We start from the raw sequence: 57,671 nt of genomic DNA, 5'->3' as shown, positions 1-57,671 counted from the left end.
ACGGTCGTGGCACCGTCGCGCAGCACCCACCGGACCGACCCAGTATTGCCCACAGTCATGTCCAGCTCGACATCAATCCACTTGTTCTGCAGTGGTACTAGGTCAGCCGTCCCGACGGTGACCCCACCCGCGACGAGCTCAATCTTCTGCACGCCTGAGTGACGGCGCAGCGACATCACAATCATGGGCAGCGTTCCAGTACCGGGCATCTTGGTCTGCATGATGTGCGTGAAACTAGTCGTCGCCTTGAGCGATGCAGGAATGTACATCTGGTGCGTCAGCAGCCACCGCTCACCGTTGTTGATGATGACGTTGCCGCCGTTGGCCGACATGCCTCTGACCTCTTGGCGCTGACGGTCCGTCATCGTGTCGCGGTCGACCATGTGCATGTTGAACCGGTAGGTATCGCCCACGACGAAGATGTGCGGCTGGCCGGCCGGATGCGAGTCCGCCCGGTCGTCTTCGACACCCTCAAACGCACCGAGCCCATGCACCGACGGCACGGGCGACCAGCGCAACTGCCAAGCCGCCGCAACAGCCTGTCCCCCAACGCCTTCCGCCACGCCTTCGACGCCCGTCGCCATTTCACTTCCCGCCGACGCACCGCCAGCACCTGCCGCCCCGTTTGCCCACGAGCTCCCCGCCGACGCGACCCCGTTGCCCGCAAGCGCCCCCGCAACCAACGCTCCGCCCGCCGTCAATACTGCCCGTCGTCTCACGCCTTAGCTCCTCTCAGACGGCCTGGCAAGACCGGCACCCATTCCGGCGCGATCGCAAGTTCCGGCGTTGCCAGCACAGTTCGTCCGTTCACGACTCGACTCCTATCCGGCGGCCTGCGCGCACCGGCGTTTCGTCCGTTACTTTCATGACGTAGCTCCTCTCCGTGAGGTGCGCGCTCACGGCGTACCCTCAAATGGTTATCTTGTCGAGGTTGGGACCACCGTTGATGGTGGTCGATACCAGGCGAACGGTGTGGGTGCCCGAACCGATAGCTGCCGCAAGGGATTTCGTCGCCCACGTGGACCACGCGCCGGTGCCGTTGAAGGAAACCGCTGCGGCGACCACGGAACCGTCGACTAGCACGTCCATGGGCCGGTTCGTGGTAGTGCCGTTGGCGTAGCGGACTACCAGCGACGACGCCGGGCCAGCGACGCTGAACTCGACCGACGAGCCGATGACGTTGTCGAGATTCACGAAACCCGTTCCGGTGAAGCCCGCGTGATTCGACTCGACGACGCCTTGGCTGATCGCAGCGCTCTCCGCCTGATAGTCAACCGGGGCAGGACCAGACGGCCCGGCGAAGTCAAGGCAGTCAAGGTTTGGCCCGCCGCTGGCAGTCGTCGAGGTCAGCCGGATGAGATTCGTGCCCGCTACCACAGGCAGCGTTAGTGAAGCGTTGCCCCACGTCGTCCACGCTCCCGTGCCCGGAAAGTTAAGCGTGGTCCCGTTAACCGACATCGGCCGGTTGGCGGTTGTCCCGTTGGCATATCTGATCGTGACGGTGGCGGTCCCCGCAGCCGTTGCGGTGACGGAGAATTCAACGTACGAGCCGGCTACGTTGTCGAGATTCACGAACCCGGTTCCGGTGTAGCCCGCGTGATTCGACTCGACGACGCCCTGACTGATGACAGCGCTCTCCGCCTGGTATCTCACGCCAGCCGGTGGCGGATCGCCATACAGCACACCGTTGATGCGTACGTTTGACATCACAACGTCGGTCGCGTTGGACACCTGTGGCGCGGGTGTGTCAATCGCGGTGAACGTGCTGTTCGTCATGTGGAAATGATTGAGTTTGCTGGCCGATATTCCGCTGATCCTTAGCGCATAGGGCGCGTCGTTCACGGTCAGGTTGTCGATGTGGATGTCGCGGAAAATGGGGTACACGATCGGCCCAAAGCCCGGCCCGGTGAGGCTGTAGTTCATGTCGATATGCACGACGCCCCGGTCGGACGGTCCGCCAGAGATGTTGCGCACGTTGATGTTCTCGACGGTTCCACCGCGGCGCTGATTCGTCTTGAGATACACCACGTGGAAGTTGTTGTAGGACGATCCGGCCTGGATCTGGCAGTCCTGTGCGAACACATTGCGCACCCCGCCGGACATCTCGCTGCCGACCGTTATCGCACCCCAGCGCCCCTGGAACACACAGCTATCAATGACAATGTTCTGCGACGGCACCCCCACGCGCCTGCCGTCGGTATCGCGCCCGGACTTGATGGCGATGCCGTCATCGCCGGTGTCAAAGCGGCAGCCCGTGATGTGAACGTCGGTGCACGACTCGGGATCAACTCCATCCACCATCGCCCCGCGCGTGAAAACCTTGATGCCGCTCACCTTCACGTTGGTGCACAGCACCGGATGCACAGCCCACATCGCCGAGTTCCGGATGTCGAGATCTGCGATGAGCACGTTGGTGCAGCGGTAGAGCTGGATCATATTCGGCTTCAGAAAATGACCGTCGCCAAACTGCCTTTGATTGATGGGTACTCCGTCGACCGCCATCTGCTGCAAGGCATCCCAGTCGGGTCCACGCTGACTGTCGAACCCGAACCACGGTCCGGCGGCCGCGTTGCCATCGATCGTCCCCGCGCCGGTGAGGGCGATGTTCGTCTTGTCGATGGCGTAGATGAACGGCGACCAGTTGTAACATTCGATGCCTTGCCAGCGCGTGAAAACCGTTGGCAGATAAGACCCCGTGTCGGTCCGAAACCGGATCGTCGCGCCCGCTTCGACGTGAAGGTTCACATTGGACAGCAGATGTATCTTCCCTGTGCGGTAGACGCCCGAAGCGGGCACTAAGACACGTCCACCGCCAGCGGCGTTGCACGCCTGGATAGCGTTCCTAAAGGCGTTGGTGCAGTCGGTCGTATTGTTCCCAACCGCGCCGTAGTCCACGATGCTGAACGTGTTGTCCGGGAACACAGGCGGCACAACCCTGGCCAGAATGCCAGACACCTGATCCCACGGCGCCGGGCTCGCCAGCGCGGGAGTCCCCGCGATCGTCACCCCGCTCGCCGCGACGCCTACGGCTCCCGCGGCTCCCAGCACAGTCCGTCTCTTCACACGTGTCTCCTCTTCATTCCCATCTCTGTCCGCCGGATGGTTCCGGTCGCTCCTTCGGCCCCTAAGGAAGATCGGCATCCCGAGGGACGTGATCAAAAGGCCTGTGGATCACGTCCCTCGGGCTGTGGATCTCGCATTCGGATGTGGATCACGATGAAGTGCGGCACCGTCCAAGAAGGACGGCGTGCTGCGAAGGCCCGGCCCGCCTCCCGAAAGCGGACCGCCGGAGTCGATGCGTCGTTGGCGCGTTGACCTTGAGACGTGATCCACAGAAGGATGAGGGTGGCCAAACTGCCTGTGGATCACCCCCCCCAAGCTCGAAGTCGGCAACGTGGGCCGGTAGAAGGGCGCGCCCGGCGCGGCCCGCCGGCCCTGAGGCGCGCAAGCCACACCGGCGAGCGCACGGTTAGGTGACGGACAAGCGGTCAAGGTTGGGGCCGCCGTTGGCGGTTGTCGATGTCAGCCGGATGAGATGCGTCCCGGCTGGCAGCGACAGTGGCACGGTGACGGTGTTCCAAGCGGTCCAGGCCCCCGTGCCGGGGAAGTCCACGGCCACACCGTTTACAGACATCGGGCGGTTGGCCGTCGTCCCGTTGGCGTAACGGATCGCGACCGAGGTGACCGGCCCGGTGACGGAACACTCCACGTAGGACCCCACGACGTTGTCGCCGTTCACGAAACCTGTGCCCGTGAAACCGGCATGGTTCGATTCGACGACACCCTGGGAGATGACACAACTCTCGGCTTGATACTCCACCGGAACCGGGCCACTGACGAGAACGTCAACGTAATCCAGGTTCGCTGGCCCGACAGCGAGCGTGCCCGCCACACGAATAGTGTTGGCACCAGCCGAAAGCGTCACCGGCACGGAAGCGGTGTTCCAACTCGCCCAAGCTCCAGTAGGCGCAAAGGAAGGCGTAGCAACAACAGTCCCGTTCACGGAAACCGAGGCAGGACGGTCAGACGTCGTCCCGTTCGCGTAACCGAACTTCAGCGTATGCGGCCCGGCCGCGGCAGCGTTTACGGTCCACGTGGCGGATCCGCCGACGGCGTTGACAGCGTTACAGAATCCAGTGTCCGAGAAACCAGCATGGTTGGAGTCGATGGTTCCATCGCACACCGCTGGAGAAGTCTCGGCCTCAAAGCGCCCCGGTGGCGGCTCAACTGGACCGCACGATGACGTGGAGGAGGTCGACGTGATGCGTGGGGTGCCACTGTTCTGCACGCAATAGGGATTGATGGACTGGAAGACGAAGTCAGCTGGGCTGGACGTTCCGCGCTCGAAGGCGAATCCGTCGAACGTCACGGTGCTGCCCGCGTTGGCGACCACGGCTGGCCGGCAGTCGTTGCTGTTGAACTGCACCGAACTGCCGCCCTGGAACTTGATGTCGTGCGCGTTGTGGATGTACCAGCCATACGCCGGACGGGTCCCGATCGAGACCGGGTTGTAGTTGTTCGGGTCGTTGGACGGGACGCCGGTTCCCATGCAGCCGTTGCCACCCGGCACGGTCAGGTCGACGTTGGTAAACGTCACGTTGCGAATCCGGTTGTTAGTCCCGTTCTCGCCCCAGAGCGTCGCCGTAAAATTAGACGACGACTGTCCCGATGACGTGATGTTCTCGTAGGTGATGTTTTCGATCCGGCCGATGCCCGGGTTGTCCCCGCAGCGCCTGCGGGTGCCGACCTTCTGGTAGATCGCGCCACGCACATTCGTCATCGTGATGTCTTTGTAGTGGACGTCCGAAATGATGGTGCCGTCCATGGACACCAGGCCGAGCCCGGATTTGTTGGACCCGTTGATGGTAATGCGCTGGAAGTCGTACCCGGTGAAATTGCCACAGGTCTCGGACCCGAACATCAAGGCGTTGCAGCACACCGCGGACAGATAGGTGTCATAGACGCGCACGTTGCCGTTGGTGAACCGCTGGCCCAAAGCCCAGTCCGATTTGAAGGCGAGAGCGTCATCGTCGGCCTCGATGCGGGCGTTGGTGATGGTGACGTTGGTGGCGTTGATGACGTTCCAGCCGTCACGGTCCGTTTCGGTGTCGATGAAGAGGTTGTTTGACGTGATGTTGTTGCAAGCGTTGGTAATCATCGCGAAGTGCCCACCGCGCCGCAGCGTGATCCCGTCAACGCGGAGACCGTTGCAGCGCGTCAGCGAGATGATTTTGTCGGCTTCCCCGGAAGCGGGGTTGCCCGTGATGAGGTGACCGCCGCCATCGATGACGCCCGAACCCTGGAACGCGATGTTGGTCAGGTTGTTACCCCAGATCATCGCGTTGTGGAAGTGGCTGTGGCCGTAGTCCTGGTACTCATCGTTGGGGTTGGGTTCCGGCGGGTCATAGTCGTCGTTGGGTGAGCCCAGAATCGTCGACCCCGCATCGAGCTGCACAACGATGTTGCTGCGCATGTGAATCGAGTTAGCTGAACGGTAGGTCCCAGAAGGGAACTGCACGATATTCGTCCCGCCCGCCGCCGCTGCCGCGTCGATCGCGCGCTGGATGGCGGGAGTGTCGTTCGTGGATCCGTTTCCGGTCGCGCCGTAGTCACGCACGTTGAAGGTCGCGGCGTGGGCTGGGGTTTCCAGTGTTAACCCGGCCAGCAACCCGACTACGGCCATGACAAAGACACGCCTGTATGTACGCATGCTCATTCCTCCGTCTGCGAACCCCAGGGCGCGATCCGGGGAGAGGTGGCCGGCCGGCGGTTACGTGACCAGCTCGTGGCCGCCGGCCGGGGTCTGGCTAAGTTAGGGAGAGCCGGTCGAGGTTAGGCCCGCCGTTAGCGGTCGTTGAGGTGAGCCGAATCGTTTGTGGCCCTGCGCCCAGCGACACTGGCACGTTCACCGTGTTCCAAGCCGTCCAGGCCCCGGTGCCGGGAAAGTCGACCGTGTCACCGTTGACCGTCATCGGCCGGCTCGTGGTGGTCCCGTTGGCATAACGGATCGCCACCGAGGTAGCCGGTCCAGTGACCACACACTCCACATAGGATCCGATGACGTTGTCACCGTTGACGAATCCGGTTCCCGTGAAGCCAGCGTGGTTCGACTCCACCACTCCCTGCGAGACGGTGCACGTCTCCGCCTGTACCTCAACCGGTCCCGGGCCGTCGCTAGCGACCGTCACGTAATCCAGGTTCGCCGCCCCGCCAGCGGTGGTGCCCGCGACCCGGATCGTATTGACGCCAGCAGAAAGCGAAGTCGTGACCGTCGTCGTGGTCCAGGTGGTCCAGGCACCTGTCGGCGCGAACGCCGGCGTCGCGACGACAGTCCCGTTGACAGCGACGGTGGAGGTGCGGTCGGTCGTTGTCCCGTTAGCGAAGCCGAACGTCAAGGAATACGTTCCGGCCGACGGCACGTCAACTTTCCACTCGCCGTATGCTCCAACGGCATTAGCTGTATTGCAGAAACCCGTGCCCGAGTAACCGGCCTGGTTGGAGTCGATCGTTCCATTGCAGACGGCAGGCGGGTCCTCGGCTTCCAGCTTGCCCGGCCCGGGAACCGGCACCGTGCCACCGGCCGCGTAGGCCGATCCGATCCAAGCCTCATCGACACGCAACCGCGCGATGCCATGACTACTGGTCTTTTCCAGCCGCACATGCCGGGCTGTCGTCAGCGGGACGTCGATAATCTGGACGCCCCTGTGGTTGGGCAGGTTTCCCGTCTTAATCGTCGTCCACGAACTGCCGTCATTGGAGACCGCTACTGAGTAGGCGTTGATACGTGCCGAGTTCGCGGCGGGGTAGATGGTGGAGTCTTCGCGCTGGTTGATCCCGACATACTGGATCGGCTTCGCACTGCCCAGATCGAAGCGCAGGTTCACCGTACCCGCGTTGTTGTTGTCCCAGTAGGTGAGGTAATTGCCGTCGGCGGCCGCTGAGGCCGGGCGGCCGGTGGCCGAAGATGACGCGCTCATGGTGTAGGTCGACGGTGCGATGATACCTTCGCGTCCCCCGCTAACCACTTTGAATACGGTGTCGTACTGATCCCACGAAGAGATCCCGTTGAGCGTCAGCCAACCACCACTTTGCGTGTACGCCACGTTCGCGCCCGTGCGCAGATTAGTCACGGCGGCAATCTTGTACCCGTTGTCCCGCAAGCGAAGCGTGCTCCCGGACGGACGGTTGATCACGTGCACGTAGTGCAGGTTAGGATTCGTCTTGCTGATGGTTGTCACGCCGTGGGCACCGTCGTTCCAGAACCCAGGATCGAGCCCGCCATACATATAGCCGCCGCCCTCAGTGCCGTTTAAGGATTCCCAGATGGCGCTGAGATAGGTGTTGGCGAAGTTGTTGAAGCTCTCCTGAGCGGGCGGCATGCGCCCCGCCTTCATCGGCGTCTCAGCCATCAGTGCTTTCACCGACGAGCCCGCGTTAGTGATGAGCCGGCCTAACGTGAGCTTATAGTCCACCGAGTTGTCGGTTCCGGTGTACCACCACGATCCGCTCGTGGGCAGCTTGAAGTCGGCCTCGATCAGCCGCGGTGCCGCCGTGTAGACCGCTTGCGGATAGTCATAGCTCGGTGTCATGCCGGTCTTCTGCTCGTTGCTGATCATGTCCATCTCAGGCGTGTCTTCATTGTTGTTGGACAGCGTGTAGTTGGGCCTGATCTGGTGGATCTGTTCGTAGAGGTCGCGGTCTTCCCAGTACGAGTTGTCGTTGTCGATCCAGAAGCCGCCGAGGTCTGGATAGCGGTTCATGACCTCGAAGAAGTTGTCGTAGCTGAACTCGCCGAAGCCCGGCCGTGTGTGCAGGTCGACGGAGAGTCCTTTGTAGGCGGAGTAGGCCGATGAATTCATCCAGCTCTGCCCGGCACCCAGACCTTCGTTCCACCATTGCGGGTCGTCGGTCATGTAAAGGATCGTCTTCATAGGAGGGTTGGCGGCGTTGGTCGCGTCAATGAGCTCTCGCACGAAGTCACGCGACGTGCGGCACGTGCCAGGGATGGCCGACGGCCACGGGCGGGCGTAGCCCAGGCGCGAGTGGAACGTGGCCAAAACGATGTACTGCGTGTGTAGCTTCTGTGCTTCCTGCACCCAGTACTGCGCGTTCCAGCCTCCGCCGGTGACCGCCGATTCCCATGCGCTGCAACTGGTGTGCGAAGGTGCGGTCCGCATCCCCCAGTGCAGGAAGAGTCCTCCGACGGATCCGCGCAGGAACTGCTGCCGCGGGTGTTGCAAGTCGGCTTGGGCTGGCACTGCTGTCAGCACTGAACATGTCAGCAGCACAGCAAGGAAGGCGCCAACCCGTGAGCGGAGATTCATGAAGTCCTACTTCCAACAAGAGATCGGATCTATCATGTTTCTGTTAAGTTTCCTGAGACTACATACGGGACATAGATCAATGGAAGACCCAAGATTGATCCGATCTATGTGTTGACCCATCGACAGGTGTTGGCGTACCTTCACGTGAACTGCTGCCGACTGGGCGGCAAGAATCCACATATGTGACAGGAGCTTCGCGATGATGAGTCGCAGGTGGACCGTCGCGGTCACCATTGCCCTGGCTGTTGTGGTCACAGGGTGCTCCAAAACCACCCCGCCACCGACCAATCAGGACCCAGGCGCGCCTATAGAGATCTGGATCAGGCAGGCTCCTGAATCCGACTCACACAAGACCCTGATCAAAATGGCGAACGCCTTCACCGCTAAAACCGGCATCCAGACCAAGGTAACCGCCATCTTCGATGGTTTCGAGACGAAGCTTCAGCAGCAGGGCGCGCAGCACGCGCTGCCTGATGTCGTCATCAACGACACCGCTCAGCTGGGCAACATGCAGCTGCAGGGCTGGCTGCGCGAGATCAAGAAAAGCGATGTCCCCGGCAGCGAAAAAATCACCGATCGCGCGTGGGCGGCCGCACAAGCCTCCGACGGCAAGTTCTACGCCATGCCTTTCTCCGCCCAGTCTTTCCTTCTGCTCGTCAGGGCTGACTGGCGCAAGAAGCTGAACCTGCCCGAGCCGAAGAGCTGGGAAGAACTCGCCAGCATGGCCAAGGCCTTCACTGACAACGATCCTGACGGCAACGGCAAGAAGGACACCTACGGTTTCGTCATCCCGGGCGGCACCGAACGCGGCTACATGTCTTGGTACGCCTCGTCGTTCATCTGGGGCAACGGCGGTGACTTCGTCGCCAAGTCCGGCGAGGGCAAGTGGCAGCCAGCGATCAACAACACGAAATCGGTTGAGGCAGTCAGCTGGCTCAAAGACCAGTTCTGTGCACAGAAGACGGTCAACCCTGGAGCGGTCAATAACAATACGACCGTCACGCACGAAGTCTTCGAGAAGGGCCAGGGCGGCATTTACCTTGTCGGGCCTTATGTTCTCGCCCGCTTCGTCAAGAGCATGGGCACGGACAAAATCGAAGCTATAGCGCTGCCCAAAGGCCCTTCCGCGTCAGGGCCAGGCACCCTCGCCGAAGGCGAAAACGTCTACTTGATGGACGGTTCGAAAAACCAGGCGGGTCAGCTGAAGTTCGCCGAGTTCGCCGCCAGTGTCGAGGGCCAGTCCATCGGCATGAACAAAGACGACCCGGGCGCGATCGTTCGCCTGCCGGTCAACAAGGACGTCGACATGAGCAAAGTGCGCGCGGACGCGCGCTGGAAGGTGTTCCAGGACTTCTACAACACGGCCGGGGTCTACACCCCGAGCGTGCCCAACTGGGCTCCCTTCCGACAGACGACCGCGGATGCCATCAACGCTGTGATGGCCAACTGCGGATCAGATGTCAGGCAGTCAATGGACAAGCTCGCCGATCAGCTAGGCGCGGAGCTGAAAAAGCAGAACGTCCTGGCTTCCTGATGCAAGAAGGTGCGGTCGAGGAGCCGGGACGGAACCTCGGCCGCACTTAACTATGAAAGGACAAGAGCATGCCGCGCCGCCGGTTCAGCGCTGTGCCTTGGTTTTTCCTCGCGCCAGCGCTGATACTCCTGCTCTACTTCAAGTTCATCCCGATGGCCCAGGGCCTCAAGATGAGTTTCTACAAGGTCCGCTACAGCGGTGACGTCTGGGTGGGCTGGGAAAACTACGCCACTGTCCTAACGAGCGAAGCGTTCACGAGCGCGATCTGGCACACGGTCATCCTCGCGGCCGGCATCACCGCCGGGTCTATCGTGATTGGACTCGTGCTCGCGCTGCTAGTGGAGGGCCAGGCCCGGCATCTGTGGTTCATCCGGACCGCCGCTTTCCTGCCAGTCGTCACGACCGTCGCCGTCGTGGCGGAGGTCTGGCGCATCATGTATTACCCGGCCGAAGACGGCCCACTCAACTCCATCTTTGGCTGGTTTGGCATTGGCCCACAGCCCTTCCTCGCCAACGAAAACAGCTCCCTGATGTCCGTGATGGCGATGGGAATCTGGAAGGGCGCACCCTACGACATGATGATCTTCCTCGCTGGGCTCGCGGGCGTGGATCGCAATCTCTATGAGCAAGCGGCGGTCGACGGTGCCAACGTCTGGAAACGGTTCACCCAGATCACGATGCCGGCGCTGAGGCCGGTCTTTTTCATCATCTTCATCCTCGCCGCGATCCGCGGGTTGCGCATCTTCACCGAGGTCTTCCTCGCCACCAACGGTGCGCCCAACGGGTCGACCGAGGTGCTGATGACGCTCATCTACAAACTTGGCTTCCAGCAAGGGGAACTCGGCGTCGCCGCGGCCGGCTCGATTGTCTTGTTCGCCGCCACCGTCGTGCTGACTGTCGGAGTGCAGTTGCTGCGCCGCAAGGAGCGTGACACATGAGCGCCCAGCGTTTCGACACCGTCCTCGGCCTTCAGCAACGGCGCAGTCCCCTCGCGGTGATCATCAAGATCGCTGTCTACACCTTGATGGTGCTCGTCTTCGCCGGCCCACTCATCGGTCTGCTCATCGGCGCGTTCAGTCATGTCGTTGATCCCACGAAATTCTCCCTCGTTCCCGAAGGCGGCTTTACCTTCGCCAACTTCGGCCGGGCTGGGGAGCGGCGGATCTGGAACTACCTGTTCAATTCCTTTGTCGTCGTGGGATTTGGGCTCGCCCTACAGATGCTCGTAAGTGTGTTCGCGGCGTATTCGCTGGCGCGTAAGCGCATGCGGGGCGCGAGCATTCTCATGTTGCTGATTTTGGCCACCATGATGCTGCCGGAGGAAGTCATCGCCGTGCCGTTGTCGGTGGTGCTCGCGGACGTTCCGCCGTTTGGCATCGTCGACCCCGGGATGCGTGTCAATCTCACCAATAGTTACCTCGGCATGATTCTGCCTGTCGGCGCCTGGGGCTTTTCGATTCTCGTCATGACCGAGTTCATGAAGGAGGTGCCGATCGAGCTGGAGGAGGCCGCGAAGATCGACGGGGCTGGTGATCTGCGCACCTTCTTCTTCGTCATCTTGCCGTTGTGCCGGCCCGCGCTCGGTGTCATCGGTGTCTTCGGGTTCACCATGATCTGGGATCAGTATTTGCTGCCCCTGATCGTCGCCGTCGACTACACACATTGGACATTGCCTCTCGCCTTACGCAGCCTTCGTGGGGATGAGGAAGTGGGAATCGGCGTCCTGCTGGCCGGCACCATCCTGGCCGTCTTGCCGTCGATCCTGGTGTTCCTTGCCTTCCAGCGGCAGTTCGTCCGCGGGCTCACCAGCGGGGCGATCAAAGGATAGGAGGAGCCGTGCTCAGACGAGCCTTAGTCTTAGCACTGATCGTCAGTACCACCCTTATCGCTAGACCAGCCGCCTACGCCACGCCAGTGATCTACGAGGCCGAGGACGCCACGATTTCGCAAGGGGTGGTCGAATCCAATCACGTGGGCTTCACTGGCACCGGATTCGTCAACTACAACAACAGCACGGGCTCCTACGTGGAGTGGGATGTCACTGCCGCGACCGCTGGCCCAGCGACATTGACGTTGCGATATGCCAACGGGACGACGGTGAACCGGCCGGTCGACCTGAACGGGACGCCGGTTGACTTTCCCAGTACGGGAACGTGGACCAACTGGTCGACGGTGCAGGTGACGCTAAATCTCCACGCGGGCAGCAACTTGGTCCGCGCGACGGCGACGACCATCAACGGTGGACCCAACCTGGACCACCTCGCCGTGGACACCGCCACCCCACCAGCCGCACGCTATGAGGCCGAAGACGCCGTGTCTGTCCAATGTGTCTTTGAGGCGCTGCACAGTGGCTTCACCGGAACGGGATATGTCAACTGTGACAACGTCGTCGGCAGCTACCTCGAATTCACTGTCACGGTGGCGGAAGCACTGACGGTTCCGCTCAACTTCCGCTACGCCAACGGAACCACGACGGCCCGTCCAGCTAGCGTTAGTGTCAACGGAACGATCCTCGCGACGCCCAGCTTCCCGGGCACCGGCGCTTGGACGAACTGGAACGTCGTCACCGTAACGGCATCGCTGCAAGCGGGCGCCAACGTCGTGCGGCTCACGGGCACCACAGCCAACGGTCCTGCCAACATCGACAACCTGACTGTTGGCTCCCTGCCGGAACCGCCAAAGCGCGACTGGTCAGACGAGATGATCCGGTCCACGATGCAGCGCTACACCCCGTCGACGATCGGAGGCTGGAGCTATCCCATCGCCTTGTATCTCTACGGCCAGTATCACGTGTATTTGCGTACGGGAGATGCGTCCCGCTTGACCTACATCCGCCAGTGGGCCGACCGTTTCGTGCCGCCCGACGGCAACATCAGCAACAGCTTCAACAATCTCGACAGCATGCTCGGCGGACGTGTGCTGCTGATTCTCTTTAAGGAGACGGGTCAGGCGAAGTACCGCACGGCTGCTAAGGAAATCCACGATCGCCTGCAGACCTATCCCAAGACGAGCGACCCGCGCTACCCTCCGACAGGCGGCTATTGGCACTCCACGAGCGAGAGCCGCGTCGGCCAGCTCTGGGCCGACGGTGTCTTCATGTCCATGCCGTTCCTGGCCGAATGGGGACGTGACGCCGCGACCACGCAGGCCGACCGCGATTGGTCCTACAACACGGCCGCCGATCAGCTCCTCGTCTACGCCGCACATCTGCAGCAGCCCAACGGTTTGATGAAGCACGCCTACGACGAGCCGCGCGACGAGTCGTGGTCTGACAACACAACTGGGCTTTCCCAGGAGTACTGGTGCCGGGCGATCGGCTGGTTCGGCATGGCGACGCACATGATCCTGGACACGATCCCGCCCACGCATCCCAAGCGCGGACAGCTCATCTCCATCGTGCAGAACCTCGTGCGCGGCTTCGAGACGTATCAGGACCCGGGAACTGGCCGCTGGTTCCAAGTAGTGGACAAGGGACACCTGTCTGACAACTGGACCGAGACGTCATGTTCGTCGATGTACACGTACACCATTGACCGGGCCATCGAGAAAGGCTACGTCTCCGCCGCGCAATATCAAGACAATGCGGATAAAGGATTTCAGGGGGTACTCAATAAAGTCCGCCTCGGCACGGACAACCTGACCTATCTGGACACCATTTCCGAAGGCACCAATGTCGGCAACTACGCCTATTACCGCGATCGGCTACAGCGCACCAACGACTTCCACGGTCTAGGCGCGTTCCTCATCATGTTCGAGCAACTACGACGTTGACGTGGCCTGGGGCGCCGCGCGCGAGGCTACAGCGCGCGGCGCAGCCAGTCTTCGACACCGGCGACGTGCACGGCGGCCCAGGAGCGGGCGACCTCGGCTTGCCGTGAGGCGAGGGCTTGGTGGATGGCGCGGTGCTGCTCTTGGGTGCGGTCGGTGGCGCCTTCCTCGGTGAGCCCACGCCAGATCCGTGCGCGCAAAGTCGGTGCTGAAAGGCTGTCGATAAGTGAGGCGAGCACAGGGTTGCCGGACCCGACGGCGATCCGGCGGTGGAACTCCAGGTCGGTCTCGATCATTTGATTGAGGTCTTTGGCGTTCTCCATGGAGACCAGCAGCTCTCCTAATTGGACGATCTCAGCGTCGGTCATGTGCTGGGCGGCCATCGCGGTGGCTGCTGGTTCCAGGATGCGCCGGACCTCAAGCAGGGCAAGCACGCTGTCGTCGCGATGGAAGTCGAGCACGAAACCAACGGTGTCGAGCAGCACCTCGGGCTGCAGGCTGGTGACATAGGTGCCGTCACCTTGGCGGACGTCGAGCACCCGGATCAGAGAGAGGGCTTTCACCGCCTCACGCAAGGAATTGCGGGACAACCCGAGACGTTCGGCGAGGTCAACCTCTTTGGGGAGCCGGTCGCCAGGGCGCAGTTCACCCTTGACGATCATCTCTTTGATCCGCTCGATCGCCTCGTCTGTAAGCGCCATGGGCAAAGGATAGGCGAGGTTGGCTCTGTCATATACATTGGATGTCTGATTCCTTGATTGGAAATCTCTTTTCCTGTTCTCGCGCTATACCAACAGCCATCCTGATTCGCGACTCAGAGACATAGGATGTTCAGCCCATGCCACACATCGTTGGGATTGAGTGTCACGACGTCAGATTCCCTACGTCTTCGGGTTTTCACGGCTCTGACGCCATGCATAAAGATCCGGATTACTCTGCTGCTTACGTCGTCTTGCGCACATCCGCTGAAGACCTTGAGGGACATGGGTTCGCCTTCACCATCGGCCGGGGCAACGAAGTGGTGTGCGCGGCCATCAGGGCATTGGCGCCTTATCTGACCGGAGTGGACCTTGACGAGGTCGCGGCCGACCTCGGCGAGTTTGGCCGGCGCCTCACGCACGATTCACAGTTGCGCTGGCTCGGGCCAGAAAAGGGCGCGATGCACATGGCTTGCGCGGCGATCATCAACGCGATGTGGGACCTGGTTGGGCGCCGGGCCGGAATTCCGGTGTGGCGCTTGCTATCTGACATGTCGCCGGAGCAGATCGCCGATCTCGTCGACTGGCGGTATATAGAGGACGCGCTAAGCCACGCTGAAGCGCTTGACCTGCTTAAGGCGGCCGAGGGCGGGCGCGCCGAGCGCATGGCGCACTTGGCGGACAAGGGCTACCCCGCCTATGCGACTTCCCCAGGCTGGCTCGGCTACGACGACGAAACCGTGATCAGACTGTCGCGGCTGGCGGTCAGCGAAGGGTTCCGGCAAATCAAGCTCAAGGTCGGGGCGAATCTCGAAGACGATCTGCGGCGGTTGCGGGCCGCACGGATGGCGGTCGGCCCCGACGTCCGCATCGCGATCGACGCCAACCAGCGGTGGGGCGTGCAGGAGGCGATCACCTGGACCAAGGCGCTGGCGGGCTACGACCCTTGGTGGATCGAGGAACCGACCAATCCCGACGATGTCCTCGGGCACGCCGTCATCCGCAAAGCCGTCGCCCCGATCAAGGTCGCCACCGGGGAACACGCCGCTAACCGGGTCGTGTTCAAGCAACTGTTGCAGGCTGGCGCGATCGACGTGCTGCAAATCGACGCGTGCCGGGTCGCGGGAGTCACCGAGAACGTCGCGATCCTGTTGCTAGCAGCCAAGTTTGGCGTGCCGGTGTGCCCACACGCGGGCGGGGTTGGTCTGTGTGAACTCGTGCAGCACCTCGCGATGTTCGACTACATCGCCGTGTCCGGCTCGCTTGAGGACCGCACCCTGGAATACGTCGATCACCTGCACGAGCACTTCGCCGATCCGGTATCCATTAGCGATGGGCGATATATTGTTCCCCAGGCACCGGGCTTCTCCGCACAGATGCGCCCAGAGTCACTGGCTGCTTATGCGTTCCCCTCTGGTCCAGCTTGGACAAATTCATCCAATGAATCGGCACGCTGAAGGCCCATATTGGACGGTTACACCCTTGACTCACTCCTGAAACATCCGATCTAATGCTCCAATGAAGACCAGACTGTTTACGGCCGCTCTGGCTCTGGTTTTACTTAGCGCCACTGGATTGGCCGCTTGCACCACCACGGAACCTGACTCAAGTTCAGGGACTAAAGAGATCACGTTCCTCGTCTTCGAGACGCCCAACCTCACCCCGGCATACTGGGATGCCGCGATCAAGCGGGTGACGGACAAGCACCCCGGCATCAAGGTGAACAAGGTGGTCTCGCCTGACCAGGACCGCACCAAATATGCCAAGCAGTTGTTGTCGACTTCTCAGTTCCCCGACGTGATGATCGCTGTGTCGCCGGTCGGCTTCGCTGAGGCGGGCGAGCTTTACGCGTGGACGCCCGAGGAGCTCAAGGACTTCGAGTTCCCCAGCAACGGCGCCGTAAAGGGAAGGGTCTACCAGCTTCCCGCCAACACGCAGACGATCCCGATCGTCTACTACAACAAGAAGCTGTTCGCTGACGCTGGCATCACCTCGGAACCCAAGACCTACGCCGATCTACTCACAGCGGCGGAAAAGCTTAAGGCTAAGGGCATTCAGCCGTTCGTCACCGGTGGCGTGCACGACAACCTGGGCGTGTTCTTCGCTGGCATAGCCGGCACTGATGTCTACAGCGCGAATCCAAAGTGGATAGCCGACCGCCGCGCGGGCAAAGTGAAGTTCTGCGACGCCCCGTTCAAGAAGGCCGCGGGCAAGCTGGCCGATCTCGCCACCAAGGGCTATGTGAACAAGGCCGATGTCTCGCGCGACTATGCCGCGACGCAGCAAGCCTTCCTCGACGGCAAGGGCGCTATCTACCCGATGGGCAACTGGTTCGCTGGCGAACTGGACAGCAAGAAGCCCGCGTTCGAAGTGGGTCAGTTCAACTGGCCGTCTGACGACGGCAAGATGGTGGTCCCCGCCTTCACCGGTGGCGGGCTGCTCGTTAGCGCCAAGGCCAAGAACCTTGAGGCGGCCCGCACCTTCGCCCTCGCTTTCCAGCTCGACAAGACCAACATGGACAACGCGTCCAAAGCAGACGGTCTGTTCATCGCGGTGAAAGGCTACACGCCACCATCTGACGTGGGCGCGCACTACAAGGCTGGCTACGACCTTTACGCCAAGGGCGTGGCCGCCAAGGCGATAGTCGCCTCGATGGGCTTTGAAGCGGGCGACGACGGCATGCTTGCCGGCGTCGGCGCCAAGCTGGATTCGTCTCTTGTAGACCTCGTGTCAGGCCAGAAGAATCCGGATCAGGTGTGCTCGTTCCTAGACAGCGAATGGCAGAAAGCCGCCGGCTGAGGCCAGACGAGGAGGTCCGCCGTGCGGCGCAGATTCACGCACTTCTTGTCGTTCGGCGGACCGGGGGTCGCGATATACAGCGCACTGGTGCTGTTGCCCATCATCGTGAGCTTCGGCTACAGCCTGACCAACTACAACCCGTTCAACCCGCCCACCAAATTCGTCGGGCTGCGGAACTACTCGCTCCTTTTCTCCGATGAGGAGTTCCTGACCTCGCTGCGCGTGACCACGATCCTGACCGTGATCGTGGTCATCGTGCCCAACGCGCTCGGGCTCGCGATCGCTGTGCTCCTGGATCGCAAAGGCTGGGTCTACAACGCTTTGCGGAGTGTCTTCTTCGTGCCCGTCGTGCTCAGCTCGGTCGTCGTGAGCATTATCTGGACGCGGCTGCTCGACAGCGAGGGCTTGCTGAACCAGACGCTGCGCGCGGTGGGTGTCAGCGATCCGCCGGGCTGGCTGTCCGATCCGGACTACGCGCTCTACAGTCTCGGAGGCATCTTGTCCTGGCAGATGCTGGGGTTTTGCGTGGTCGTGTATTTGGCTGGGCTCCAAGGAGTACCAGCTGAACTGCTTGAAGCCGCGGCTATCGACGGCGCTGGGCCGTTTCGCCGGTTCTGGCGTGTGACTTGGCCGATGATCGCCCCCGCGCTGACCGTCAACACCGTGATCCTGCTCATCACGGCCTTCAAAGTCTTTGACCACGTGCAGATCATCACGCGCGGCGGCCCGGGCACCGGCACCACGGCGACCATCGCCTATCTCGTGCTGGAGGAAGCCTTCGTGGCCAACCGCCCTGGATACGCCTCAGCGGAGGCGATCGTCATGCTGCTCATCATCGCGACCGCCTCAGCCGTCGCCTTGAAACTGTTGCAGCGCCGCGAGGTGGACCTATGAGACGCAAACTCTTGGCCTTGGCGATCGGCGCCGTCTTCTTCGTGCCACTTTATATGACCTTGGTCAACGTGTTCAAACGCGGCGATCGCATCGCTCCTGAACCAGCCTCGCTGCCGATCCCGCCAACGCTGGCAAACCTTGACGCTGTGCTCAGCAGAACTGACAACTTGTTCTGGGTCAGCCTGACGAACAGCATCATGGTGACTTCCCTGTCGATCATCGTGCTGACCGTCTTGTCGGCGATGCTGGGTCACTACCTGGCGCGGACACCCGGGCTGTGGTCGAAAGCCCTGACGCTGCTTCTGCTTTCGGGGCTGATGATTCCGCCGCAAGTCATCCTGAAGCCCGTCGTCGATGTGCTGCGGTTCCTGCAGTTGATGGAAACGCCGCAGACACGGCTCGTCGGGCTCGTGCTCTTCAACGTAGGCTATTACGTGCCCTTCGGCGTGTTCGTGTTCGCCGGTTTCGTGCGCTCGATCCCCATCGAACTTGAGGAGTCGGCCGCACTCGACGGCGCGGGGCGGATGCAGGTGTTCTGGCGCATCGTCTTCCCGCTGTTGCGGCCCGCGACCGCGAGTGTGCTCATCTTCCTCGGCGTGTGGATTTGGAACGACTTCCTCAACCCGCTCATCATCCTCGGCCCGGGCACGGGCACGACGATCACAACCGGCATCTACCGCTCGATCGGGCAATACCAGCAGGACTTCGGCTCGCTGTTCGCCTTCATGTTCCTGGCGACCTTGCCTGTGCTCCTGTTCTTCCTCTTGCTACAAAAGCAGTTCGTCAAAGGACTGACCGGCGGCGCGACGAAAGGCTAGACGCACCATGCAAACCATCGCCCTGCACACGAAACTCAAGCCCGGCAAGGAAGCCGGCTACGACCGCGAACACGCTGTCATCCCCGCCGGCCTCGACGTGGCGCTGCGCGAGGCCGGCGTGCGCTCGTGGCGGATCTGGCGGGACGGGCGCGATCTGTTCCACCTTGTCGAAGTCGAGGATTACCAAGCGATGCGGGCCGCATTGCGTGACCACCCGGCCAACATCCCGTGGCAGGCGAAGATGGCCGAGCTGCTCGAGGTCGAAGATGACTACTCTGGCAGCGACTCGGGGATCAAACACGTCTGGTCGCTTCCCTAACCGGGCAAGCCGACCGCCCGGTCTCCCGTGCGCCGCTGCTGAATCACGACAGCCACGACGAGCAAGGCGCCCTGGGCGACGTTTTGCCAGAACGGGTTCACGCCAACGACGGTCAGCCCGATTTCTAGCGCTCCCAACAGGGTGACGGCTAACAGCGTACCCCCGATGCTTCCTTTGCCCCCGGCGATCGCGCAGCCGCCCAGGAACGCGGCGGTGATCGCCTTCAATTCCAGGCCCTCGGACCCGGCGGTGGGATGACCGGCCGTGCTGCGCGCGGCCAAGATGATGCCCGCCAAAGCAGCCACGGCACCAACGAGCATGTACACCGAGATGATGTATTTGTTGATGTTAATGCCAGCGAGACGGGCCGCGACGGCGTTGCCGCCAATGGCATACATGTTGCGGCCGATGTCCGTCGTTTTCAGCAACAGATGCACCAAGAGCGCGACAATGCCAAGAATCCAAATCATCGCTGGTACTCCGAGAACGCTCCCCCGCGCGATGAAGATGAACAAGTCATTAGTCAGCAGATACCCCTGTGCCCGCCCACCTGAAATGAGCTGCGCGATGCCCTTGTAGGCGGCGAGCATGGCTAGCGTGGCGATGATCGCGTTCACCCGCCCATAGACGATGATCACTCCATTCACGACCCCGCCTGCCGCGCCAACCACGATGGCAACGCCGATGGCGGCGAACGCGTTGCCGTTGGCCAGTCCGTCACCGGTCCACGCGAACACCATGGAACTAACAACGGCCGCTAAACCCGCTTGGGAGCCAACGGAAATGTCGATGCCGCCACAGATGATGACGGCGGTCTGCACGACGGCGAGCAATCCGGCGATGGTGACGGCCTGGCCGATGACGGCAAGGTTGCTCAGCGACAGATACTGGTCGTTGAGGATGCCGAAGACGGCTAGCACCCCCGCGAGCGCGCCGATGAGGCTGAGGTTCTGGACGCGGTTCACGATTCCCCCATCGCGAGGCTGAGGATGGCTTCTTCACTCGCTTCGGCCCGGCCAAGGACACCCGTGACGCGGCCGTCCTTCATGACGGCGATCCGGTCAGCGAGGCCGAGCACTTCGGGCAGTTCCGACGAGACGACCAGGATGCCCATGCCGTCGCGGGCGAGCCCTGCGATGATCTGGTAGATCTCGGCTTTCGCCCCCACATCGATGCCGCGAGTGGGTTCGTCGAGGATCAGCAGCCGCGGTTGCCGGGCGAGCCAGCGCGCGAGGACCACCTTTTGCTGATTGCCGCCCGACAGTTTGCTGACCAACTGGCCGACCGTGGGTGTGCGCACGTTGAGGCGGTTCACGAAATGACGGGCCAGCTCGCTTTCGTCCCGGCGCCGCACGAATCGCCAGCGCCGCAACCGGTTGAGCACCGCGAGCACGATGTTGTCACGCACCGGCCGCCCGAGCAGGAGGGCTTGAGCTTTGCGTTCCTCGGGGGCGTAGACGATCCCGGCGCGGATCGCGTGCCATGGGTGCTTGATGGTGACCGGCTGTCCGTCCACTTTGATGCTTCCGCCCCGGATCGGAAGGTCTCCGGCTAAGGCACGGCAGAATTCCGACCGGCCCGCACCGACGAGGCCCGCCAAGGCGACGACCTCGCCCGCGTGGACAGTCAGGCTGATGCCGTTGACCTCATCGACCTCAAGCACGGGCTCGGTCGTCGCGACGTGGTCACGGGCGAACATCGTGGTCAGGTCACGCCCGACCATCATGGACACGACAGCACGTTCAGTGGTCTCTTGCGCCGCGACGACTCCCGCGACTTTGCCGTCGCGCAGCACGGCGATGCGGTCAGCGATCTGGAAGATCTCCGCCAGCCGGTGCGAGACATAGATGATGGCCAGCCCCTCGTCGCGAAGCCGCCGGATGAGTGTGAAGAGGGCCGTGACTTCGTGCTCCGATAGTGACGATGTCGGTTCGTCAAACGCGATCACCTTCGCCGGAGTGGTCAGCGCCCGCAAGATCTCGACGAGCTGACGTTGCGCCGGGGTTAGATCCCGCCCGAGGGTGTCGGGGCGCAACATGCGCTCAAAGCCGAGCCGGGCGATGTGTTGCTCCACTCGCTTTCGCAGGGAAGCTCCATGAAACAGAAAGCCTTTAGACAGCGCTCCAATGTAGACATTCTCGGCGACGGAGACGTGCGGCACGATCTCAGGTTCTTGCGGGATGACGCGGATGCCGTGGCGCCGGGCGTCCCTTGGTGAATGCAGCCCCACCGGCTGACCGTCGAGGAGCACCTGCCCGGTGTCGGGCAGGTGCTCACCATCGATAATCCTTACCAGCGTTGACTTTCCGGCCCCGTTCTCGCCGAGCAGCGCCGTCACCGTGCCGCCCGGGAAGTCCAGGGTCACATCATCGAGTGCCTGGACCGGATCAAACCGCTTACTCAGGTGGGCCACACCTAGCATGTGAGCCCGGCCGCCTTGTATGAATCCGGCGTCACCATCGTCGTCTTGGCGTAAGCCTCGCGTTCGAAATCCTTGTTGTTCTTAATCTTGTCGTACATGCTCTGCACCGCGAGGGAACCAACCTCGTGCCCGGCCAGCCACAGCGAGGCTTTCGTGCCGGTCGCCTTCCCAGCGCTCCATGCCTTGCAGGCCAGGTCTCCGTTGATACCAACGCCAATGATGTTCTCGACTTTGTAGCCGGCGTTTTCCAGAGCGGTCACGCCACCGGTCACGTTCTCATCGTTGCAACCCCAGACGATCCAGTTCTTGACCGCGCGGTTGGCGGTAACCGTTGCCGCGACTTTGGTTTGCGCGTCCGGCGGCGTGTTGTCGGTGCCGACTTCGATCAGCTTGAGGTCAGGGCCACCAGCCGCTTTGAAGGCTGGCAGGGCTGCTTTGACGCGGTCGGTGCAAACGGTCACGTCCTGTTTCCAGGCCGCGATGATTGCGGTCTCGGCGGGACTCCATCCGGCGGCCTTGTATAGCTCAGCCGCCTTTTTGCCTACTTCGGTGCCCATCTGTGTGCCGGAGAAACCGATGCGCGGCACAATCTTGTCGGGCGAGCAGTCGGCTGGTTTCGGTTTGTCGACACAGATTTGGTCATCGGTCGTGAGCAAGTGGATGCCCTTGTCCTTGGCCGCCTGAACAACAGCCGGTCCCACCGATGGGTCGGGCACCACGATGATGATGCCGTTGGCCTTCTGCGCGGCGGCCGTGTTGATGGCATCGAGTGTCTTGCTGGTGTCGTTGCCGAGATCGACCATCACGAGTTCAATGCCGAGGGCGGCGGCTTTATCCTTGGCGCCCTTGGCTTCGCCGAGGAAGTAGTCCTGGGTGCCCTGCTTTTGCATGTAGTAGATCTTTACCTTGCCGTCCGTGCCTCCCGGAGGCGGAGTTTCCTCCTTTCCGGACTGACACCCGGTCAAGCTAAGGGCCAGCGCAGCCGAGACAGCGGCGGTGTGACGCAGCCACCCCATGATCCCTCCCATCGATGCACATCGTCCAAAGTAAACACTCAAAAACAAACATGGATCGTGGTCGAAATACAAGGGCGCAAAGGTCACAGCTGGATAACAAGGCCGGGATTCATCCAATGAATACGGGGACCTAGCCGTCCTATCCGGACTAATGTTGAGCCAGTACGCCCACATGATGGGATGAATTCGGTGGGTCAGAGTCCGTAGCGGCTCTTCAGATGCCGCCAGAAGTCACGGAAGCCCCGGAATCGGCTACGACTGTCCAAAGCAGAATAAAGTGCCTTGGCGACCAGTGCAATGGGAGCGCTCCAGCTAGTAGGGTGCCGTGCGTGGGCGGCCATGTGTTCATTAGCTACAGCCGGCGAGACCGGCACTACGTTGACAAGCTGGCCACTCACCTGAGCGAGGCCAATGTGACCGTTTGGTACGACTACGAAATGGCGGCAGGGCAACGGTTTGGTGCCGTGATTCAGCAGCAGATCGACGAATGTGCCGTCTTCATCGTCGTGCTAACACCAGAAGCGGCCGGGTCGAAGTGGGTCGGCCGAGAACTGTCCTATGCCGAGGCCCACAACAAGCCGATTGTGCCTCTGCTTCTAGAGCCGTGCCGGGTCCCTATCGAAGTGGCTGACCTGCACCACGAAGACGTCACCAACGGCGAGGTCCCCTCGTCGCGCTTCCTGGCCCGCCTGCGCCAGCTCCTGCCCGCGGTGACTCCCCCACCGCCCGCCCCACAGCAACCAGCCCGGTCGCCCCAAGCCGCTACGGCGCGGCAAGCCCCTGCGCCCCTGCCGGTTCCGGCTCAGCCGAAGGAACCGCTGCGGCAGGCATCCCCGGGGCCAATGCCCGGCGGCTCTGAGCCGTCCACAATGGTCAGCAGATACCTCTTCCCGACCGAGAAGCTAGTGGGCGAATACCGCATTAGCGTGCTGTCGCATCCTGTGCTGATGGCTGCGCTGATTCTGGCGACGGCACTCTTAATCGTGCTTATCACCATTGGTATGTTCGTGTTGCCGGGGATTCTTTTCTGGTCCGTGGTCACGGCGTGGGCGGTGATCAGGTTCGCGGTCACCCGGTCCACCGAACGCCTTGTGGTGACGGATAAACGGGTCATGCTCCTCAACGGGGTCATCGAACGAAGGGTGAGCATGATCCCGACAACGCGCCTCACTGATGCGGCTTTCGAGCAGAGCGCACTCGGGCGCGTGTTCGACTTCGGCACCTTCACGCTGGAGGCCGCTGGTGAGGCGCAGGCCCTCCGCCGAGTCGAGTATGTGAAGAACCCATACACGGTTTATCTGTCCATTATGGAGACTATCTACCATCTGTGACGAGTTCCCTAGGGCGCTCGTCGAGGGTGGCGGGCGTGACGACCTTGAGGAACGGATACACCAGTCCCGCGCACGCGACGGCGAACACCGCGAACGCCACACGGAACGAAACCGCCTGCGCCACAACGCCTGCGACCGCCGCCGCGATCGGATTCATGCCCCAGCCGACCAGCCGGCTCGCCGCGTGGAATCTTCCTTGCAGCTCGTCGGGCACCAGCGACTGATAGATCGTGCGGGCGTTGACGACCCACATCGTGCCGCCCAGTCCGGCCGCGAACGCAGCTGCCGCAACGGCTATCGCGCCCGCTTGCGTGAACGGCACGACGACGGGAACAAAGACGAGAAGAAACGATCCGACGATGTCGGCGAACATCGCCTTGCGGCGCCCGAGGATCCGGTTCACCTTGCCGACGACGAGTGCTCCGGTGACGCCTCCGGCGCCGAGGGCGGTCAGCAGGAAACCGTATTGGGACTCGCTAAGACCGAGCGGGCCTACGGCGTACACAGGGATGATGGCAAGCCAAGCCGACCAGCACCCGGCCATCACCGCGACCGACAGCGCCATCGTCCTCAGTAGAGGGTTACGCCACAGGAAAGTCAGCCCTTCGCGGATCTGCCCGTGCACCGGCTGCTTGATGACGTTAGCCGGGCGGAAGCTCCCGGACAGCGCCAGCAATAGCAGTGCTCCAACGACGTAAACCACGCCGGTCGTCCCGAGAGCGACGGAGAACCCAGCGGCGACAAGGAATCCGCCCACCGGCGCCCCCACGAACCCGTTACACAGGTATTCGACCGCCGTGATCCGCGCGTTCGCCTTCTCCCGGCGCTGCTCGGGAATCGCCGCGGTGATGATGGATGCTCCGGCGGTCATCGCGACGACTTCGGCCACACCGAGCACAGTCGCTACGGCGAAGATCAGCGCGAGACCGGCCGTCCCCGTGAGCACCGCGGCGAGCAGAGCCGCGACGGACACCATGCGGGCGACTTCGGCGCCAAACATCAGGTGCCTGCGGTCGTAGCGGTCCACGAGCACGCCCACATGCAGCGCGGTCAGCAACCACGGCAGCGTCAGGAGCACGGCCACGAGCGCGACGAGCGCGGGCGAGTCCGTGAAGCGCAGCGCCAGCAAGGGCAGCGCCACCCGCGTAACCGCGTCGGCCGTGTTGGTGAGCCCGGTGAACGCCACCAGCGCCCATTCGTTCCTGCGCATGCCCGTTTGCCCCTCTAACCGGTGATCGTACTTAACCGGTTAGAGGTTTGCATGGGTTATGCTGGTCGTCAAGGGGGTGGGTGCGTTGCATGAGATGCCAGACAGCTTGCGGCCCGTGCTCAACTTCATCAACACGGTGGATGTCGAGGACGGGACCGACGTGTTCGACGGTCCGCCCACGGCGCTGTCGTCGTGGCTCGTGGCACAGGGCCTCCTGGCCAAGCCGGCTCCTGTGAGCGATGGTGATCTGCGGCTAGCGCTCGACTTGCGCGCAGGCTTGCGCGACCTCGCTTTGCAAAACAACGAGGGAGTACCAGATGAGCACTCCATGTCGCTATTGGAGCGTGCCCTGGCGAAACTCCCGCTGACCGTTGCCGTGGGCGGAAACCTTGTCCCCCAGTCGGTTTCGCCCATCCGGGCCGCCCTGGCACAGGTGGTAGCCGGCTACGCCGCGGCGGTAGCCTCCGGCCACTGGCCCCGGCTGCGCCGGTGCCCGGCCGACGACTGTGCGTGGGCCTTCTGGGACTCCTCACCCAAGGGCACCCGGCGCTGGGATGTCATGCGCGTGTGCGGCAACCGGGCCAAGGCCCGCGCGTTCGCCGAACGGCAGCGCTTAACCTAACTCTCGCCTCGACATGGCGACCGCGGAACCTGCCATCGTGGCCCCGGCGAAATGCCGCGCTAACCGGCGCCAAGTCATTCGGCACTGGCGATGGCGACCGCTTCCTCCGGCGCCGTCTCCAAAGGTTCCGGGCGCGGGTTCCAGACAGCCAGCAGAGCGGGAGCCAGCAGCGAGCGCACCACGAACGCGTCGATCAGGATGCCGATCGACAGGGCGAAGGCGAGTTCCTGGAACGGACGCAGTGGCACCAAGGCGAGCAGGCCGAAGCTGACCGCTAGCGTGATCGCCGCCGTCCTGATGGCACGGGCCGACTGGGGCAGCGTGATAGCCAATGCCTCCCGCAATCGGCGCCCTCGCGCTTCCTTCCACGCCGGGCCGATGCCGAAGATGTTGTAGTCCGACCCGAGGGCGACAAGGAGCACAGCCGCCGCGAACGGAACGTAGAACGTCAAGCCGTCCGCGCCCAGCAGGTCCTGAAACACCCATGTCGTTAGGCCGAGCGTGGCGGCGATGGCGAGCACACTGCACGCGAGCAAGGCGAGCGGCGCGAAGAACGCGCGCAGGAACAGCATGAGGAAGAGCAGGTTGGCGAGCAGTGCCGCGATAGCGATGCGCCACAGATCGTGCTTTGTCTGATCCACGATGACCTTCGCGATAGCGGTGTCACCGCCGAAGCTCGCCGTTGTCTCGGACAGCCCCGCTGCCTGCAACAGCCCCGGCAGCTGACCCTGCAAATGTGTCAGCGTCTTAATGGAACTCGCCCCTAGCGGCTCGTCAGATAGGACGAGCAGATAGCGCGCCGCTGAACCGTCTTTACTATCAAACAGATTGAGGTCTTCCGGGACGGCCTGGTTCCCAGGCCCAATCACCGCGGCGACGCCTGGCACCCGCGCCAACGACTCTTGCAGCTTGGTTAGTTCTGTCGTGCGGGCTGCTACGCCTGGTCCCTGAATGAGCAGCTCGGTTGGGGAAAGGATGCCGTCTGCGAAGCCTTCCTCTGCCTGAGCTGCCGCTTGCCGCGCTGGGTGACCGGCGGGCAGAGCCTCCACAAACGACACTCCTAGCCCGATATCGCGGATCGGTGCTGCCGCGACCAAGAGGCCACCGATGCACAAAAGCAGCATTGGCAAGGCAAACCAGGGCCGGGTCAGCAACCGCGACCAGCGCCCGTTGCTCTCCTCTGAGGCAAGCTCCTTAGCCTCTGGCACGGAGTTGGTTCGGGGTGACCACAGCGCGGCCCGGCCCAGGATGGCGATCAGCGCTGGCACCAACGTCACCGCGACCAGCATGCCGATCAACACGGCCAGTGCCATGCCCGGCCCAAACGCGCGAAACGCTGGCGAGTCCGCCACGATGAGCGCGCCCGTGCCCGCGGCGGCGGTGGCCCCGGCGGTGGCGATGATCGGGGTGAAGCGAGCGGTCGCCCGCTCGGCGGCCTGCAGGCGCCCCGTTCCGGCCGCCATTTCCGATCGCGCGGCGGACAGATAGAACACGACGTAATCCGTTACTACACCTAGTAACAGGGCGACGAGCAACGGCTGCGTTTCTTGTGGCACCGGGATGCCGAGACGATCAGCGAGGGCACCACCGACAAACAGCGTGAGGACAACCGCGACTCCCGCGACGGCCATCGCGACCAATGACGCGATGGGTGACCGGAACGCGATCGCCACGATCAGGAACACCGCGGCGATGGTGGCGATCTCCACCCACGGCACGGCAGACAAGACGATGCGGCCCTGCTCAACGCGCGCGGGCACCGAGCCGGTCACGCCAATGACACCATCCTCGGCGTCATAATGGCTGGCGACGAATTGTTCGGCCGCCTCAAGTTGTTCCTCAAACGTGACGTCAGCGTCAGTAAACAGGTACGTGATGACCGTGGTTCCACGCTCTTCCGAGCCGGGGACGAGTCCCAGACTGTTAGTCACGGGAATCGCGGCGATGATGGGCTTGGCGTCAGGGAAGGCACCATTGCTCAGGTCCCGTGCCCGGGTAACGGCCTCGGCGTGCACGTTGGGCGGCAGTCCCTCCGCCTTGCGCTGCACGATGGCGACCCGGCTCAGCAGCGGGAACCCGAACTTCTCAAACGATTTGACCTCGCTTTGGATGGCTGGGTTCTCGATGGACACCAGCTCGTTGAGGTCGCCGCCGCCAGTCCCGATCGGCGGCAGATACAGCACCGCCGCTGCCGTCGCCGCCGTCCAGAACGCGACGACTACCCATCGCAGGTGCACGATAAACACCGCATACCACGCCAGCATGCGGCTCGGGTGCCACCTGCTCTTGGGCTTTTCCTCGTCAGCCATGCCCCGACGCATACCCGAACGCGGTCGTCCAGAAACGACGCACTGCTTCGGTCTTGGCCGAAGTGGGCGCCGTTTGGTGATGCCTAGCCGCAAGCTCGTAGTGGCATAACGGACATCGATCTACGAGGTGATGTCATGAAGAGGCTGGCCCTGCTGGTCACCTGTCTACTGCTCGTTCTGCCCGCGGCACCGGCGCAGGCAGCTGGCAGTTTCACCAACCCGCTCAACGGGAGCGCGGACCCCACCCTGACCTACTACAACGGGAACTACTACCTGGCGACGACGCTCGGCGACCGCATCGGCATCTGGAAGTCACCGACGCTGGCCGGGTTGAAGAACGCACCGGAGAACACGGTCTTCCGCGACCCCGACAACAGCCGCAACAAGCAGGTGTGGGCACCAGCCCTCTACCGCTTTGGTGAGCGCTGGTACATCTACTACACCGCCAGCGATGGCGTGGACGCGAACCACCGGAACTACGTCATCGAGTCTGATGGCCTGGATCCGTTGGGTCCCTATCACTTCAAAGCGCGCATCGCCGACTGGGGAACCTACGCCATCGACGGCGAACCGTTCGTCCACAACGGGCAGATGTACTTCGCGTGGGCGGGACCTGGCCGGGGCATGGGTGGCCCGGCACAGATCTACCTGCAGAAGATGAACTCTCCCTGGACCGTCACTGGCAACCGTCTGGCCTTGCCCGCCAGCGGTGGCTGCACGGAGGTTCGCGAAGGCCCGGTGGGCCTGAAGGGACCGGGGCGCCTGTTCCTCGTCTACTCCACCTGCGACACAGGCAAGCCCGACTATCAGCTGTGGATGAAGTCCATCGCTGACGGCGCGGACCCGCTCGTGCCCGGCAACTGGCTTCAGCACGCCGGGCCCGTATTCTGGCGCAACGACGCGGCAGGCGTGTTCGGCCCGGGACACAACGGATTCTTCAAGTCACCGGACGGATCGGAAGACTGGATCGTCTATCACGGCAAGACATCGTCGGCTTACACCTACGCCGGCCGGACGACCCGGGCACAGAAGATCTCGTGGAACGGTGACGGCACGCCGAACTTCGGCCGTCCCTACTCGCTGGGCACAGCGCTGACGCCGCCGGCGGGAGACCCGGACAACCCGTCAACAGGATGGTCGTCCATTGTGGACAACACGACCGAGGGACGGTTCACGGCCAGTGCCAACTGGGGCACGTCGTCGTATTCGGCTCAGCGTTACGGGCCCGACTATCGCTACGCGAGCCCGGTCGCGGCCAGTGACGCGGCTTGGTACAAGTTCGCCATTCCCGAGACGGGCAACTATCGCGTCGAGGTGTGGTGGCCTGCGTTGCCTGGCTACAACAGCAGCGCGCCGCATGTCATCGTCACGGCGACGGGCAACGTGTCGGTCCATGTCGACCAGCGGGTCAACGGTGGCACCTGGCGCACCTTGGGCACGTTCACCCTGACCGCGGGCGATGAGAACAAGGTGGCCGTTAGCCGCTGGACCAATGGCACCGGTCTAGTGATCGCCGACGCTATCCGCATCACGCGCGTCTGAGCAGGGTGGCTCCGGGCACCGATATTTCTGGTGCCCGGAGCTGTCTGGTTACGTTGACGCGTTGGAGTTGCCGTTGAGAATCGCGCTGCTGATGTCGTTGGCGAGGATCGCCGTCTCGACTTGCGCGACCGTGGAGCTGGAGTTCACCCCGGGCAACGTCGCCACATTCAAGGCGTAAATCTTGAACTGGTACAAGTGATTCGAGCCCCCTGGGCACGGGCCAAAGAACTGGTAGGTCTTGTTCCCGGTGCCAAACGAGCGTTGCTTGGCCGGTGACTGTCCCGGCACGTCAAAGCCGAGCCCCAAACCTTCCGGCAGTGAACTGCGAGCGGCTGGGATATCCCAGATCACCCAATGCTTGCCGCTGTTGGCGGTGTCAATGAAGGTGATGGCATAGCTCTGCGCACCAGCACCCGGATCGCCCATCCACGCCAGCGGCGGGGAAATGTCGTTGCCGGACACCCCATCGTTGGCGCAGGTGTACTTGGCCGGGATGTTGCCGCCGTGGCCAAACGCGGTGCTCGTCAGCGTAAGCGCGAACTTGAGCCGCACGATGACGTTGTTCAAAACCGTTGGCGTGCCGCCACTCTTGTCGTTGTTCGTCGACGTCAGCCACAGGCCGCCGTCGGGTGACTTCACGACCGTGCGCAGTCGTCCCCAAGTGCCATTGAAAAACGCTCTGGGGGTATCAGTAGAGTTCGCCCCGGTGATCTTCATGACCCACAGGCGTGCCCCACGGACCGCTGCCATGTAGATGAAATCGTTGACGATCTCAAGGCCACTCGGTGAGGCCGAAGCGACATCCCATTGCCGGACCGGGTTAATCATCCCTGTTGTGCCGCAAGAGCCTTCACAGGTCGGCCAGCCGTAGTTGCCGCCGGACTGGATCCGGTTGAGTTCGTCCCAGGTGCTGTTGCCGAACTCTGACGCCCAAAGGCGGCCCTGGGAGTCCCAGGCGATGCCCTGAACGTTGCGATGACCATAGCTGTAGATCCTCGTGCCGAACGGGTTGCCCGGAGCGGGATCGCCCGTGGCCGTCACGCGCAGGATCTTTCCGTTGAGCGAGCTGAGGTTCTGCGCCCGGCTGCTCGTCTGAGCGTCACCGGTTGTGATGTACAAGAACCCGTCCGGGCCAAACTTAAGCCGTCCTCCATTGTGGAAGGTGCTCTTGGCGATGCCAGTCACGATCGGCTCACGGGCACCAATGGTGTTGTTGATGAGCTTGAACCGCGACACCCGGCTGTCAGTGGCGGCCGTGTAGTAGACGTAGACGTAGTTGTCCGTGGAGAACGTCGGTGAGACGGCAAGCCCCAGCAGGCCACCTTCTCCGGTCGTCGTGACCGCCTCGGAAATCGTTCCCAGGACGGTCTTCTGGCCGCTGAGCGTCACACGCACGATCTCGAACCGGTCGCGTTCGGCCACGAGGGCAGTGTTGTCCGGCAGGAAGCCGATGCCCCACGGCAGATCCAGTTGCGTATTGATATTGCGGTCGAACGCGGGATCGCCCCCGCCGCCAGCCACGGTCGTCCTGACCGCCACCGCTGGGCTTTGCGCCGAGGCGTTGGCGTTGGCGTCGTAGGCCAGCACGGTGTAGCTATACGTCGTGTCCGGTGTCAGCCCGCTGTCCGTGGCCACGAGGTCGGGCACGTCAGCGATCTGCGTGCCGTTGCGGAAGACCCGGTAACCCAGCACGCCAATGTTGTCCGTCGACGCGTTCCAGGCCAGCGAGACGCTCGTGGGCTGAATGCTCGTCGAGCGCAGACCGCCCGGGACGGTGGGCGGCTGGAGGTCATCGCTCGGCGGTGTGGTCACGTCAAGGTTATTGCTTGTGGGCGAAGCGTTTCCGGCCGCGTCCTGAGCGAGAACCGTGAGCACGTATCGCGTGTTTGGCGTGAGGTTGATGAGCGTCGTGGCCAGGATGTTGCCGCCAACCTCTTTGATCACGTTGCCGCCGTTGTAAATCTTGTAACTCGCGACGCCAACGTTGTCGGTTGAGGCGTCCCAGGCGATGTCCATCGCATAAGGACGGGCCGGGCTGGTCAGCCTGAGGTTGCCGGGTGCCGTCGGCGGCTGGGCGTCAGCGGGGACGGAAGCCCTGAGCCGGTCGAGGTTCGGCCCGCCGTTGACCGTCGTCGCAGTCGCCCTGACAGTGTTCGAGCCCGCGTTTAGTGATGCCGTGACGGTCTTTTCCGTCCACGTCGTCCACGCTCCAGTACCAGGGAAGGAAAGCCCTGGCGCGGAAGGCTGGCCGTTGACGGTGATGTCCATCGGCCGGTCGATCGTGGTGCCGTTGGCGAAGCGGAACGTCAGCGGATAGTTGCCTGCCGCGGCCGTCGTCACGGTGAACTCGACAAAGCTCCCCACGACATTGTCGTAGTTGACGAAACCGGTGCCGGTGAAACCGGCGTGGTTGGACTCGACCAGCCCCTGGCCGATCGAAGCGCTTTCGGCCTGATAGTCGGTGAAGTTCTGGGGAGGAGCGACTTCAAAGTCCACGAAGTCGAGGTTGGCCGGGCCGGTGGCGGTGGTGCCCGTGACGCGGATCGTGTTGGTGCCCGCGTTCACTTGGGCGGTAAGGGTTTTCGTCGCCCATGTGGTCCAGGCTCCAGTGGGGTTGAAGGCACTGGCCGCCTGGACGACCGTCCCGTTGACGGCGATGTCCGCCGGACGGTTCGCCGTGGTGCCATTGGCATAGCGGATCGCGATCGTGGCCGTGCCCGCGTTCGCCGCGCTGACCGTCCACTGTGCTTGGCCGCCAATGGCGTTCATCGCGTTACAGAATCCGGTGCCGGAGAACCCGGTGTGGTTGGAGTCGATGGTCCCATCGCACGTCGCTGGCGCGGTCTCGGCCTCGTAACGCGTGGGTGCCGCCTGGGCAGGATTGCCTGCGACGAGGGTCGCCGCCACCAGCGCTGACGCGCTAGCCATCGCAGCGAACCTTAGACGTCTCTGCATGGTCACCTTCCAATAGTTAGTCAGTCTGACTTACTGGCGCGGCACCATGAAGTAACCATCAAACATGCCCTTATGTCAATCCTCAGGATGCGTCACCTTTACCTCGCGGTGAGTATCAGCTGCACGAATCAGGGCATGCGACGTTTCCTTGTCCTGACTGCCTTCGCGGGCACTTTGCTGATGGCCGTTCCAGCCGCCGCCGCTCCTCATGCCCATGGCAGCGCGCCCGTGACGTTTGCCCTGCTGGGAGACACTCCCTATGGCGACGCGCAGCGAGTCATCTTTCCCTCGCTCGTGACGGCGATCAATGCCGACCCCAAGGTCCGCTTCGTTTTGCACGCTGGTGACATCAAGAACGGATCGTCTACTTGCGACGACGCGCGCTTCGCTGACTTGGCAGCGCTCTATGGCACCTTCGCCGATCCGTTCGTTCTCACACCCGGCGACAACGAGTGGACGGACTGCCACCGCACCGCCGCTGGACGATACGTTCCGACGGAGCGGCTCGAAGCTGTCCGCCGCATCTTCTACCCAATCCCTGGCCTGACCCTCGGACAGCACCGGATGCCGGTTCTGCCGCAATCACTTGATCCACGGCACCGGCCCTATGTGGAAAACACCCTGTTCCTACGCAACCGGGTCGTCTTCGCCGCCGTTCACGTGGTTGGAAGCGAGAACGACCTCGCCCCGTGGAGCCAGCTGCCAGGCGGCGACCAGCCCTCGGTCCGGCTGGCTGAGTTCGACGCGCGGCTTGCCGCGGCTCTGGACTGGATCGACTTTTCCTTCGCCACCGCATGGCATTCGGGGGCTGCGGGCGTCTTCCTCCTGATGCAGGCCGAACCGCTTGACACGCCTGGGTTCGCACAGATCCGCGCGCGGATAGTCCAGCATTCCCTTGAGTACGGCAAGCCCGTGGTGCTCGCTCACGGCGACGAGCACGTGTACGAAGTGGAGCCCGGCTACGCCGGCGTGCCGAACCTGACCCGGCTGGAAACCTTTGGCGACACGGCAACCGAGTGGCTGAAGGTCACCGCCGACCCGCGAAAGGCCAGTGTTTTCAGCTGGGAGCCGCTGTCCATCACGCCTCAGGCCTGACAGACAGCACGAGCACGATCGACACGGGTCAGGGGTAACCGCGAACGGCAAGCTGGCCGGCGGCGTAAAGTAACGATCATGGACTTGCCGATGCTGGCTACGCTTGGCCCCCTCCCTGAGGGCGAGCAGTGGCAGTATGAGTTCAAGTGGGACGGCGTGCGCGCGATCGTCGGCCTCAAGGGCGGCACCGTGCAGGCCATATCCCGCAACAACATTGACTTCACGGCGTCCTACCCGGAGCTACAGTCTCTGCCCGCCCAGACCGGCCAGCGTGAGCTCGTACTCGACGGTGAATTGGTGGCGCTCGACGCGACCGGAGCGCCTTCCTTCTCCCAACTGCAGCAGCGGATGCACGTGCGCACTCCTTCGCCGGCGTTGGTGGCCAAGGTGCCCGTCCTGTTCTACTGCTTCGATCTGCTCGCCCTGGATGGCAAACGAACCACCGGCTGGACCTATGAGAAGCGGCGCGCGGCCCTGGAAGACCTGCCGCTCGCCGAGGGCCTGATGCAGTTGTCGCCCCGGTTTCACGGACCGGGAGCCAGCGTCTTTGAAACCGCGCGCACGCATGGCCTTGAAGGCGTCGTGGCGAAGGTGTCCACTTCGGTCTATGAGCCGGGGCGCCGGTCGAAGTCCTGGATCAAGGTGCCGATCAGCCAGTCCCAGGAGGGCATCATCATTGGCTGGCGCCCGGGCGAGGGCCGGCGGGAAGGCACCCTGGGTTCGCTTCTGCTCGCGGCACACGAGCCCGACGGCAAGCAGCTCTCGTTCATCGGCGCTGTGGGCACCGGATTCACCCAGCGCATGCTCGACGACTTACTCAAAGAGCTTCAGCCGCTGGAGGTCCCGGACTCCGTGGTCACCGGCCGCCCGGTGCCGCAGATGTATGCCCGCGACGCGCACTGGACTAAGCCGAAGCTGGTCGGTGAGGTGCAGTTCCGCAACTGGACGCCGGATGTGACCATGCGCCATCCCAGCTGGCGAGGACTGCGCATAGACAAGCGGCCCAAGGATGTGCGTCTGTCCTATCTGGACCCAAACAGCTGAGTCCAGTAATAACGGTACGGTCCTCCGGACGCCCGCCCGACCCCAACAGCTTTGTGGCCGCAGTTCAGGATGTTGGCCTTGTGCCCGGGCGAGTTCATGAACTGATCCATGGTCGCCTTCGCGCTCGCGTTTCCAGCCGCGATGTTTTCCGCTGACGGCCACTGATATCCGGCACTCTTGGCCCGGTCCCACGGCGATCGGCCGTCCTGTGATTGGTGCGAGAAGTAGCTATTGGCCGCCATGTCCGCGCTGTGTGCCTCGGCTGCCTTGGCCAACAGTGCGTTCGCGGCAACGGGATTGCACCCGGCGGCGGCCCGCACCTCGTTGATCAGCACGACCATTTGCGCCTCGGGCGACAGATTCGACGGCAATGGACTTGGCGTTGGCGAAGCTGACGGTGAGGCCGAAGGCGAGGCGGACGGCGAAACCGGCGCCGATGCGATGGGGTGCTGCGAGGCCGGCGTGCCCACGACAACAGGCGGATCGTCGGCGGCGTAGGCGATCGTCCCGACGGCAACGCTCGCCGCTGCCGCGCCAAGTTTGAGCATCCATCCACTGTGGACAGTCGCGGTCGCTCCGCCGGGTTTGCCTAGCAACAATGCCAGCGGGGCAAACGAAGCGAGGTTGCGGCTCAACCGCTGACAGTCGGGGCAACGGCGAATATGGTGGTCGACGCTGGAGCGCTGGCCCCTGGAGAGCTCACGATGAGTACCCCCAAGGAGTTTGGAAAGTCCGTGGCAGCGCTGGCGCTGGCGGGCCACGAGCATCGCCTTGATCGCGTTGCCCAGGGCCGAGCGGGAACGGTGCACGAGCACGGCGGCATGGGCGCGGCCCACGCCGAGCACCTCACCGATCTCACTACTGGAAAGCTCCCACCGCACGGAAAGTTCAAGCACTGCTCGCTGACGCGGCTCTAGGCCGAGGGCGGCACTCCACACGAGCTCACGAGCTTCCCGCCGCTCAGCAGCGGTCTCCGGGCGGCGCGAGACCTCATCGTCGGGCAGATCGGGGAATTCGGCCAGTGGCAGCGCCACGTGACGGCTGGCATAACTGAGCGATTGACGATAGGCGATGGAAAACAGCCACGTCTTCACCGCGGCCGGATCACGCAGTTTTTCCAGGTCACGCCAGGCTGCCAGGAAACACTCCTGCACGATGTCCTCGGCCGCGTGATGGTTGCCCACCTGGCGCAGCACCAGGCCATACATCGCGAGGCGGTGGCGGAGATAAAGCGCCTCAAAGGCATCACGGTCCCCGGCTTTCGCCGCGCGTGCCAAGGTGACGTCCGACCTCATTGCTGCCTCCGGGGTGAGATGAGTTCGATAGTAGGTACGTCAGCGAGGCCTGCCATTACGGTCAGCGGGAAAAGTTTCTGTGACAAAAAAGGGCGCCGGGGTCTGCTCCCCACGAGCAGACCCCGGCGCTTTCACTGGGCGGATGGATCAACCCGCCGGGGTGAGGTTCATTTCGGTTGCCAGCACGACCTTGTCGACCTGGGCACAGTCAGCGCTCGTCAGCCCACCGATGCCAGCGGTCACCAGAGCCCGGCAGCTGGCCGGAAGCACGGTGGCCAGCTCCTTGTAGGTGGCCGAGGACGTCAGCGTGTTCTGCGCACGCCACCAGATCTGTGCGGCCTTCGCCAGGCCCAGACCGCTGATGGTCTGACCGTTGAAAGTGCCACCATCCACCATGAGGTACGCCGCCTTGTTGCCGACGCCGGAGTTGATGTGCACGTAGGCCGAGTTGCTCGTGCCCGTGTACCACAGGCTGCTCGACACCTTGTCCGGGTCGGAGAACCGGGTCGGGTCGGACATGCTGCGGATGACACCGATCGACGCGGGCAGGTCCTCGCCCATGTCCCAGCGCACGCTGGCGGTGTCGTTGCCCATGCCGTCGGTCAGGTCCGTGAACTCGCCGAAAATGTCCGACAGCGCCTCGTTGATGGCACCGCTCTGGCTGGAGTAGGTCAGGCCGGACGTGTGCTCGGTGACACCGTGCGTCAGCTCGTGCCCGACCACGTCATCGGCCGAGGCGAAGCCAGGACCGAAGGTCATGCCCTTGCCGTTCCAGAAAGCGTTCTGCATCGGGCAGCCGTAGCCCGGCACACAAGCGCGCACGATGGCACGCAGCCGGCGGGTGTTGTCGCCCTTGCCCGTTGACCCGATGTTCGCCGTGAGGTCGTAACCAAAGTTGCTCTGGTAGTAAGACGACGTGGCGCCAAAGTAGTCGAAGGCCTGGTTGACATCGAGCACGGACGAAACCGGGCTGCCCTCAAGACGCTTAGCATTCTTGGACAGGCAGATCGCGCTCGTCGTGACGTTGGTGGTGTTGGCGTCACAGATCGCCCGGTTGATCTCGTGCTTGTGGCTCAGCTTGAGCACTTCAGCACCAGAGTGGGCGTCGTAAAGGATCTGGCCACCCCAGCCGGCCAGTGACGTGGGCTCCACCTTGACCGACCACACGAGCCGGACGTTGCCCTTTGACGGGACGCCATTCCAGATCGCCGAGTCAAACCAGGCGAGCTGCGGTTCGGCTTCCTCAAGGTCCTCCACCGCGATTTGCGCCTCGGCGGCGAAAACCCGGCCCGCGCGACCGCGCACGTCCGCGGCCTTCTTGCCCGCGTTGGCCAGGCGGTTGCTCACCGCCGACACGTTGCCGTGCAATGACTGCAGACTGCCGGATTTATCAAGCACCGCAACCAATTGCGCGCCCAGCACCGGAACGCCGCCCGCCCGCTGCTGGAACCGGACCGCACTGCCACCCGGCAGCTCGGTCACGCGCTCAACCGTGAAGTCCTTGGCGTTGACGCCAAACCGCCGGGCGTAAGCCTGGAGGTGAGTGCTGGCGTCGCCATTGCCCGCGCGCAGCGATTGTCCTTCCGCCGCAACGATTCCCGTCACGTTTCCGGCCGAGTCGGTAACCGTTACGCCATCGGCGCGCCGTGGTTCGGCCACGGCGGGGTTCGCTGTCACCAGGACAGCCGCCGCGAGAATGCCGGCGAAACGTAATACACGCATGTGAACTCCTCCCACAGAGCCAGCCGCTCGTGGCGGCTGTGCAGGAGAATTTTTTTCAGATGTTCACAGGCACGTCACTGCCCCAAGAGAACCCCTAGGGCACAGGCAAGGGAAAACCTTCAGGACAGGATGCGTAACAGGTCCGTACGGTTACGGACGCTAAACCGACGGTATAGGCGGGACAGATACGCCTCGACCGCTTTGACCGACAGGTACATCGCCGTGGCGATCTCGCGGTTAGTCGCCCCCGACCGTACAAACTGGACAATTTGCTGCTCGGTTTCGGAAAGCTGACCGGACCCTTTGTCAAGTTTGTCCAGTTCTTGCTGTGCCGTAGGCAACCAGGCGTGCGCACCGATCTGGGTGAACCTGGAAATGGCTTCCTGGAACGCGATCCGGGCCGCGGCGCGCCGGCGTGCCCGCCGCTCCAACTGACCGAGGGTCAGATAGGCCCGGGCAACATCTAGCGGGTACGAGGGGTTTTTCTCGATCGCGGCTCGCAACGCCTCGGCGGCACCGGCTGGATCGCCGCTCGCGGCACGGTGCAGCGCGCATGACCGCTCCAAGCCAAGGCGCACCACCGGCCGCTTGAACCGCGACACCCGGCGCCTGACCTCCGTGAAGGCGACGGTTGCCGCCTCAAGCTCGCCCGCGTGCACGAGCGCCTCAACGTGATCGGCATGCCATGGAATGACCGCAGGGTCACCGGAACGCGCGGCCGCTTCGAGCTCGGCCGCACGGTTGAAGGCGATCACGGCAGCTCTCGCGTCGCCGGACAGGAGCAGGCCCTGCCCCAGCACCGCATAGCTCACCTCAAGCCACTCAGTGTCGCCAATCTCCTCGCACGCCGCGATCGCTCTGCTCGCGAAGTCGATGGCCGATTCGGCCGATCCCGCGCACCAATGCGCCGCGGCCGCGACAACGAGACCGACCGCTGGCGAACCACCAGCGTCGGTGAACAGCCGCTCGCATTCCGTTGCCGCCCTTAGCGCGTCGTCGCCGTAGCCGGACCGGACATAAATCGCGGCACACGAGATGAGCACGGTCATCAGATCCCGCACCAGACCCAGGTCACGCACATCCGACTCGAGGCGCTGAATCTCGTACCGCGCTGTGTTGATGTCGCCTTGGAAGAGCGCTGTCATCGCCCAGGATTGCCGGGCATCTACCGTCGCCGACGTGACCGGACGGCCCTCGGCCAGACGGTAAGCGCTGGCGTGCAACTCGTCGGCGTCTTCACGCCCAAGGGTCAGCGCCATGGTGGCCTGCATCCCCACGGCACTGATGATCTGATCGGTGTCTCCCGCGACCCGCGCCAGCTTCTCAGCCCGCTGCGATTCGGCGTCGGCATCGGCGTAACGCCGCTCGAAGTAGGCGAAAGTGGCCGCGTAGCAAGCGACTTTGGCCTCCAGGCCGGGATCGCCAGCGGCATCGCGCTCGGCATCGGCCAGGTGCCCGGCCACTCCGGTGAGGTCCTGCCCGGCCGCGTCGATGAGCAGCAAACGGGCCTCTACCCTGATTTCCGCTGTTCCTCCAGCGGCCAGTGCGGCGGTGGCGGCTTCTCGCGTCTCGACCACGTGACCTGCCGCGTGGGCATAACGGGCCGCTGCCAGCAATCGCGCGGCCGTCCCGTTCCTGCTGCCCACCGGAGTGTGCTGCGCGGCGAGCCGGGAAAGCGCTGCGGCACCGGCGAAAGCGCCTCTAGCGGCAGCGTCGGACGCAGCCGCGTCGGCTAGCGCAGCGGTCGCCTCATCCGGCTCCGCGCTGCCCAGCACCAAATGCCGCACCCGCTCGGCCGTGTCGTCCACAATCGACACCAGCTTCGCGTGCGCTGAGCGCCGTTCGCAGACCGTCGCGTCGGCGTAAACAAGCTCACGCAACAAGGGATGGCGGAACGTCACGCTGCCATCGGTGCCAACGGCGACGATCTGTGCGCGCACCGCGGCGTCGAAGTCCTGAGCTGACAGGCCAAGCGAACCGACGGCCGGACGGGCGACCGCCGCGGCGAGCAGCAGCGCCTCGCGCGCCGTCGCGTCAAGACCTGTTAAGTGAGCTGACAGAAGAGAGCGCAGTCTTCCCGGTACCGGCAGAGGCTCATGATCTTCTAAATGTTTGTCTTGTTTGGACAGCGCCCGGCCCAGCTCCACCGCGACCAGCGGGTTACCGCCGCTCGCCGCATGGATGCGCCGCACCGTTGACGGTGAAAGACCTTGCTGGGCAAGCACTTTGGCCGTTGCCCGGTAATTCAGCGGAGCCACCGCGATCGCCTGGACCTCACCCGGGCACAGGTGATGTGCACGAGGATCGCCCTCGGCTACCCGTTCGGCGGTCAGCACCGTCACGCCGGCGTCGCCGAGGCGCCGGGCGACGAAGGTCAGCACCTCAGCACTAGCTTCATCAACCCACTGCGCATCGTCGATCACGAGCGTCACCGGGCGTTCAACGCCCAGCCGGCGCAACAACTCCAGCACGGCTATCCGCACCGTCAGCGCATCACGTGGCTTCGCCGGGGCGGGCGCGCGCAGCAGCGCCACTTCGAGCGCCTCACGCAAATGCGCGGGCAGCCCTCTCACCTGCGAAAGCTGACCCGCGAACAGGTCCACCAGCACGACATGCGGCAAGCTCGCCTCGACTTCCGCGGGTGCGGTGCGAAGCACTGTCGTGCCACTCGCCGACAGCTGGTCGGCGATAGCGTTAGTGATAACCGACTTTCCTATTCCTGACGGTCCGTAGAGCAGCACGCTACGACCCGCGTTGATCGCCCCCGTCGCATCACGCAGCACCTCACTGCGACCGGCGACTCTCACCGCGCCACCACCCCCTGCCTGGCGAAACTGTCGTTAATCTAGGCACTTTGCCCCATCGGCGACAAGAGCCCGCGCTTACATTGATGAAGCTGATGCCTACCGGGTGGTGGCCGGGCGGTGAACTGTTCACGTCAGAGGTTACGATCCGGCTGTGACCTTTCACTCCTCCGGCGGGCGACGGCCGTCGCAGCATGACGTGGAACGCTTCTGGGCCTTAGTGGAGCAGGCCTGGTCACACGCATCGCCGGAGGCGAATGAAGCCCGTTACCGGCTAGCCACCCGCACCTCTGACGATGGCGTCTTCAAGCTGATGTCCCATGTGGACAAGGCCCTGACCGGTGTTATCGAATTCCTCGAAGATCACGGGCAGGACCTGACCTCGGCCGGCCTGACCGACCTCGACCGCGTGGTCGAGCGCCTGCTCTTCGACATCGACCGGTCCGACATTCAGCAGGTCACGGATGGTTCCGATGACGGCTTCCTCTACGCTCGCGGGTTCATCGTCGCTTTAGGCCAGCACTATTACGAGGCTGTCGTGAGCAACCCATCACTAGCGGTGTTGGATTGCGACTGCGAAGAGATGTGCCATCTTTTCGCCGACGTCCACGAGGAGCTGTTCGGCAAACGTCCCGACACCGGCTCCGGCATCACGCGCGAATCGTGCACCAACCCCGCCGGCTGGTACATCACCTGGGCTGCCCGTTAGCCAGGCAGCCCAGAGATCGCTTTACGGCGCGTCGTAACCGCCCGAGTACGAACCGGAACCGGAGTAGGCGTGCACGCGGTAGCGATACGTGCCTGCGGTGCCGTTGTAGGTGAAGGATTCGTCAGCGGCGCTTGTCGTGCCACTGGCGACGGTCGTCCAGGCGGAGCCATTCCACTTCTGCAGGTAGAGGTCGAAGTCCGCTCCAGCGGGACCGTCGAGGCACGCGCGATGCGAGCCCGTGATCGTGGTCTGGAAACTGGGCTGATAAGCGTTGCCACCACTGGAAAGCGTGCCTGAGTAGGTGGACTCGTAACCGGTGCACGTGCTGCCGCTAGGCGCGCTGACCAAAGGCAGCGAAAGAGAGCTGAGCGCCGGGTTCACGTGCAGTTGGGTTCCGCTCAGGGGACGCAGGGTGAAGTTGTAGTCGGTCGAAATGACGACCAGCCCGATCCTGCGCCCGGCCGCGAAAACATAGTCACGCGGCTGAAGACTGAACGTCATCGTGTATTCCTGCCCCTGCTCGAGCGGCTGCCCAGCCGTGCCGTTGCGGTTCTGCGGGTCCAGCCAGCCGCGGGTCACAATCGTTGGGGTGCTTCCGCTGTAGTCCACGAGCAGTGCGGTTAGGTTGGCGTCCTTGCGGTTGTCGACAGCGGCACGCAACGTCACGCGAGGAGTCCCTGAGAGCCTGACCGCGCTGGCGAGCGCCGCGGTGCGGTAAATGAGCCGGTTGGGGTTAGCGCTATCAGGGCTCGCCGCGAGTTGTTCGGCGGTAAGGCTGCGGCCATTGTCCACAAACGACTGATTGACGTTGCCAGACGTGGGAGTTGGTGACAGCACACCGCCCGCCGAACCCAAATAGAAGACGGTGTTCTGCACCTGCGGATCGGGGAAGTCGCCGTAGGTGCGCCACGTGCCATCCGGTGCCTGCACGTCAGCCTTGGGCTCGGTGTCGATGCCGTTGGCGATCCCCTTGACATACCGGTCAAACCACCGGCCCACCGTGGACTGATAGTCAGTCCGGGAAGCCGTGCCATGCCCGCCCCGGTGCAGCCAGATCTTGCGCGGGTGGTTGCGCTGGCGCAGTGCCTCGTACCACTGGGCGTATTGCATGCTCTTGACGTTCCAGTCGGTCTGGCCATGGATGACGAACACGGCCGCGCTCACGTTGGCGACATCTTTGACGTAGTCCCGGTCACGCCAGAACTGTGTGTAGTCACCACTGTTGCGGTCCTGCGCGGCGGCGATGGCCGCGATCTCATCGGTGCAGCCGGTTCGTTTGACGACGGCATTGGCGAGCACATCAGCGTCTTCGCCCTGGTATCCGCCCGGGGCGACGACCAAGCCATTGGCGCGGTAGTAGTCGTACCAACTGGAGATGGCGGCAATGGGCACGATGGCCTTGAGGCCAGGCACTCCCGTGGCGGCGGCCATGTTGGGCAGCGTGCCGTTATACGAGATGCCAATCATGCCAACGTTTCCGTTGCTCCACGATGCTGTTACTTGTGCCCCAGCGGCGTTGTAGCCCCGTGCGCGCCCGTTAAGCCAGTCGATAACCGCTGTGGTGCCAAGGGTTTCCTGCATGTCACCACTGGTCGGGCAACCTTCGGAGTCGCCGGTGCCGATGCTATGGCCCAAGACGACGGCATATCCGCGCGAGAGGAAGTAGTCGTCGTACCAGCCGGGCAGGTCCGGCACGGCCCGAGCCGCGTCGATGCGCGGCGAGCTGCCAGCGATCCCGAAGAGGTCCTCTTGCGGGAGACGGTCGACGTTGACGTTGTGGTTGGGGGCGTTGTTGAGTGGGCTGCGATAGGGGCTGTGCTCGAAGACCACGGGAAGGTTCGTGGCTCCCGTGGTGCGGGCGATGTCGATGGCGACCCGGTCGGGCCGGCCGTTGTGGTCACTGTCGACGGTTGTCTCGACATAGACCCGTTCTTCAGTGACTGCCAACGCGGCCGCCGGTTTTACTGGCCCGGCCGTGAACGGCAGGATGAGGGCAAGGGTGACTGCCCCACGCAAGATATTCCGCATGACTCCACAGTCATGCACATCAATTTAGATGCGTCAATCCTTAGTTCAGGATGCGGGCGACCAGTAGCCTTAGTTGCTCGCGGCAGTGCGCCAAAACTCCGGCGATTGCGGGTCCGTAAAACGCCGCGCGCACGTCTCTGCGCAATGCGAAGCAGGCCAGCTCGGCCAATCGCATCGGCCGTGCGATGTTGCGCGGCATGCTGCGCCTCACCGGTGCGGTGCCACCGCTGAAACGCCAGTTCGCTAAAGCGCTCGGCTAGGACATGTCGCCATAGGTTGGTACGCCGCAGGTTTCTTCGAGAATGTCGCGGTCGCCGTATTCGCCGAGGCACACGTAATAGACGACGTCGTAGCCCTCGGGCATGTCGAGGTTGATGTGCTTGGTGGTTCCAGCACCGTCGTGGTTCCAGGACGTCTTCCACTGCTGCGTATCGGCCCGGTAGTAACGCAGCACGGCTGAGTGGCCGTCAGCCTTGCGGTCCATCAGGTAGAAGTGCTCTCCGTGGGAGACGAACTCGGCGCGGCCTTCGCAGTTATAGGCACCCGGACCATAAGTGCAGGCGTAGCTATCGGCCATGGCGGCGGACGGCACCGCCAGCAGACCGGCTACGGCGACCACGACGACAGTTAACATCCGACCCAGTATCCGCATTGGACAATGCTGACACCTGTCAATATCTCCCGCGTCCTCCGATCGGCCGGAAGGCGCTGCCGGAGCCTCTGGCCCCGCTTGACTGCCGCGCCTAGGATCCGACCGTGCCCACACGGTCCATTCTGTCGCAGCCAGTCGTCCCGGTCGTAGCCGCGGCGTTGGTGTTCGCCAACGGCATCGTCAATGCGCTACCAGGCGAGGCAAACCTGTCGGATCTGCAGAAGCTTCTGCTCAGCGGCGGTGTCGCAGTTGTCTCCTGGCTGTTGACGCTTGGCGTCGAAAAGGTGCTGGCGAACCGTTCGCAGGCCACAGCAGCGCCAGTAAGCGGCCCGCAGCCCCTTCCGCAGGCGCCGGCGTCAGTGCCATCGGTGATGTTCTGGGCTGGCGTGGCCTTCCTGCCCGCGGCCATCGCCGGCTCGTACTGGATCGGCGCCAAGGTCTTGGCCACGTTGTGGGACCTATTTGGAGCTGACCTGCCAGCGACGATCCGCGATCTGGACCCAGGCGGATCGGTCCGCAGCCGTGAACTGCTCGTCACCGTGTCAGTCTTGTTCGTTGTCGCACACGGGATCGCCGCGGCGGCCATGCTCAAAACGCGCGACCTCGCGGCACTGTGGTGCTCGACTGGCATGGCGAGAACTGGCGCGTCGATCGCCGCCGTCGGCCACCTGACCGCCTGCGTGCTGTGGGCGACCTGCGTCGCACAGCTCACGATGCCGATTACCGTGTTCAGCGTCGCCTACGCCGCGATCATGCTGATCGTCGTGACCGGACGGCTTCTCACACTATGGTCCTCGAAGCCAGCCACCTTCGCCGATTGGATGACTGTCGCCTGCTTTGGCCTCCTGACCCCGGTGCTTCAGATGCTGGAAGTGCTTTCGTGGCCGATGTTTGTGGCCTGGATCCGCCGCCGGTCGCGATCTGGCGCGGCGCAAGCACACGGCTGAATCCGCTTATAGAGCGCGACAAGGTCACCCGGACGGCGGTTCCAGCCGTTGCCTGAGCCCCGCCCATCCGTCCAGGACCACCGCTTCACCGCCGGAAGGTAAGTGACCTGGCTGCTCTGTATCAACAACAGCAGGGCTTGGGGTGAATGTTGGCGGAGGCTCACTGGCCGCCGCGCGGACACCAGCGGTCGCGACAAGGGTCACGGCGACGCTGATGCCGATCGCGGTGGCCGCCGCGACACCGGGCAACCGGATCGCCCAACTCCGGGCGGCAAACACACCGGCCGCAGCCGCATGCGCCGTTCGGCCATACGTGTTGAGCAGACCTACGCGCAGGCCCCATCTCGGCGCCCGCGAATGACGTGGCTGGTAGCGCCACCTCTGAGCCCATTTGGCAAGGCCCGCTTGCCGAGCCGGGCGGTCAATGACGCGGTCCTCATCACGCAGGACAGTTCTAAGAAGCACGAGGACCGCGACCAGCGTGACGGAACCGGTCGTGATGAGCAGAGCTGATCCGAGGTCTGCCAGGCTAAGGCGCGCATCGCGGGCAGCTTCAAGAACGAACGCCAGCGCCCAGCACAGCAGACCGCTGAAGATCGTTGCCGCACCGACGAAACCGGGCCGGGCGACTTTCTGCCGAAGTCCCTTGGCTGTCTCGCTGCTTCCCTGCTCCCGGCAGCAGGTGCACGGCGCTCGGTGCCTCCGGACGCCGCTTCCGTGCGGCCGGTCCATTGGCTGGTGAATCGGCGGATGGATGTCGTCACCTTGCCATTGCAGGAAGGAATCGGCCAGCGGGTCTTCCATGACGGTGGCCGAGATGCGTTGCGACACATAGACACGGCCAGCTCGGGCCGTTCTCGGTTCCGCCACCATGACGTCCGGTTCCGGCGGCGTTGCCGATCCTGCGGGCAGATCTGGGCTGACAGTTGGTACGGGCGCGCAGTGCGCGAGTTTGAAGTTGAGCCGCCCGATGGCTTCGCCAACGTGGACCTCCTCTTCATGAGTCGCACCGATGGCGTTGAGGTAGACCGTGACGAACTCTGCCGTCAGCGGTGAATCGCCTTTGAGCACTTCGTGTATGGCGCTGGAGGAATATGTCTGGTTAGGCCCGCCTTTGGCGACAAGAGCGGCCTGGCACGTCTGCATTTGGCTCGCGGTCGCCCGCAGCGACAAGCCTTTTGCCTTTCCGAGACAGCGCAGCATGTCTAGAAGCTGCGTCTGAGGGCTAGGCGAGCTGTCGTCTTTGGACACTGTAGGGACCGCACATGTCCGTGCGCGGTGGATCGGGTAGCTGACGTTGGCTGCGTTGCCTTTCGCCTTGGAAAGCTTCGCGGCGAGCTTGGCGATGTGCCAGTCGTTCTGCCACGGCGCCAAATCGGTGATGCCGCAGGCCTTGAGGTAGGCGGCGGTCACTGGCCAGGTCGGCACCTTGGCGCCATTGGCGGCCTGGGATAGCGCCGGCCCGGAGTAGTGGGCACCTTCTGCCATGTCGCGGTAGGTGGGAGAACCCGCCTGACGGCGGGCCTCCCGTAGCGCCGCGGCGAATCCGGCAGCGGGGCTGCTGACGGTTTCGAGTTCCTTTTCTTTGCGGCCGGGGCGCATGTTTACGGCACCTCCGCCGCGGCGGGCTTCTCGTCGGCTGAAGGACGCTCGCCGTCGTCCACAGGGGGGCGCACAGCCGCGTTAAGCAGGTGCCTGACCGCCCAGGCGACGAGCCCGATGGCAGCTGTTCCAGCCGCTCCGCCGAGCGCCGGGTTGCCTTGATGGAACCAAATCACGGAGAACGTCAGCAGTAGTCCGATGCCAGCCAAGGCGGCTAAGGCGGTGAAGACGGGGCCCAGTGTGGGCTGGGTCTCCTGTGCTTTGGGCATTAGGGTGCCCCTTTCCGGTAAGTCAGTTGATGAACTCTCTGTCCTTTGTGGACTCGGCTGTTAGTCCGGAGCCACCTGGCGCTGGTGGCTCCGGATGTGGTGCTGTGGTTGCGATGGCGGCACCGCCGTGGTGAATGTGCTGCAGCAGTTGGCCTCAGCTGCAGCCCTTGACGTTGCCGGGCCATGGCGGCGGCACAGCCGTCGCCAATGTGAAGTGAACACGATCCGGTGCGTGGCTTTGATTCCAAAGCGGACTCGCGGCCTTTTGTTCAGCGGCATTAATTCGCTTGGAACGCTCTGGCACTGCGGCTAGCCGCAATCTGGGCAGTGACGCTGCGTCACATTGCCCGGATTGATGCCAGAAACGCTGTCCGGCAGCGATGTGTTGTTGATAGCAACCTTTTGCTGCCCCTTGCCGAACCGTTGTTATCAACGCTTCACTAGAGGCGGCCAGCATGCTGGTCAGGTAAGCCCTTGATGCTCTCTCTTGGTTGCGATGGCCTTGGGCTTGGTGGGGTTCACCGTTGGCCCGGTGGGCCCCACATTTGCCCGTCATCTCACCGCTCCCGGATCGCTTGCCCTACCGCATCCGAGATAGCGGGTGTAGGACACGAGCGCGGTGGGCTCGCTGGTTTGCAGTTCATGCGACAGCAAGGCGCCGTCGGAGTCGGCGAAAATCAGAATGTCAAGGACGTCCGCCCCGTCGTTGGCCTGGCCGGGAATGGCGATGACCGTGCCCTGGCGCCCGCCCCGGTCGGCGAATCGGCCGAGATACTGCACGTCATCGGTGTCGGCCAGGACCTGCAGTAGGGCGGCGCGCTGACCAGAATTCAGGCAGAACCTGCTATGTATCAAGGTAATCACCTCGGCGAGTCTCATGTGGAGGGTGCTGGCGTAATGGTGCAGCTGACCGCCGAGGGCCTCGGGCCGCGTCGCGGGCGCGGTCATCTCGACCGGCGGCCCAGCCTGTGTTGCCGTCGTTTGCACCGGCGATGCCATAACCGCGAGGGACTCGTCGGTCGCGACAACGGAGGACAGCTGGCTGCCGAATCCATCGGATCGCAGCCAACGACGAACGTCGGCCACGGAGGTGGAGCGCCGTCCCTCAGCTGGCCAGCTCCGCACGTGGAAATAGGTATAAGGGTCAGCCTTTTCGGCAATTGCCATGTGCTCGAGGCCCTCGATGACACGGCGAAGGACCTCCCGCGCTGACGACCCACGCCAGGTGAAGCGTGCCGCCGGGACAACCCCCGGCGTATGGCTGGCAGCGTCAGCTTGAGCCGAGGTGCCTCGCCAGGTCGGGGCTGAGGCTGGCACGGCCGCTAGCGCCAGGCTCGCCGCCACCGCCGTGACGCGGATGCGAACCCGGTTTGCCCTGCGCCGCTTGCCTTGCGGCGGACGCCGGTGGCTATGCAGGCTCACTGCTCGCCCTGTCGTAGCCAGGCCCAAGCGCCCGGCGCAGGCGGCCGGCCGCACGCGCGATGCGCTGCCTTGCGGCTTGGGGCGCGACCCCAAGACCGGCCGCGATATCCGTGCTCTTCAGGCCCTGGACGTAGGCCTGCCACAGGAGCAAGCGGTCTGACCGTGGGATGCTGGCCAGCGCGCGCCGCAGGTCAATCTGCTCTTCTAGCGCCGGGGCCTCTGTTTCTGGTGCTTCCTGTTCCGCCGCACAGGATTTCTCAACTGTCACCTCTAGCTTCTCCTCCACCATCACCTACCGTGCCTCTTCGGTAGCTGTCCGCAATGCGGTGTTGTGCCTCATCTGTGCAATGTCGACAGACCAAGATCGACGTGACATCGCAAACATCACGAATTGGCACTAGTGGAGGTGCATTGGGCTGGTGACAGGGAGCCGTCCCCCGCCACCAGCGTTAATGCGGCTTAGCAGTAGCGATAGACGTGGTCGGCCATATTTCTGTATGGGTACACGTCGGAGATAGTGCGCCTACCGGTGCTCACGCTAAACAGCCCGTAATCATAGGAGTGGTCGGGCGGTCCGACGTGCGAGATGAAAACGACCGAGCCCCCGGACTGGTTGAAGTGAACGGCTTCGGTGCGATCGTGCCAGCCCCACCAGGCCAGGTCCTGCCAGCCACAGCTGGAAAGCTTGCCTCGCGGATAGCCAAAGTTGGTGTGCTCGTAGAAACAGAACCACCCTGACGGACAGTCAGCGACCCCGTTGACACTGACTTCCGGCGCGGCGAACGTGATGACGAACGTGCCGCCGGCGTAGGCGACCTCGGTATCACTAATCTGCGTTCCACCGGGATACCTGGCGAGATGAGCATCAATCTTGGCCTGAAGATCTTTGGTGGGTTTCACCGCCATAGCGCTATTCGCGCTGGCGAGCACCATGGCGACAGCCAGCAGTGTCGCCACCACGGCGGTGGTAGTGCGAGGTGGCATGGAAGCCCTCCTTCGCGGATGAGGGATGGCCCGCGGTGCGCAGAGCGGGCCAGCAACTTTGCGCGCGCTGCCACAGACAGTAGGTGAACCGTCACGCACGGACGCCAATGAGATACATAGATGACAATGAGTGAGCTGTCACAGTTCAGGTTCATGGATTTCATTCATACGCCGCATTGGACAGTCGCTGTCCGCCAGTGTGCCAACAATGATGACGCAGGGCTGACCGCTTTGGGCTAACCGCAGGCCCGGACAGCTCCCAGTTGATAACTAATCAATCCTGGCCCGGCCAAGTGACAAATTGTCATTTCCTGATGTCACACAGCCGGGCCGCCAGCGACATCTCATCAATAGCGGTACTCACCGTGTGCAGAACATCACCACTAGCTCCGCGGACGAAGGTGTAGGAGAGCTGCTCTTGGCAAGCGAAAGGGTGCGCGACGACGCGTGGCACAACGCGCTCGTCAAGGAATATTTCGAAAGGATCGCGAAGGTGCTTGCCAGCAAACTCCGCGGCGACATGGCTACCGCACGCGACCTAGCTCAAGAAACTCTGATCACCGCATGGCGCAAATCTGATGCCGTCCCGGAAGAACCCTATCCCTGGTTGATAACGACCGCCAAGTTTCACCTGAGCAATTACCTTCGGGCGCACCGCAACCAGCCGCACCAAGAATATGACCCCGACACCATGGCTCATTTGAATCCGCAGCCGCCAGCGGACGCGATGTTCGATGAGCCAAGCCTTGAGCTCTGCGGGCAGCTGGACCGCTTGCACCCCAACGATATTGAACTGCTTGAGCTCTATTACGAGCACCAGCTTGACACCAATGAGATCGCCGCGCACCTCAACCTACGCCCCGCCACCGCCCGCAAACGGCTGTCACGAGCCCGGGTGAAAGCCACCGCGATCCTTGAAGAACACCTACGCTCGAAGGAGGAGCCGAAGTGACGGGCCACATCAATGATGACCTCCTCCAGCATGTCATGGATGCACGTAATCCCGCTTATGGCAAGGAAGTGCCACCGCCGACTCTGACACCCGAGCAAATGCGTGTGGTCGCCGAGGCACGAGGCCGGCTCAGAAAGCCTTGGTATGCCATATCTTTCACGAGGCGGCTTGCCCTAACCGGTGGAGCGGCAGGGATAGTCGCGACTGTGGCCACTGTCTACTTCGGAGCCTCCTCGCCCGCGTACGCCGGTCCGGGCCGTCTCGACATGGACACGGCAGAACCCGCGACACCAGCCGCCAGCCATCTGCAAGATCTCATCCGGGCCGTGCGTCAGCAGCCGGATGCCACCGTCAACGGCGGCACCACCTATGTGCACCGCCAGGAGTGGACCGCGGACACGATCCACCCAGACGGATTCGTGGCCAATGACGTCAAACTCTGGTGGCATCAAGACCGCTCGGGCAAGGAGCTGCAAACCGCGCTTCCACCACAGACGCCCGGCAGCAAAACAGTGCAGTACCTTGACGCTCTTCCCTCAGGCTCCCAGACCGTCCCCATCATGTACGGGCCCGGTGAATTTTCCGACCTCCTCAACGGAACGCCGTCAGCCGATGCCGGACAGCTCGAGTCGCAGCTGGACAAACACCAGCCACGTTCCAATGGGCCACAAGCGATCCTGCGCGCCCTTGCCGACGTCTCACGGATCCACTACCTGCGCGTCGGCCAGCGCGTCGCGGTCCTCACCGTCCTGGCCGGCATTCCGGGCCTCGCCTGGCGGGGCATCGTTACCGACCGGGCAGGCCGGCTCTGCTATGCCGTCAGCCTCGACAGCGGCGGAGCGGAAACCGGCAGGACGAGCGACGTCCTTCTCATTAGCGTCGCGGGCCAGATATGCGGATTCGAGTCGATAGCGGTGGAGCCTGCGCCCAACTCCCCTGTCCCGCCGAACTCCGTCGTCGAGTACTGGCTCACGCTGCGCCTACAGGTCTCAGATTGACTCTGGCACGCCACATCCTATGAAACAGCGAACTCCAAGGCGTCACGCAAGACGCTCTTCAAACGGCTGTCGCCGTCAGAGTCCGGCTGCCACGCCGAGACCGCATACCAGCCGGTGCCCTCAAGCGCCGTGATCGGCTTGTTCATCTCCACTCCGGCCGGCGGCGACGGGAGCCGAAACAAGAGCCAGGTGGTCCCGACCGCGACAGCAGCGATCACGCCGTGCTCCACCACAGCGGGACGGCCAAACACTGGCACCACACTGGACCGTCCCGCGAGCTTGCCGAACATCTCGCCCAGATCAGGATGGGTCATCAGCTCCCAGCCGCCGTACTCCATGCCATGACCCGGCCTGTGAGGCGTGGCTGACGACCGCAGATAGCCGATGATCGCCGCGTTCGCGGGAGCCTCAAGCACCTCCGGTCCGGGTGGCTGCTTCACCCTCGTGCTCCCCTTCTGGCGCCGCAACTGCGCAGCCTAGATATAGAAAACGTCCAGGTCTTAGACCTGGACTTTCGTTGGTGGGCCTGACGCACCAGAATGCGAAACCGATCATTTCGGTGGCTGGCGATCCTCTGCCTGTTGGGATGGCATCGCCCAGAGGTCTGCGTCGTATTCGATGATCAGGTTTAGGGAGCCCTCAGCCAACTCACCACTGACGCGGTCTATGTGGTGATGGTAACCGTCCGGCACGTCTTCGCCAGCTAACGCCAATAGCTGGGTCGCCAACCAGACCAGCCCTGATCGGTCGGCGCGAAGGTTGACATCCTCACCGACAAGGTCAACGGAGACATGCCCATCGTCGAGTTCACGCCACAGGCCCCGTTCATCGGAGTAGGCCGGAACTTCAAGAACCAGCATCCGGACCGGCCGCTGCGCGCTATTTGCTGATGTCATGAGTGCTCCCAAGCCAATGTCAGGCCCAGACTTTACCGAGTTCTACGGCCGGGACGAGGTCGAGCGTCTCTGGTGCCGGGCAGTTCGTCCGTGGCGATATGGGAGTGTTCCGGTCTAAATCGGCGCTCGAAATGTCGCGTCGACGACTGCGGGTAAGCGGCTGCAAACCAGATCAACCGTAGGAGAATACGCGTGCGCGTGGCGAAGTGGAGCGGCATCCTGTGGTGATGGCCGCATTCGACCGGGAGAAGGACAGAAACCGTCCTGACTTTTTTCTCCTAACCCAGTCACCAATCGCTCGCGTCCATTCCGCTGAGACCTTGGCCGAAGTGACGGGTTGGCTGCGCGAGGAGAGGTATCACCTCATTGAGGTCGAGGCATCCTGGCTTATCTCCGTACATATGATTCGCGACTTGTCGGGGATGTCGTGGAACGACTGTCCTGGCGACGAGTGCTGGCAATGCCTGAGCGGATCGGTAGCCGGAATCCTTTGGGACACACCGGCAGACGCCACAGGAGTGGTCTTGGTTCTAAGAAACTTCGGTGTCTACGCGGAACACCGCTACGACGATGCCATGACCCTGCTCAGCATCATCGCCGACAGTGCCTGGAGCGCACTGACGCGGGGTCGACGAGCGCTATGCATTGCCCACATAGAGGATCGGAGCATTCCGCTGCGTAGGTCAGGCTGGCTAAACGCAGGCAACGTCGAATGGGCTTGGCAGGGACACAAGGCACAGCAACAAAATGCCGACGGACTGCAACTCTTATAGAGGGCCTGAATCGGACGCGCTTAGCCGCCGAACTGGGACAAGCGTGGCGTAGGGGAGAACTCCAGGTCACCAAACGGTTGGCGCAAGCAGTCTGCACGTGCGCCATGTAAGTGAGCCTGACGCACCAGAATGTGAAACAGACTGTCGCGGTGTCGGGCCAACCGCTGCCAGTAACGCCCGCTGGCATCGCCGTGCTGGGCAGAACCAAATGATTCACACTTGTCTACCTGTGGAGAGACCGCAGGATGCAACTGATGCGGTTGCACCGAACCCCCGCAGGAGGTGTGACCTGTAGTCAGCTTAGCGTGAAGATCGTTAGCGGTCATTCGGCCTTACGTACGTGTTGGGCAGCGCGTTTCCCGCCTACTCTTGCCCTTCGTGTGGCGAGACAGAAGGAAACGATGACCGGCCAGGAAGCTGTGGATTACGAACTTGAAGTGTGGGCCCGTACCCTCCTAATTGGATCGAGACGACCAAGCGCTGCCGAACTGGTGAAGGCGTACCGGATTCTGGCCCAGGTCAACCCCAATGCATACGAGCTGCAGCTTGCCAGGGCTCTCGTGAACCTAAGCTGGGACCAGGGTCGCCAGAACGCGCAACAGCGTCTGCCACTACTTGAAGAAGCGGTTGCGACCGCACGGACGGTATTCGGTCGAGAACCCACACGAACCAAGCCTCTTATCGACGCCCTCGACCCGTACCAGGTCACCCTTTACGAGCTCGGCCGCCGGGCCGAAGGACTGGCCGTACGGATGGAAATGGCCGAGGTGAGCCACGCAGCGGACAACCCCGTCGAGAAGAGATCAGGACTTCAGCCGCTCGCCTATGGACTGGCCGAGGAAGGCCGATATGACGAGGCAGCTGTCATGCTCAAGGAGATCGTCGAAATCGAGATCCCTGAGTACTTCTGTATGACGACCTGGGACCAGTTCAGTTTAGTCGCCACCCTCGAAGCGGCTGGGCAAGTCGGAGCTGCCGTGCACGCGCTGAACCGGGTCCTCAACAACGCCCGAAGCCAGCTCGCGATACACAAGACGTCGCTAAGCGATGTCTTTCACATGCTGGTCTGGTATGCGGTTCTAGCCGATCGGGCTGAACAGACTGGCGATGCCGTTTCGGCACGAACGGAAGCAGCTGACCTGCTAGGCAGACTCGCTGAAAGCGGAGAGCCACGCGGTCGGAGCGGCGAGCAGTTCACCACCGCTGGAATCCTCATCACCGCACAAGCAAGCGATGTTGAACCAATCGTTCCTGGCCAACCTCGGCCGGCGTTTGGGGTGGACATGAGCGACTGGTCACGCGACCTGCGCATCCGATACGTCGAACAAATCGGAGCAAACCTATGCGAATGCGGGCCTGTCAGCGCCGACACTATGGCACATGCGGCCCAGCGTGAACTTAGGCTGCCCCAACTGGCGACGTTACGCCGTCGTATCGCCATCCGAACTGCCGCTTACGGGTTGTGGCACCTCGGCCACAGCTTCCTCACCGCCACGCTGCCAGCCTTTGATGACAGCGTCGCGGCCGCGAGTCAGTGGCGCGTAGAAGATGGTGCGTCAGCCGACCGAGCATTGATCAAGGCGCTAACCGACCGATCCATGGTTTTGGTCGCCGGGCACCGATACGGCGACGCTCTGGCCGACTACCAACAAGCAATGACTTACATCGAACGAAGCGGTGCCGCACTCAATTAGCGATGCAGGCTAAACCAGCCGACGTCGAATCCAACAACCGTTGATCAGCTGGCGCGGGCACCGCGCACGTGCGTTATGTGAGTGGGCCTGGCGCACCAGAATGCGAGACATAGCGTCGCGGTTCCGGGTGTCCCGCTGCCGATATCGCCCGCTGGTATCGCGGTGTGGCCCCGGCCCTAGGCGGTCCGAAGCCAGCAACTTCACGAGGCGTCGCTGGCTTTCAGCCCAGCCTCGATGGCCGTCAGAAAATCCAGCAGCTCGCGTCGCGAAGCCTCGTTGTGTGTGCGGTGGTTGAGGAACATCGACACGACCTGGCTTGAGCGGTCCTCGACCACGTCGATCAATGTGGCAAGTTGAAGGCGAGCTTCAATCACTGCGGCCGACCCAGCCTGGCGGCACCAATCGTCAACGTGGACCGGATCGGTGGACACTGCGCTGATCCCGCAGCACGCAAGCACACACTCGATCTCACAAAAGGTGATGCAATCGCTAAGCGGCGACGGTATCTCGATAAAGACCTGGGGCATCGGTGCCTCCCTCCTGTTGAGCCACAACGAATGCTGAGCTGTCCGGATCCATACCTGGCCCGTTACTCTCTTTACGCCCGGTATTTTTGTACGGCTCATCGTCTCGGCTAACGGTCCCGTCGTAGGCAGCGAGGTCCTCGCCACTGAATACAAGACAACCCAGCATGTTGGCCAAGACCGCCCGCTGAACATTCGTCAAGGCGTTGAGGAAGACCGCAGCGTAGACCTTATCCTTCGTACAGGCTTCAGCAATTTCGTGGACCTTGCCGTGGGTCAGCAGCGTCCGGCGAGAGAACGGCTGAGACATCCGCGCTGCCCCGCCTGGGCGCTCGTTCCACCGGTCGGAAGCGCCTCGACGCTGAACAAATCGTCCAACCACCCGGCCACCGCGGGCCTCGACCAAGTCGGCGAGCTCGTCGAGGCGGGCCTCATACTCCCTATCTTTGGCCGAGAACAGCCCGACGATCACGACGTCGGCACCGTTGAGCGCGCCATCGCGGTTTCGGTACTGCTTCACGCTGACATGATGGCTTTCACCACGCCTCTCGGCCACAGGATTCTTAACCGTCGCGTACCCGTGACCGCTCAAAGGGCACTGGGACGAGCTGATACCAAGGCGCCATCTTGCAGTTCGGCCACCAGGGAAAACGTCCGCGCCTGCCCGCCATTCCCCTCTGTTTACCCAGACCGACTCGCACTACGGGCACGAATTGGGCACGCCCGGTCACCTTCCGCGTGAAGCAAACACCAGACCTAGCCGATCTCTGCCGGAACGTATCACGAGCTGCGTGTGGCTTCCGTGAGCATCCGCCACTGTGCGGGCCAATGCGTACGGGTAGTCACTCATTAGTCACGCGACACCTGGCATGCCATGCGCCAAACATCATGTGCCTGGCTGGGCTGACTCCGGGTCTATGAAGCCGTGTCGGCTCGGTTTGGATGACTCTTCCATTGTTCGTGGCGTAGCAAAATCCTGGCATAGGCGAATGCTGCTGCTGCGATTGCCGACAGTACGAAGAGGATGGTGCTTAGGTATGCCCACAGGTGTTCAAGGTCGCCATTAGCGGTGGCGAACCACGAAAATGCTCCGCCGATCGTGAACCCCAGAATTACCAGAATTGGGATGACTGGTGACTCGCCTGGATGAAGTGGCAAGTCGTCGAGGTCATGACGCGTGTCCGGGTTCTTAGACATACCGCTCCTTCAAATTCTCGGCGACCGCTGTCGTACGAGGCTTCTGGGTTAGGCAGGATCTTGCCACGCGCCCGTCTAGCTGCGGAATACTGTGCCCCCACCGATAACGGCGCCGCTGTTATCTTGACCGGGCGTGAAACTGGATCACTTTCGAGGTGCCAGGAATGTACGGTGTTGATTGGAGTTCAAGTGTTTCCCACCCCCCGTCGGCTAGTTGCTGGGATTGTCGCGTTCGCGGCCACAGCGGCATCAGTGGCAATGCCCATGCAGCCAGCCTTCGCTTCGAAAAACCCTAGAGACTACGTCCCTGGCAACGTCCGGCTTATCGAGGCAGTAAAGAACCACCGCCAGAACAACCCCCACGACTACGTTGGCCTTAACCGCGCGATCGTCGAGGCCGGCGGTTCGCCCGTCAGTTTCAATATCAGCTCGCTAGGGCTTGAGAACCTGTCACCGGAGCAGGCGCAGGCTGCAGTCGACAGTCACAAACAACGCAGCAGCACATCTGCCGCGACCACCCAGATGAGCACCATGGGAATCGGTGGCAACGAGATAGTCGTGGACGGCTATTGGTCAAAGGTGGATGACGGCGCTTACGGCACCTGGTACACGTACTTCGGATCATGGGACTTCACCGACGAAGGAACAGACGATCGTTGGGGCGGAACACCTTGGGACGCGTTCGGCCTAGTTACCTCACAGATCAACCTGTCTTGTTTCAAGATGGACGGACAGGCCGGCTATTTCTCCGCGCGGGATAATGTTCACCAAGCGCTCGTAGAAGCCCTTGGCGGCCCTTCCCAGTTCTTTGGAATCAAGGATGCTGGGCCAGAGTTCATCCTCTTCCGAGTCGCCGACTGGGTCGACGACAAAACTGCGTACGTCGACAACGGATGGGGCTACATCTCCTACAAGGTCACAAACCCATGTGATGACATGGCCCTCTACGGCAAGACGGTGTACGAACGCAACGATAACGGCTGTAACTGCTCCTGGAACTTTGGCGTCGACGCCTCTACACCCAGCGGTATGGGCTTCAACATCAGCTACGCGGGAAGCGATCTACCGGAGGCTCTGCCATTCTCGACGGACGCGAAATCGATCTGGACAGGCGATCCTTGCGTCTGTAGTCCAGGAGGCGGCGGCAGTGGCACCCCGCAAGGGACGCAGATATACGAGACCGCAAGCGATAGAGCTTGGAATAACTTGCCAGTGGATGGCGCATCAGGCGCAGTGAAAGGTTCAGCTGTAGCTGCACTGAACTACGGCGGCACCAAGCTCATCTACACACTTAGTGCTGGAAAGGTCTACGAGGCGGCGAGTTCGACTAGCTGGCTAAACCAGCCCACTGGGATCAGTGGAGTCACTGGGACCGCCATCGCCACGATCAACTCCAACAACGTCAAGTACATCTACACGATAATCAACGGCAAGGTTTACGAAGCCAGCAGCGCCAATGGCTGGACCAACCTGTGGACCGGCATCGAAGGTGTTTCGAGCGGA

The 57,671-nt window shown here is 62.9% G+C and carries 47 protein-coding genes (1 of these 47 running past the window's edge); 21 read left to right on the top strand and 26 right to left on the bottom strand.

Annotated elements, in window-relative coordinates; translation table 11 throughout:
• From A3E1_RS48120 to A3E1_RS43615, 4 genes are all read right to left on the bottom strand, one after another.
• On the bottom strand, positions 1–719 hold the start of the coding sequence (locus A3E1_RS48120; RefSeq protein ID WP_245571532.1) for a carbohydrate-binding protein. 919 nt of this gene lie to the left of the window's left edge; the window shows 719 of its 1,638 coding nt (coding positions 1–719); it begins with the start codon at positions 717–719; its stop codon lies off the left edge, out of view.
• A 190-nt stretch (positions 720–909) separates the two neighbouring features.
• Entirely contained in the window at positions 910–3,063 is a 2,154-nt protein-coding gene (locus A3E1_RS45415) for a glycosyl hydrolase family 28 protein (RefSeq protein WP_169454494.1), read from the bottom strand.
• 406 nt (positions 3,064–3,469) lie between these two features.
• On the bottom strand, positions 3,470–5,710 hold the full coding sequence (locus A3E1_RS48670) for a glycosyl hydrolase family 28 protein (protein WP_245571531.1): 2,241 nt from the start codon (positions 5,708–5,710) through the stop codon (positions 3,470–3,472).
• Positions 5,711–5,807: 97 nt separating this feature from the next.
• Entirely contained in the window at positions 5,808–8,324 is a 2,517-nt protein-coding gene (locus A3E1_RS43615; RefSeq protein ID WP_020525365.1) for a discoidin domain-containing protein, read from the bottom strand.
• Between the two features lie 202 nt (positions 8,325–8,526).
• On the opposite strand from A3E1_RS43615, the gene A3E1_RS0134350 reads away from it, so the two are divergent.
• The 4 genes from A3E1_RS0134350 (at position 8,527) to A3E1_RS0134335 (ending at position 13,629) form a co-directional block, all read left to right on the top strand.
• Entirely contained in the window at positions 8,527–9,858 is a 1,332-nt protein-coding gene (locus tag A3E1_RS0134350; RefSeq protein WP_157631926.1) for a sugar ABC transporter substrate-binding protein, read from the top strand.
• Between the two features lie 68 nt (positions 9,859–9,926).
• Complete coding sequence (locus tag A3E1_RS0134345) at positions 9,927–10,796, top strand: carbohydrate ABC transporter permease (RefSeq protein ID WP_020525363.1); 870 nt, start codon at positions 9,927–9,929, stop codon at positions 10,794–10,796.
• Complete coding sequence (locus A3E1_RS0134340; protein ID WP_020525362.1) at positions 10,793–11,686, top strand: carbohydrate ABC transporter permease; 894 nt, start codon at positions 10,793–10,795, stop codon at positions 11,684–11,686. The genes A3E1_RS0134345 and A3E1_RS0134340 overlap by 4 nt, the downstream gene beginning before the upstream one ends.
• Positions 11,687–11,694: 8 nt before the next feature.
• Positions 11,695–13,629 carry a glycoside hydrolase family 88 protein gene (locus A3E1_RS0134335; RefSeq protein ID WP_020525361.1) on the top strand — a complete coding sequence of 645 codons (1,935 nt, stop codon included), beginning with the start codon at positions 11,695–11,697 and terminating at the stop codon, positions 13,627–13,629.
• A 26-nt stretch (positions 13,630–13,655) separates the two neighbouring features.
• Here A3E1_RS0134335 and A3E1_RS0134330 read toward each other — a convergent pair whose 3' ends face one another.
• The gene (locus tag A3E1_RS0134330) at positions 13,656–14,327 is read right to left on the bottom strand and encodes a FadR/GntR family transcriptional regulator (protein WP_020525360.1); all 672 of its coding nucleotides are present in this window, start codon (positions 14,325–14,327) and stop codon (positions 13,656–13,658) included.
• A gap of 137 nt (positions 14,328–14,464) precedes the next feature.
• On the opposite strand from A3E1_RS0134330, the gene A3E1_RS0134325 reads away from it, so the two are divergent.
• From A3E1_RS0134325 to A3E1_RS0134305, 5 genes are all read left to right on the top strand, one after another.
• Positions 14,465–15,781, top strand: coding sequence for an enolase C-terminal domain-like protein (locus A3E1_RS0134325; protein WP_020525359.1), 1,317 nt, complete (start codon positions 14,465–14,467; stop codon positions 15,779–15,781).
• A gap of 61 nt (positions 15,782–15,842) precedes the next feature.
• Positions 15,843–17,123, top strand: coding sequence for an ABC transporter substrate-binding protein (locus tag A3E1_RS0134320; protein WP_020525358.1), 1,281 nt, complete (start codon positions 15,843–15,845; stop codon positions 17,121–17,123).
• A 21-nt stretch (positions 17,124–17,144) separates the two neighbouring features.
• Positions 17,145–18,017, top strand: coding sequence for a carbohydrate ABC transporter permease (locus A3E1_RS0134315; protein ID WP_020525357.1), 873 nt, complete (start codon positions 17,145–17,147; stop codon positions 18,015–18,017).
• On the top strand, positions 18,014–18,835 hold the full coding sequence (locus tag A3E1_RS0134310) for a carbohydrate ABC transporter permease (protein WP_020525356.1): 822 nt from the start codon (positions 18,014–18,016) through the stop codon (positions 18,833–18,835). Before A3E1_RS0134315 ends, A3E1_RS0134310 begins: the two co-directional genes overlap by 4 nt.
• Before the next feature lie 7 nt (positions 18,836–18,842).
• On the top strand, positions 18,843–19,154 hold the full coding sequence (locus tag A3E1_RS0134305) for an L-rhamnose mutarotase (RefSeq protein ID WP_020525355.1): 312 nt from the start codon (positions 18,843–18,845) through the stop codon (positions 19,152–19,154).
• Here A3E1_RS0134305 and A3E1_RS0134300 read toward each other — a convergent pair.
• From A3E1_RS0134300 to A3E1_RS0134290, 3 genes are read right to left on the bottom strand one after another with little or no spacing between them, the layout of a single operon-like run.
• The gene (locus A3E1_RS0134300; protein WP_020525354.1) at positions 19,151–20,119 is read right to left on the bottom strand and encodes an ABC transporter permease; all 969 of its coding nucleotides are present in this window, start codon (positions 20,117–20,119) and stop codon (positions 19,151–19,153) included. The genes A3E1_RS0134305 and A3E1_RS0134300 overlap by 4 nt on opposite strands.
• Positions 20,116–21,576: a sugar ABC transporter ATP-binding protein gene (locus A3E1_RS0134295; RefSeq protein ID WP_020525353.1), complete on the bottom strand. Its 1,461-nt coding sequence runs from the start codon at positions 21,574–21,576 to the stop codon at positions 20,116–20,118. Before A3E1_RS0134295 ends, A3E1_RS0134300 begins: the two co-directional genes overlap by 4 nt.
• Positions 21,570–22,592: a substrate-binding domain-containing protein gene (locus tag A3E1_RS0134290; RefSeq protein WP_040392754.1), complete on the bottom strand. Its 1,023-nt coding sequence runs from the start codon at positions 22,590–22,592 to the stop codon at positions 21,570–21,572. Before A3E1_RS0134290 ends, A3E1_RS0134295 begins: the two co-directional genes overlap by 7 nt.
• A 329-nt stretch (positions 22,593–22,921) precedes the next feature.
• On the opposite strand from A3E1_RS0134290, the gene A3E1_RS45410 reads away from it, so the two are divergent.
• On the top strand, positions 22,922–23,923 hold the full coding sequence (locus A3E1_RS45410; protein ID WP_051105238.1) for a TIR domain-containing protein: 1,002 nt from the start codon (positions 22,922–22,924) through the stop codon (positions 23,921–23,923).
• Here the strand turns inward: A3E1_RS45410 and A3E1_RS43605 are convergent.
• Positions 23,907–25,133, bottom strand: coding sequence for an MFS transporter (locus tag A3E1_RS43605; protein ID WP_020525351.1), 1,227 nt, complete (start codon positions 25,131–25,133; stop codon positions 23,907–23,909). The two genes, A3E1_RS45410 and A3E1_RS43605, sit on opposite strands and share 17 nt — an antisense overlap.
• Before the next feature lie 58 nt (positions 25,134–25,191).
• Here A3E1_RS43605 and A3E1_RS0134275 point away from each other — a divergent pair, with 58 nt between their 5' ends.
• Positions 25,192–25,755: a CGNR zinc finger domain-containing protein gene (locus tag A3E1_RS0134275; protein WP_020525350.1), complete on the top strand. Its 564-nt coding sequence runs from the start codon at positions 25,192–25,194 to the stop codon at positions 25,753–25,755.
• 74 nt (positions 25,756–25,829) lie between these two features.
• Here A3E1_RS0134275 and A3E1_RS43600 read toward each other — a convergent pair whose 3' ends face one another.
• Complete coding sequence (locus A3E1_RS43600) at positions 25,830–28,064, bottom strand: MMPL family transporter (RefSeq protein ID WP_020525349.1); 2,235 nt, start codon at positions 28,062–28,064, stop codon at positions 25,830–25,832.
• 135 nt (positions 28,065–28,199) lie between these two features.
• On the opposite strand from A3E1_RS43600, the gene A3E1_RS43595 reads away from it, so the two are divergent.
• Positions 28,200–29,606 carry a family 43 glycosylhydrolase gene (locus tag A3E1_RS43595; protein WP_020525348.1) on the top strand — a complete coding sequence of 469 codons (1,407 nt, stop codon included), beginning with the start codon at positions 28,200–28,202 and terminating at the stop codon, positions 29,604–29,606.
• Positions 29,607–29,654: 48 nt separating this feature from the next.
• On the opposite strand, the gene A3E1_RS0134260 is transcribed toward A3E1_RS43595, so the two are convergent.
• Positions 29,655–32,534 carry a YbhB/YbcL family Raf kinase inhibitor-like protein gene (locus tag A3E1_RS0134260; RefSeq protein WP_020525347.1) on the bottom strand — a complete coding sequence of 960 codons (2,880 nt, stop codon included), beginning with the start codon at positions 32,532–32,534 and terminating at the stop codon, positions 29,655–29,657.
• A gap of 99 nt (positions 32,535–32,633) precedes the next feature.
• On the opposite strand from A3E1_RS0134260, the gene A3E1_RS0134255 reads away from it, so the two are divergent.
• Together A3E1_RS0134255 and ligD are read left to right on the top strand one after the other, a co-directional pair.
• Complete coding sequence (locus tag A3E1_RS0134255; RefSeq protein WP_211216048.1) at positions 32,634–33,656, top strand: metallophosphoesterase; 1,023 nt, start codon at positions 32,634–32,636, stop codon at positions 33,654–33,656.
• A 78-nt stretch (positions 33,657–33,734) separates the two neighbouring features.
• Positions 33,735–34,700 carry a non-homologous end-joining DNA ligase gene (ligD, locus tag A3E1_RS0134250; RefSeq protein ID WP_020525345.1) on the top strand — a complete coding sequence of 322 codons (966 nt, stop codon included), beginning with the start codon at positions 33,735–33,737 and terminating at the stop codon, positions 34,698–34,700.
• On the opposite strand, the gene A3E1_RS0134245 is transcribed toward ligD, so the two are convergent.
• The 3 genes from A3E1_RS0134245 to A3E1_RS0134235 form a co-directional block, all read right to left on the bottom strand.
• Positions 34,679–35,995, bottom strand: coding sequence for a sigma-70 family RNA polymerase sigma factor (locus tag A3E1_RS0134245; protein ID WP_020525344.1), 1,317 nt, complete (start codon positions 35,993–35,995; stop codon positions 34,679–34,681). The genes ligD and A3E1_RS0134245 overlap by 22 nt on opposite strands.
• A 147-nt stretch (positions 35,996–36,142) precedes the next feature.
• Complete coding sequence (locus tag A3E1_RS0134240; protein WP_020525343.1) at positions 36,143–37,717, bottom strand: M4 family metallopeptidase; 1,575 nt, start codon at positions 37,715–37,717, stop codon at positions 36,143–36,145.
• 119 nt (positions 37,718–37,836) lie between these two features.
• On the bottom strand, positions 37,837–40,524 hold the full coding sequence (locus tag A3E1_RS0134235) for an AAA family ATPase (protein ID WP_020525342.1): 2,688 nt from the start codon (positions 40,522–40,524) through the stop codon (positions 37,837–37,839).
• Positions 40,525–40,675: 151 nt separating this feature from the next.
• Here A3E1_RS0134235 and A3E1_RS0134230 point away from each other — a divergent pair, with 151 nt between their 5' ends.
• Positions 40,676–41,230: a DUF4240 domain-containing protein gene (locus tag A3E1_RS0134230; protein ID WP_020525341.1), complete on the top strand. Its 555-nt coding sequence runs from the start codon at positions 40,676–40,678 to the stop codon at positions 41,228–41,230.
• Positions 41,231–41,251: 21 nt separating this feature from the next.
• Here the strand turns inward: A3E1_RS0134230 and A3E1_RS0134225 are convergent, their stop codons facing one another.
• On the bottom strand, positions 41,252–43,258 hold the full coding sequence (locus tag A3E1_RS0134225; RefSeq protein WP_020525340.1) for a Xaa-Pro dipeptidyl-peptidase: 2,007 nt from the start codon (positions 43,256–43,258) through the stop codon (positions 41,252–41,254).
• 256 nt (positions 43,259–43,514) lie between these two features.
• Entirely contained in the window at positions 43,515–43,892 is a 378-nt protein-coding gene (locus A3E1_RS43590) for a hypothetical protein (RefSeq protein WP_020525338.1), read from the bottom strand.
• A 122-nt stretch (positions 43,893–44,014) separates the two neighbouring features.
• On the opposite strand from A3E1_RS43590, the gene A3E1_RS0134210 reads away from it, so the two are divergent.
• Positions 44,015–44,857: a hypothetical protein gene (locus tag A3E1_RS0134210; RefSeq protein ID WP_020525337.1), complete on the top strand. Its 843-nt coding sequence runs from the start codon at positions 44,015–44,017 to the stop codon at positions 44,855–44,857.
• Between the two features lie 24 nt (positions 44,858–44,881).
• Here the strand turns inward: A3E1_RS0134210 and A3E1_RS47555 are convergent, their stop codons facing one another.
• From A3E1_RS47555 to A3E1_RS0134185, 5 genes are all read right to left on the bottom strand, one after another.
• Positions 44,882–46,459, bottom strand: a complete 1,578-nt coding sequence (locus A3E1_RS47555; RefSeq protein WP_020525336.1) for a helix-turn-helix domain-containing protein — start codon at positions 46,457–46,459, stop codon at positions 44,882–44,884.
• 2 nt (positions 46,460–46,461) lie between these two features.
• Entirely contained in the window at positions 46,462–46,728 is a 267-nt protein-coding gene (locus tag A3E1_RS0134200) for a hypothetical protein (protein WP_020525335.1), read from the bottom strand.
• A 552-nt stretch (positions 46,729–47,280) separates the two neighbouring features.
• The gene (locus A3E1_RS0134195) at positions 47,281–48,150 is read right to left on the bottom strand and encodes a hypothetical protein (RefSeq protein ID WP_020525334.1); all 870 of its coding nucleotides are present in this window, start codon (positions 48,148–48,150) and stop codon (positions 47,281–47,283) included.
• The gene (locus A3E1_RS0134190; protein WP_157631925.1) at positions 48,137–48,418 is read right to left on the bottom strand and encodes a sigma factor-like helix-turn-helix DNA-binding protein; all 282 of its coding nucleotides are present in this window, start codon (positions 48,416–48,418) and stop codon (positions 48,137–48,139) included. The genes A3E1_RS0134195 and A3E1_RS0134190 overlap by 14 nt, the downstream gene beginning before the upstream one ends.
• A gap of 191 nt (positions 48,419–48,609) precedes the next feature.
• A complete protein-coding gene (locus A3E1_RS0134185) occupies positions 48,610–49,134 on the bottom strand; it encodes a peptidase inhibitor family I36 protein (protein WP_040392747.1) in 525 nt (174 codons plus the stop codon).
• Between the two features lie 367 nt (positions 49,135–49,501).
• Here A3E1_RS0134185 and A3E1_RS0134175 point away from each other — a divergent pair, with 367 nt between their 5' ends.
• Positions 49,502–50,086 carry an RNA polymerase sigma factor gene (locus A3E1_RS0134175; RefSeq protein ID WP_020525331.1) on the top strand — a complete coding sequence of 195 codons (585 nt, stop codon included), beginning with the start codon at positions 49,502–49,504 and terminating at the stop codon, positions 50,084–50,086.
• Positions 50,083–51,084, top strand: a complete 1,002-nt coding sequence (locus A3E1_RS0134170) for a hypothetical protein (protein ID WP_020525330.1) — start codon at positions 50,083–50,085, stop codon at positions 51,082–51,084. Before A3E1_RS0134175 ends, A3E1_RS0134170 begins: the two co-directional genes overlap by 4 nt.
• A 17-nt stretch (positions 51,085–51,101) precedes the next feature.
• On the opposite strand, the gene A3E1_RS0134165 is transcribed toward A3E1_RS0134170, so the two are convergent.
• Entirely contained in the window at positions 51,102–51,524 is a 423-nt protein-coding gene (locus A3E1_RS0134165) for a hypothetical protein (protein ID WP_020525329.1), read from the bottom strand.
• 111 nt (positions 51,525–51,635) lie between these two features.
• A complete protein-coding gene (locus A3E1_RS43580) occupies positions 51,636–51,980 on the bottom strand; it encodes an Imm32 family immunity protein (protein WP_157631924.1) in 345 nt (114 codons plus the stop codon).
• A 227-nt stretch (positions 51,981–52,207) separates the two neighbouring features.
• Here A3E1_RS43580 and A3E1_RS0134155 point away from each other — a divergent pair, with 227 nt between their 5' ends.
• Complete coding sequence (locus A3E1_RS0134155) at positions 52,208–52,753, top strand: hypothetical protein (RefSeq protein WP_157631923.1); 546 nt, start codon at positions 52,208–52,210, stop codon at positions 52,751–52,753.
• Between the two features lie 401 nt (positions 52,754–53,154).
• Complete coding sequence (locus A3E1_RS0134150) at positions 53,155–54,447, top strand: M14 family metallopeptidase (protein WP_020525326.1); 1,293 nt, start codon at positions 53,155–53,157, stop codon at positions 54,445–54,447.
• Positions 54,448–54,647: 200 nt separating this feature from the next.
• On the opposite strand, the gene A3E1_RS0134145 is transcribed toward A3E1_RS0134150, so the two are convergent.
• The 3 genes from A3E1_RS0134145 to A3E1_RS0134135 all read right to left on the bottom strand — a co-directional run bounded on the left by A3E1_RS0134145 (position 54,648) and on the right by A3E1_RS0134135 (position 56,168).
• The gene (locus A3E1_RS0134145) at positions 54,648–54,974 is read right to left on the bottom strand and encodes a DUF6331 family protein (RefSeq protein WP_026209101.1); all 327 of its coding nucleotides are present in this window, start codon (positions 54,972–54,974) and stop codon (positions 54,648–54,650) included.
• Positions 54,937–55,491, bottom strand: a complete 555-nt coding sequence (locus A3E1_RS48100) for a hypothetical protein (RefSeq protein WP_211216047.1) — start codon at positions 55,489–55,491, stop codon at positions 54,937–54,939. Before A3E1_RS48100 ends, A3E1_RS0134145 begins: the two co-directional genes overlap by 38 nt.
• Before the next feature lie 395 nt (positions 55,492–55,886).
• Positions 55,887–56,168 carry a hypothetical protein gene (locus tag A3E1_RS0134135; protein ID WP_020525323.1) on the bottom strand — a complete coding sequence of 94 codons (282 nt, stop codon included), beginning with the start codon at positions 56,166–56,168 and terminating at the stop codon, positions 55,887–55,889.
• Positions 56,169–56,432: 264 nt separating this feature from the next.
• Here A3E1_RS0134135 and A3E1_RS43570 point away from each other — a divergent pair.
• On the top strand, positions 56,433–57,671 hold a 1,239-nt coding region (locus A3E1_RS43570; RefSeq protein ID WP_040392745.1), incomplete at its 3' end, for a hypothetical protein.

Origin of the sequence: Catelliglobosispora koreensis DSM 44566 (assembly GCF_000379685.1) — a bacterium.
Taxonomy (GTDB): domain Bacteria; phylum Actinomycetota; class Actinomycetes; order Mycobacteriales; family Micromonosporaceae; genus Catelliglobosispora; species Catelliglobosispora koreensis.
Note: the sequence above shows the minus strand (reverse complement) of the source record. Positions and strands in the feature narration are given on the sequence as shown.

Bases quoted from the DNA above. Each gene is read 5' to 3' on its own strand.
- A3E1_RS0134305 (WP_020525355.1), top strand. From the start codon at position 18,843: ATGCAAACCATCGCCCTGCACACGAAACTCAAGCCCGGCAAGGAAGCC.
- A3E1_RS0134145 (WP_026209101.1), bottom strand. From the start codon at position 54,974: ATGCCCCAGGTCTTTATCGAGATACCGTCGCCGCTTAGCGATTGCATC.
- A3E1_RS0134290 (WP_040392754.1), bottom strand. From the start codon at position 22,592: ATGGGGTGGCTGCGTCACACCGCCGCTGTCTCGGCTGCGCTGGCCCTT.
- A3E1_RS0134155 (WP_157631923.1), top strand. From the start codon at position 52,208: ATGGCCGCATTCGACCGGGAGAAGGACAGAAACCGTCCTGACTTTTTT.
- A3E1_RS47555 (WP_020525336.1), bottom strand. From the start codon at position 46,459: ATGCGCCCCGGCCGCAAAGAAAAGGAACTCGAAACCGTCAGCAGCCCC.
- A3E1_RS43600 (WP_020525349.1), bottom strand. From the start codon at position 28,064: ATGGCTGACGAGGAAAAGCCCAAGAGCAGGTGGCACCCGAGCCGCATG.
- A3E1_RS0134345 (WP_020525363.1), top strand. From the start codon at position 9,927: ATGCCGCGCCGCCGGTTCAGCGCTGTGCCTTGGTTTTTCCTCGCGCCA.
- A3E1_RS0134330 (WP_020525360.1), bottom strand. From the start codon at position 14,327: ATGGCGCTTACAGACGAGGCGATCGAGCGGATCAAAGAGATGATCGTC.
- A3E1_RS0134245 (WP_020525344.1), bottom strand. From the start codon at position 35,995: ATGAGGTCGGACGTCACCTTGGCACGCGCGGCGAAAGCCGGGGACCGT.
- A3E1_RS0134350 (WP_157631926.1), top strand. From the start codon at position 8,527: ATGAGTCGCAGGTGGACCGTCGCGGTCACCATTGCCCTGGCTGTTGTG.
- A3E1_RS0134260 (WP_020525347.1), bottom strand. From the start codon at position 32,534: ATGGCTAGCGCGTCAGCGCTGGTGGCGGCGACCCTCGTCGCAGGCAAT.
- A3E1_RS0134185 (WP_040392747.1), bottom strand. From the start codon at position 49,134: ATGCCACCTCGCACTACCACCGCCGTGGTGGCGACACTGCTGGCTGTC.
- A3E1_RS0134135 (WP_020525323.1), bottom strand. From the start codon at position 56,168: ATGTCTAAGAACCCGGACACGCGTCATGACCTCGACGACTTGCCACTT.
- ligD (WP_020525345.1), top strand. From the start codon at position 33,735: ATGGACTTGCCGATGCTGGCTACGCTTGGCCCCCTCCCTGAGGGCGAG.
- A3E1_RS48670 (WP_245571531.1), bottom strand. From the start codon at position 5,710: ATGCGTACATACAGGCGTGTCTTTGTCATGGCCGTAGTCGGGTTGCTG.
- A3E1_RS0134240 (WP_020525343.1), bottom strand. From the start codon at position 37,717: ATGCGTGTATTACGTTTCGCCGGCATTCTCGCGGCGGCTGTCCTGGTG.
- A3E1_RS0134200 (WP_020525335.1), bottom strand. From the start codon at position 46,728: ATGCCCAAAGCACAGGAGACCCAGCCCACACTGGGCCCCGTCTTCACC.
- A3E1_RS0134150 (WP_020525326.1), top strand. From the start codon at position 53,155: ATGACCGGCCAGGAAGCTGTGGATTACGAACTTGAAGTGTGGGCCCGT.
- A3E1_RS0134295 (WP_020525353.1), bottom strand. From the start codon at position 21,576: ATGCTAGGTGTGGCCCACCTGAGTAAGCGGTTTGATCCGGTCCAGGCA.
- A3E1_RS0134320 (WP_020525358.1), top strand. From the start codon at position 15,843: ATGAAGACCAGACTGTTTACGGCCGCTCTGGCTCTGGTTTTACTTAGC.
- A3E1_RS0134340 (WP_020525362.1), top strand. From the start codon at position 10,793: ATGAGCGCCCAGCGTTTCGACACCGTCCTCGGCCTTCAGCAACGGCGC.
- A3E1_RS0134325 (WP_020525359.1), top strand. From the start codon at position 14,465: ATGCCACACATCGTTGGGATTGAGTGTCACGACGTCAGATTCCCTACG.
- A3E1_RS43590 (WP_020525338.1), bottom strand. From the start codon at position 43,892: ATGTTAACTGTCGTCGTGGTCGCCGTAGCCGGTCTGCTGGCGGTGCCG.
- A3E1_RS43615 (WP_020525365.1), bottom strand. From the start codon at position 8,324: ATGAATCTCCGCTCACGGGTTGGCGCCTTCCTTGCTGTGCTGCTGACA.
- A3E1_RS43580 (WP_157631924.1), bottom strand. From the start codon at position 51,980: ATGACATCAGCAAATAGCGCGCAGCGGCCGGTCCGGATGCTGGTTCTT.
- A3E1_RS0134255 (WP_211216048.1), top strand. From the start codon at position 32,634: ATGTCAATCCTCAGGATGCGTCACCTTTACCTCGCGGTGAGTATCAGC.
- A3E1_RS43595 (WP_020525348.1), top strand. From the start codon at position 28,200: ATGAAGAGGCTGGCCCTGCTGGTCACCTGTCTACTGCTCGTTCTGCCC.
- A3E1_RS0134225 (WP_020525340.1), bottom strand. From the start codon at position 43,258: ATGCGGAATATCTTGCGTGGGGCAGTCACCCTTGCCCTCATCCTGCCG.
- A3E1_RS0134310 (WP_020525356.1), top strand. From the start codon at position 18,014: ATGAGACGCAAACTCTTGGCCTTGGCGATCGGCGCCGTCTTCTTCGTG.
- A3E1_RS43605 (WP_020525351.1), bottom strand. From the start codon at position 25,133: ATGCGCAGGAACGAATGGGCGCTGGTGGCGTTCACCGGGCTCACCAAC.
- A3E1_RS0134275 (WP_020525350.1), top strand. From the start codon at position 25,192: ATGCTGGTCGTCAAGGGGGTGGGTGCGTTGCATGAGATGCCAGACAGC.